The sequence below is a fragment of the Leuconostoc falkenbergense genome, from assembly GCF_045801155.1.
Lineage (GTDB): Bacteria > Bacillota > Bacilli > Lactobacillales > Lactobacillaceae > Leuconostoc > Leuconostoc falkenbergense.
Genome location: NZ_CP174386.1, coordinates 2077672 through 2134077, shown reverse-complemented (window position 1 = coordinate 2134077; position 56406 = coordinate 2077672). Strand labels below are relative to the sequence as shown.

At 39.1% G+C, this 56406-nt stretch carries 62 protein-coding genes, 2 tRNA genes and 1 riboswitch (2 of these 65 cut by a window edge); of the genes, 38 read left to right on the top strand and 26 right to left on the bottom strand.

What is annotated here, in order from left to right; all coding sequences use genetic code 11:
• A protein-coding gene (locus ACI3ES_RS11030; RefSeq protein ID WP_267286826.1) for a transcriptional antiterminator crosses the window boundary here: on the bottom strand, positions 1-1126 show its 5' portion. Its footprint begins 371 nt before the window's first position; the window shows 1126 of its 1497 coding nt (coding positions 1-1126); its start codon is at positions 1124-1126; the stop codon falls past the left edge of the window.
• 209 nt (positions 1127-1335) lie between these two features.
• On the opposite strand from ACI3ES_RS11030, the gene ulaG reads away from it, so the two are divergent.
• From ulaG to ACI3ES_RS10930, 20 genes are all read left to right on the top strand, one after another.
• On the top strand, positions 1336-2409 hold the full coding sequence (ulaG, locus tag ACI3ES_RS11025) for an L-ascorbate 6-phosphate lactonase (RefSeq protein WP_004914196.1): 1074 nt from the start codon (positions 1336-1338) through the stop codon (positions 2407-2409).
• A 12-nt stretch (positions 2410-2421) separates the two neighbouring features.
• Positions 2422-2901 carry a PTS sugar transporter subunit IIA gene (locus ACI3ES_RS11020; RefSeq protein WP_010292480.1) on the top strand — a complete coding sequence of 160 codons (480 nt, stop codon included), beginning with the start codon at positions 2422-2424 and terminating at the stop codon, positions 2899-2901.
• A gap of 10 nt (positions 2902-2911) precedes the next feature.
• Positions 2912-4423, top strand: a complete 1512-nt coding sequence (locus ACI3ES_RS11015; protein ID WP_114667549.1) for a PTS ascorbate transporter subunit IIC — start codon at positions 2912-2914, stop codon at positions 4421-4423.
• Between the two features lie 33 nt (positions 4424-4456).
• Complete coding sequence (locus ACI3ES_RS11010) at positions 4457-4762, top strand: PTS sugar transporter subunit IIB (RefSeq protein ID WP_004913450.1); 306 nt, start codon at positions 4457-4459, stop codon at positions 4760-4762.
• A 10-nt stretch (positions 4763-4772) separates the two neighbouring features.
• Entirely contained in the window at positions 4773-5411 is a 639-nt protein-coding gene (locus ACI3ES_RS11005) for a 3-keto-L-gulonate-6-phosphate decarboxylase UlaD (protein WP_010292489.1), read from the top strand.
• 2 nt (positions 5412-5413) lie between these two features.
• Positions 5414-6280: an L-ribulose-5-phosphate 3-epimerase gene (locus tag ACI3ES_RS11000; RefSeq protein WP_004913457.1), complete on the top strand. Its 867-nt coding sequence runs from the start codon at positions 5414-5416 to the stop codon at positions 6278-6280.
• Entirely contained in the window at positions 6280-6990 is a 711-nt protein-coding gene (locus ACI3ES_RS10995; RefSeq protein ID WP_114667550.1) for an L-ribulose-5-phosphate 4-epimerase, read from the top strand. The genes ACI3ES_RS11000 and ACI3ES_RS10995 overlap by 1 nt, the downstream gene beginning before the upstream one ends.
• 319 nt (positions 6991-7309) lie before the next feature.
• Positions 7310-8191, top strand: coding sequence for an XRE family transcriptional regulator (locus ACI3ES_RS10990; RefSeq protein WP_114667551.1), 882 nt, complete (start codon positions 7310-7312; stop codon positions 8189-8191).
• Positions 8192-8207: 16 nt separating this feature from the next.
• The gene (locus ACI3ES_RS10985) at positions 8208-8954 is read left to right on the top strand and encodes a multidrug ABC transporter permease (RefSeq protein WP_114667552.1); all 747 of its coding nucleotides are present in this window, start codon (positions 8208-8210) and stop codon (positions 8952-8954) included.
• A 246-nt stretch (positions 8955-9200) separates the two neighbouring features.
• Positions 9201-11057, top strand: coding sequence for an FAD/NAD(P)-binding protein (locus ACI3ES_RS10980; protein WP_114667553.1), 1857 nt, complete (start codon positions 9201-9203; stop codon positions 11055-11057).
• A complete protein-coding gene (locus ACI3ES_RS10975; RefSeq protein WP_142511821.1) occupies positions 11057-12292 on the top strand; it encodes an amidohydrolase family protein in 1236 nt (411 codons plus the stop codon). Before ACI3ES_RS10980 ends, ACI3ES_RS10975 begins: the two co-directional genes overlap by 1 nt.
• Positions 12289-13098, top strand: a complete 810-nt coding sequence (locus tag ACI3ES_RS10970; RefSeq protein WP_114667555.1) for an HAD-IIB family hydrolase — start codon at positions 12289-12291, stop codon at positions 13096-13098. Before ACI3ES_RS10975 ends, ACI3ES_RS10970 begins: the two co-directional genes overlap by 4 nt.
• A 53-nt stretch (positions 13099-13151) precedes the next feature.
• Entirely contained in the window at positions 13152-14018 is an 867-nt protein-coding gene (locus ACI3ES_RS10965; protein WP_114667556.1) for an NAD(P)-dependent oxidoreductase, read from the top strand.
• A 99-nt stretch (positions 14019-14117) separates the two neighbouring features.
• Positions 14118-15182 (top strand): BMP family protein, encoded by a 1065-nt coding sequence (locus tag ACI3ES_RS10960; protein WP_004913479.1) that lies wholly within the window; start codon positions 14118-14120, stop codon positions 15180-15182.
• 114 nt (positions 15183-15296) lie between these two features.
• Positions 15297-15431, top strand: a complete 135-nt coding sequence (gene rpmH, locus ACI3ES_RS10955) for a 50S ribosomal protein L34 (protein WP_002816117.1) — start codon at positions 15297-15299, stop codon at positions 15429-15431.
• 128 nt (positions 15432-15559) lie between these two features.
• Positions 15560-15910, top strand: coding sequence for a ribonuclease P protein component (gene rnpA / locus ACI3ES_RS10950; RefSeq protein WP_114667557.1), 351 nt, complete (start codon positions 15560-15562; stop codon positions 15908-15910).
• Entirely contained in the window at positions 15907-16746 is an 840-nt protein-coding gene (locus ACI3ES_RS10945; RefSeq protein WP_080519565.1) for a YidC/Oxa1 family membrane protein insertase, read from the top strand. Before rnpA ends, ACI3ES_RS10945 begins: the two co-directional genes overlap by 4 nt.
• Before the next feature lie 100 nt (positions 16747-16846).
• Positions 16847-17458 carry a signal peptidase I gene (lepB, locus tag ACI3ES_RS10940; RefSeq protein ID WP_114667558.1) on the top strand — a complete coding sequence of 204 codons (612 nt, stop codon included), beginning with the start codon at positions 16847-16849 and terminating at the stop codon, positions 17456-17458.
• Positions 17427-17891, top strand: a complete 465-nt coding sequence (locus ACI3ES_RS10935; protein WP_114667559.1) for a GNAT family N-acetyltransferase — start codon at positions 17427-17429, stop codon at positions 17889-17891. The genes lepB and ACI3ES_RS10935 overlap by 32 nt, the downstream gene beginning before the upstream one ends.
• Positions 17888-18811, top strand: a complete 924-nt coding sequence (locus tag ACI3ES_RS10930; RefSeq protein WP_004915131.1) for a magnesium transporter CorA family protein — start codon at positions 17888-17890, stop codon at positions 18809-18811. The genes ACI3ES_RS10935 and ACI3ES_RS10930 overlap by 4 nt, the downstream gene beginning before the upstream one ends.
• Before the next feature lie 38 nt (positions 18812-18849).
• On the opposite strand, the gene ACI3ES_RS10925 is transcribed toward ACI3ES_RS10930, so the two are convergent.
• Entirely contained in the window at positions 18850-20874 is a 2025-nt protein-coding gene (locus ACI3ES_RS10925; protein WP_407631996.1) for a BspA family leucine-rich repeat surface protein, read from the bottom strand.
• A 198-nt stretch (positions 20875-21072) separates the two neighbouring features.
• A riboswitch (purine riboswitch) is annotated at positions 21073-21170 on the top strand.
• Positions 21171-21244: 74 nt separating this feature from the next.
• Between ACI3ES_RS10925 and ACI3ES_RS10920 the strand changes: the two genes are divergently transcribed.
• Together ACI3ES_RS10920 and ACI3ES_RS10915 are read left to right on the top strand one after the other, a co-directional pair.
• On the top strand, positions 21245-22579 hold the full coding sequence (locus ACI3ES_RS10920) for a nucleobase:cation symporter-2 family protein (RefSeq protein ID WP_114667158.1): 1335 nt from the start codon (positions 21245-21247) through the stop codon (positions 22577-22579).
• A complete protein-coding gene (locus tag ACI3ES_RS10915; RefSeq protein WP_004915122.1) occupies positions 22576-23145 on the top strand; it encodes a xanthine phosphoribosyltransferase in 570 nt (189 codons plus the stop codon). Before ACI3ES_RS10920 ends, ACI3ES_RS10915 begins: the two co-directional genes overlap by 4 nt.
• Here ACI3ES_RS10915 and ACI3ES_RS10910 read toward each other — a convergent pair.
• Positions 23140-23958 carry a LysR family transcriptional regulator gene (locus tag ACI3ES_RS10910; RefSeq protein ID WP_114667157.1) on the bottom strand — a complete coding sequence of 273 codons (819 nt, stop codon included), beginning with the start codon at positions 23956-23958 and terminating at the stop codon, positions 23140-23142. The genes ACI3ES_RS10915 and ACI3ES_RS10910 overlap by 6 nt on opposite strands.
• 115 nt (positions 23959-24073) lie before the next feature.
• Between ACI3ES_RS10910 and ACI3ES_RS10905 the strand changes: the two genes are divergently transcribed.
• A complete protein-coding gene (locus ACI3ES_RS10905; protein ID WP_114667156.1) occupies positions 24074-25072 on the top strand; it encodes a YeiH family protein in 999 nt (332 codons plus the stop codon).
• On the opposite strand, the gene ACI3ES_RS10900 is transcribed toward ACI3ES_RS10905, so the two are convergent.
• The 3 genes from ACI3ES_RS10900 to ACI3ES_RS10890 form a co-directional block, all read right to left on the bottom strand.
• A tRNA-Ile gene (locus ACI3ES_RS10900) sits at positions 25073-25143 on the bottom strand.
• Between the two features lie 36 nt (positions 25144-25179).
• Positions 25180-25953: a 2-keto-4-pentenoate hydratase gene (locus ACI3ES_RS10895; protein WP_004915116.1), complete on the bottom strand. Its 774-nt coding sequence runs from the start codon at positions 25951-25953 to the stop codon at positions 25180-25182.
• 290 nt (positions 25954-26243) lie between these two features.
• Positions 26244-27704, bottom strand: a complete 1461-nt coding sequence (locus tag ACI3ES_RS10890) for a glutamate--cysteine ligase (RefSeq protein WP_114667155.1) — start codon at positions 27702-27704, stop codon at positions 26244-26246.
• A 147-nt stretch (positions 27705-27851) separates the two neighbouring features.
• Here ACI3ES_RS10890 and ACI3ES_RS10885 point away from each other — a divergent pair, with 147 nt between their 5' ends.
• The gene (locus ACI3ES_RS10885) at positions 27852-28736 is read left to right on the top strand and encodes an alpha/beta hydrolase (RefSeq protein ID WP_114667154.1); all 885 of its coding nucleotides are present in this window, start codon (positions 27852-27854) and stop codon (positions 28734-28736) included.
• Positions 28737-28773: 37 nt separating this feature from the next.
• Here ACI3ES_RS10885 and ACI3ES_RS10880 read toward each other — a convergent pair whose 3' ends face one another.
• Genes ACI3ES_RS10880 through ACI3ES_RS10865 form a run of 4 tightly spaced genes read right to left on the bottom strand, consistent with a single transcriptional unit; the run spans position 28774 to position 30969 of the window.
• Positions 28774-29037, bottom strand: coding sequence for a PspC domain-containing protein (locus ACI3ES_RS10880; protein ID WP_114667153.1), 264 nt, complete (start codon positions 29035-29037; stop codon positions 28774-28776).
• A 20-nt stretch (positions 29038-29057) separates the two neighbouring features.
• Positions 29058-29252 (bottom strand): hypothetical protein, encoded by a 195-nt coding sequence (locus ACI3ES_RS10875; protein ID WP_004915105.1) that lies wholly within the window; start codon positions 29250-29252, stop codon positions 29058-29060.
• A 32-nt stretch (positions 29253-29284) separates the two neighbouring features.
• A complete protein-coding gene (locus ACI3ES_RS10870) occupies positions 29285-30634 on the bottom strand; it encodes a DUF4097 family beta strand repeat-containing protein (protein ID WP_114667152.1) in 1350 nt (449 codons plus the stop codon).
• Positions 30631-30969: a PadR family transcriptional regulator gene (locus ACI3ES_RS10865; RefSeq protein ID WP_004915101.1), complete on the bottom strand. Its 339-nt coding sequence runs from the start codon at positions 30967-30969 to the stop codon at positions 30631-30633. The genes ACI3ES_RS10870 and ACI3ES_RS10865 overlap by 4 nt, the downstream gene beginning before the upstream one ends.
• A gap of 122 nt (positions 30970-31091) precedes the next feature.
• Here ACI3ES_RS10865 and ACI3ES_RS10860 point away from each other — a divergent pair, with 122 nt between their 5' ends.
• Entirely contained in the window at positions 31092-31919 is an 828-nt protein-coding gene (locus ACI3ES_RS10860; RefSeq protein ID WP_004915100.1) for a glucose 1-dehydrogenase, read from the top strand.
• A gap of 19 nt (positions 31920-31938) precedes the next feature.
• Here ACI3ES_RS10860 and ACI3ES_RS10855 read toward each other — a convergent pair whose 3' ends face one another.
• The gene (locus tag ACI3ES_RS10855) at positions 31939-32700 is read right to left on the bottom strand and encodes a DUF975 family protein (protein WP_114667151.1); all 762 of its coding nucleotides are present in this window, start codon (positions 32698-32700) and stop codon (positions 31939-31941) included.
• A 369-nt stretch (positions 32701-33069) separates the two neighbouring features.
• Between ACI3ES_RS10855 and tyrS the strand changes: the two genes are divergently transcribed.
• Positions 33070-34317, top strand: coding sequence for a tyrosine--tRNA ligase (gene tyrS / locus ACI3ES_RS10850; RefSeq protein WP_114667150.1), 1248 nt, complete (start codon positions 33070-33072; stop codon positions 34315-34317).
• 50 nt (positions 34318-34367) lie between these two features.
• Complete coding sequence (locus ACI3ES_RS10845) at positions 34368-35357, top strand: D-2-hydroxyacid dehydrogenase (protein ID WP_317211334.1); 990 nt, start codon at positions 34368-34370, stop codon at positions 35355-35357.
• Positions 35358-35438: 81 nt separating this feature from the next.
• Here the strand turns inward: ACI3ES_RS10845 and ACI3ES_RS10840 are convergent, their stop codons facing one another.
• Positions 35439-35951, bottom strand: coding sequence for a DoxX family protein (locus tag ACI3ES_RS10840; RefSeq protein ID WP_114667148.1), 513 nt, complete (start codon positions 35949-35951; stop codon positions 35439-35441).
• Positions 35952-36214: 263 nt separating this feature from the next.
• Here ACI3ES_RS10840 and ACI3ES_RS10835 point away from each other — a divergent pair, with 263 nt between their 5' ends.
• The 3 genes from ACI3ES_RS10835 to ACI3ES_RS10825 all read left to right on the top strand — a co-directional run bounded on the left by ACI3ES_RS10835 (position 36215) and on the right by ACI3ES_RS10825 (position 37950).
• Positions 36215-37204, top strand: a complete 990-nt coding sequence (locus tag ACI3ES_RS10835) for a hypothetical protein (protein ID WP_114667147.1) — start codon at positions 36215-36217, stop codon at positions 37202-37204.
• A gap of 97 nt (positions 37205-37301) precedes the next feature.
• Complete coding sequence (locus ACI3ES_RS10830; RefSeq protein WP_114667146.1) at positions 37302-37502, top strand: helix-turn-helix transcriptional regulator; 201 nt, start codon at positions 37302-37304, stop codon at positions 37500-37502.
• A 4-nt stretch (positions 37503-37506) separates the two neighbouring features.
• Complete coding sequence (locus tag ACI3ES_RS10825) at positions 37507-37950, top strand: hypothetical protein (RefSeq protein WP_114667145.1); 444 nt, start codon at positions 37507-37509, stop codon at positions 37948-37950.
• Between the two features lie 105 nt (positions 37951-38055).
• On the opposite strand, the gene ACI3ES_RS10820 is transcribed toward ACI3ES_RS10825, so the two are convergent.
• Positions 38056-38649 (bottom strand): hypothetical protein, encoded by a 594-nt coding sequence (locus tag ACI3ES_RS10820; RefSeq protein WP_114667144.1) that lies wholly within the window; start codon positions 38647-38649, stop codon positions 38056-38058.
• A 17-nt stretch (positions 38650-38666) separates the two neighbouring features.
• The gene (locus ACI3ES_RS10815; RefSeq protein WP_181809848.1) at positions 38667-38804 is read right to left on the bottom strand and encodes a hypothetical protein; all 138 of its coding nucleotides are present in this window, start codon (positions 38802-38804) and stop codon (positions 38667-38669) included.
• Positions 38805-39142: 338 nt separating this feature from the next.
• Between ACI3ES_RS10815 and ACI3ES_RS10810 the strand changes: the two genes are divergently transcribed.
• Positions 39143-40009, top strand: a complete 867-nt coding sequence (locus ACI3ES_RS10810) for a helix-turn-helix domain-containing protein (RefSeq protein WP_407631995.1) — start codon at positions 39143-39145, stop codon at positions 40007-40009.
• Between the two features lie 156 nt (positions 40010-40165).
• Here ACI3ES_RS10810 and ACI3ES_RS10805 read toward each other — a convergent pair whose 3' ends face one another.
• Both ACI3ES_RS10805 and ACI3ES_RS10800 read right to left on the bottom strand, forming a co-directional pair.
• A complete protein-coding gene (locus ACI3ES_RS10805; protein WP_114667143.1) occupies positions 40166-40636 on the bottom strand; it encodes a helix-turn-helix domain-containing protein in 471 nt (156 codons plus the stop codon).
• Positions 40637-41378: 742 nt separating this feature from the next.
• Positions 41379-41666: a bacteriocin immunity protein gene (locus ACI3ES_RS10800; protein ID WP_004910369.1), complete on the bottom strand. Its 288-nt coding sequence runs from the start codon at positions 41664-41666 to the stop codon at positions 41379-41381.
• Positions 41667-41716: 50 nt separating this feature from the next.
• Here ACI3ES_RS10800 and ACI3ES_RS10795 point away from each other — a divergent pair, with 50 nt between their 5' ends.
• On the top strand, positions 41717-41974 hold the full coding sequence (locus ACI3ES_RS10795; protein ID WP_242029728.1) for a hypothetical protein: 258 nt from the start codon (positions 41717-41719) through the stop codon (positions 41972-41974).
• A 321-nt stretch (positions 41975-42295) separates the two neighbouring features.
• Positions 42296-42880, top strand: coding sequence for a hypothetical protein (locus tag ACI3ES_RS10790; RefSeq protein WP_114667142.1), 585 nt, complete (start codon positions 42296-42298; stop codon positions 42878-42880).
• Positions 42881-43092: 212 nt separating this feature from the next.
• Here ACI3ES_RS10790 and ACI3ES_RS10785 read toward each other — a convergent pair whose 3' ends face one another.
• The gene (locus tag ACI3ES_RS10785; protein ID WP_114667141.1) at positions 43093-43560 is read right to left on the bottom strand and encodes a hypothetical protein; all 468 of its coding nucleotides are present in this window, start codon (positions 43558-43560) and stop codon (positions 43093-43095) included.
• A gap of 451 nt (positions 43561-44011) precedes the next feature.
• On the opposite strand from ACI3ES_RS10785, the gene ACI3ES_RS10780 reads away from it, so the two are divergent.
• The 3 genes from ACI3ES_RS10780 to ACI3ES_RS10770 are packed head-to-tail and all read left to right on the top strand — an operon-like array spanning position 44012 to position 46821.
• Complete coding sequence (locus tag ACI3ES_RS10780) at positions 44012-44746, top strand: cyclase family protein (protein ID WP_004913004.1); 735 nt, start codon at positions 44012-44014, stop codon at positions 44744-44746.
• Between the two features lie 31 nt (positions 44747-44777).
• Positions 44778-46115 carry an APC family permease gene (locus ACI3ES_RS10775; protein ID WP_114667140.1) on the top strand — a complete coding sequence of 446 codons (1338 nt, stop codon included), beginning with the start codon at positions 44778-44780 and terminating at the stop codon, positions 46113-46115.
• Between the two features lie 13 nt (positions 46116-46128).
• Complete coding sequence (locus ACI3ES_RS10770; RefSeq protein WP_114667160.1) at positions 46129-46821, top strand: cysteine hydrolase family protein; 693 nt, start codon at positions 46129-46131, stop codon at positions 46819-46821.
• Between the two features lie 156 nt (positions 46822-46977).
• Here the strand turns inward: ACI3ES_RS10770 and ACI3ES_RS10765 are convergent.
• The 7 genes from ACI3ES_RS10765 to ACI3ES_RS10735 form a co-directional block, all read right to left on the bottom strand.
• Positions 46978-47049 (bottom strand) — tRNA-Asn (locus ACI3ES_RS10765).
• 56 nt (positions 47050-47105) lie between these two features.
• On the bottom strand, positions 47106-48227 hold the full coding sequence (locus ACI3ES_RS10760) for an aminotransferase class III-fold pyridoxal phosphate-dependent enzyme (protein WP_114667139.1): 1122 nt from the start codon (positions 48225-48227) through the stop codon (positions 47106-47108).
• 9 nt (positions 48228-48236) lie between these two features.
• Positions 48237-48971 (bottom strand): acetylglutamate kinase, encoded by a 735-nt coding sequence (gene argB, locus ACI3ES_RS10755; protein ID WP_114667138.1) that lies wholly within the window; start codon positions 48969-48971, stop codon positions 48237-48239.
• Between the two features lie 34 nt (positions 48972-49005).
• Entirely contained in the window at positions 49006-50220 is a 1215-nt protein-coding gene (gene argJ / locus ACI3ES_RS10750) for a bifunctional glutamate N-acetyltransferase/amino-acid acetyltransferase ArgJ (protein WP_114667137.1), read from the bottom strand.
• 16 nt (positions 50221-50236) lie between these two features.
• Positions 50237-51280, bottom strand: coding sequence for an N-acetyl-gamma-glutamyl-phosphate reductase (gene argC / locus ACI3ES_RS10745; protein WP_114667136.1), 1044 nt, complete (start codon positions 51278-51280; stop codon positions 50237-50239).
• 125 nt (positions 51281-51405) lie between these two features.
• A complete protein-coding gene (locus ACI3ES_RS10740; RefSeq protein ID WP_114667135.1) occupies positions 51406-51912 on the bottom strand; it encodes a YbhB/YbcL family Raf kinase inhibitor-like protein in 507 nt (168 codons plus the stop codon).
• Positions 51909-52307, bottom strand: coding sequence for a GTP-binding protein (locus tag ACI3ES_RS10735; RefSeq protein ID WP_114667134.1), 399 nt, complete (start codon positions 52305-52307; stop codon positions 51909-51911). The genes ACI3ES_RS10740 and ACI3ES_RS10735 overlap by 4 nt, the downstream gene beginning before the upstream one ends.
• Before the next feature lie 135 nt (positions 52308-52442).
• Between ACI3ES_RS10735 and ACI3ES_RS10730 the strand changes: the two genes are divergently transcribed.
• The gene (locus tag ACI3ES_RS10730; RefSeq protein ID WP_004911862.1) at positions 52443-52739 is read left to right on the top strand and encodes an HTH domain-containing protein; all 297 of its coding nucleotides are present in this window, start codon (positions 52443-52445) and stop codon (positions 52737-52739) included.
• On the opposite strand, the gene ACI3ES_RS10725 is transcribed toward ACI3ES_RS10730, so the two are convergent.
• Positions 52736-53404 (bottom strand): TrkA family potassium uptake protein, encoded by a 669-nt coding sequence (locus tag ACI3ES_RS10725; RefSeq protein WP_004911865.1) that lies wholly within the window; start codon positions 53402-53404, stop codon positions 52736-52738. The genes ACI3ES_RS10730 and ACI3ES_RS10725 overlap by 4 nt on opposite strands.
• Before the next feature lie 17 nt (positions 53405-53421).
• Positions 53422-54825: a potassium transporter TrkG gene (locus ACI3ES_RS10720; RefSeq protein ID WP_317211346.1), complete on the bottom strand. Its 1404-nt coding sequence runs from the start codon at positions 54823-54825 to the stop codon at positions 53422-53424.
• A gap of 235 nt (positions 54826-55060) precedes the next feature.
• Here ACI3ES_RS10720 and ACI3ES_RS10715 point away from each other — a divergent pair, with 235 nt between their 5' ends.
• Positions 55061-56406: the 5' portion of an ABC transporter ATP-binding protein gene (locus ACI3ES_RS10715; RefSeq protein WP_080519419.1), read on the top strand. It continues 211 nt past the right edge of the window; the window shows 1346 of its 1557 coding nt (coding positions 1-1346); the start codon lies at positions 55061-55063; its stop codon lies beyond the right edge, outside the window.

The window sequence follows — 56406 nt, the reverse complement described above, 5'->3', positions numbered from 1 at the left end:
CAAAAGGAAATAAACGTTGATACAGTGATCGATTAGTGATTTTACTCAGTGCGTCGGTGACGTATTTTTCAAAAGTTTCATTGTGATATAAGTAGTCATATACGGTAATACTTTGGTACTTAGATGAATACCAAAAGGGCTTGAGCTGTGTTTGTATTTTGCGTGTTAAAACTTCTTGCTCAGCTTGACTGATATTAATATCTGAAGTGAGGACAAAAGCTTTAACGATTTCATGACTGACAACTAAAAGATCTTGAAAGGCACGCGCACTGAAATGGTTATCCTGTTCTTTCGTCACACTCAGTAGTTGCAAGGTTAGAAATAATTTGACGGCGTCTGGCATATCTAATGAAAAATTTGTTTTGGTAATCATTGAGAAGTCATTGATAATATCGTTTTCTTTGCGTTTGGTAAAAGAAACTACGTCAGCGGATGTAAATAAACTTTCCTGTGCAATAGGATCTAGCTCACTATACAGCGAAGCAAGCGTTGAAAAAATAGTCAACGTTAAAGCATTGGAAATTGATATCTTTTTGCCTAGAGAATCTTGATACATGTTTTTCAATTTTTCGCTGATTAATAAAAATTTTGAGTAAGGTATGTGTTTATCCAGTGACCGTATAAAATACGATAGTGCATTCTTATGACTCTGCAGTAAGGCTAGGCCGTTATAGGCATGCACGAATGAGTCGTACAACGGTTCTGAAAACTCAAAACCTGATTTTTTCGAAAAAACGGGTTTAAATGTCTCTCGCTTTTTGAGATCTGATATATCACGGAGAACAGTATTTCTAGAGACAGAAAATAATGTTTGGAAAGCAGATAATGTCCATTTTTTAAGTGGTAGTGCCAAACAAATATCAATAATCAGTTGTCGTTCATAGGAATTAATATAATCATCTGAAGGAACATGAGATAATTTCGCTTTCAAAACGGCAATTTGGTTTTGTGTAATTCTGGTGTTTGGTGCCAAAAAGGGTAGATTTGATGAACGTAAATCAGAATTGGCGCTTTGTAATAAGTAATAGATTTTACGACTAGATAAATTGAGTCGGTTAGACATCGTTTGAACATTTGGGAGCAGATCTTGATTGGCTATGTAGTTAATGAATGTGGTGTAATTCATATTTGGTACGCTCATAATTAGTGTTCCTTTCCAAAACGTATATTCACTTTGATTTTACAATGAGCAAGTGATTGATTACAGTCTCATTCAAGCATTTTCATTGTGAGGTAATGGGACTGTTTATTTTTTTAATTCTCAACCATAATGTAATTGTACCAGCAAATGTAAGCGCATACATTTTAAAAAAGTTTGGAAGAAGGTTTAAAGAAATGGCAAAAGCAACAACAATTCAAGAGGCAACACGAGAAAATTGGATTCAGAATACATTCCCAGAGTGGGGCACTTGGTTAAATGAAGAAATTGAACAATCAAAAGTACCCGAAAAGAATTTCCGGATGTGGTGGTTAGCCAATAATGGTATTTGGTTGAAGACACATGAAGACACCAATATTCTAGTTGACCTATGGAATGGTACTGGTAAGCAAACACATGGTTCAGGTTTGATGAAACAAGGACATCAAATGATGAGGATGAGTGGCGTTCAAAAGATGCAACCGAACTTACGCCTACAACCATTCGTTATTGATCCTTATGCTGTTAAAAATGTCGATGCCTTATTGGTGACACATATCCATTCAGATCACCTAGACATCAATACAGCAGCGGCTGTGTTACAAAATAGTGGTCCAGAAACGAAATTTATTGGTCCTCAAGCGGTTGTTGATATTTGGAAAGGTTGGGGAGTTCCTGAAGAACGCACAATTGTTGTTCACCCAGGAGATGAAGTGACCGTGAAGTCGGTTACGATCAAGGCTTTGGAAGCTTTTGATCGAACAGCACTATTAACCGTCGATAACGATGTCACAATCAAAGATTCGCTACCACAAGATATGGACGAAATTGCTGTCAATTATCTGTTTAAAACATCTGGTGGGAATCTATATCACGCCGCCGATTCGCATATGTCAAATATGTTTGCTAAACATGGCAATGAGAATCATGTTGATGTTGAAATTATTAACTATGGTGAGAATCCACGAGGCATAACGGATAAAGTCACATCAATTGATGTTTTGCGATCAGCCGAGGACCTGAAAGCCAAAGTTGTGATTCCTGTACATTATGATATTTGGTCAAATTTCGACGCTGATCCGCAAGAAATCGTTAAATTATGGGAAATGAAAAAAGACACGCTTAACTATCAATTCCACCCATTTGTATGGCGTGTTGGTGGTAGTTACACTTTCCCAGAAGATCAAAACAAGATTCAATATCATTATGACCGTGGCTTCTCAGATGTCTTCTCAAAAGATAATGATGTGCCATTCCCTTCATTCTTATAAGGAGTAATCAAAATGACAATGCTTAATTACTTTTACGACAACGACTTGGTAAGAATTTACCATGACACGCCATCAAGTTGGCGGGAGTCGTTGCGTGTTGCGGGTGAAAATCTCAAAGAAAAGGGAATTATTACCGAGCAATATATTAATGAAATTATTAAAAATGTTGAAGACAATGGCGCCTATATTGTCATTGTACCTGGTGTGGTGATGCCACACGCATTAGCTACGGGACCGGGTGTTTTAGGAACAGGTATTAGTTTCACCAAATTTAATGAAGCTGTTTCGTTTGAAGATGGCAATGTTGAAAAACAAGGGAAGCTATTTTTCACGCTAGCAGCTAAGGATGAAAAGCAACACCTAGAGAATATTCAAAATTTAATGTCGTTATTGATGACAGATGGTGTGATTGAAGCGTTGTCAGATGTTGAATCAATGGACGATTTCGTTCAAGTGATGAATCAATTTGATAAAATCCCTGCTGAACAATGAGGAGAGCATGATGAATAATATATTCGCAGGAATATTAGCTATTTGGGAATTTTTTGCCAATAACATTTTGACTCAACCAGCCTACATGATTGGTTTCATTGTCTTGATTGGTTACATGTTAGAGAAAAAGCCGTGGTATGAAAGTTTGGCTGGTTTTCTAAAAGCCACAATTGGTTACATGATCTTAATTGTTGGATCAAACGGACTGGTAACAAGTTTCCGACCGATACTAACAGGACTGAAAGACCGCTTTCATTTAACGGCAACAGTGATTGATCCTTACTTTGGTCAAAATGCTGTGACAGATGGATTAGAAAAAACGTTTGGCCGTTCATTTGGCGACGTTATGATTCTATTGCTAATCGCCTTTGTCTTTAATATTTTATTAGTAAGATTTTCTAAATATACAAAATTACGTGCTGTATTTACCACTGGAAATGTTCAGGTACAGCAAGCAGCAACAGCATTTTGGATTTTACTATTTGCGATTCCGAGTCTTGGACGAATTGAAGTTTTGCTTGTTATGGGTGTGTTACTTGGCTTATATTGGGCTGTTGGATCTAACATGACAATCAAGCCAATTCAAAGACTTACTGATGGTGGCGGTTTCGCAATTGCCCATCAGCAAATGTTTGGGATTGCATTGGTAGCATGGTTAGCAGATAAGATGAGTTCTTCTGAAAAAAAGAAGAACAAGCCATCTTCTAAGCGCTTGGAAGATATTACTTTACCTGGTTTTTTGAAAATATTTAATGAGAATATGGTGGCCACCGCGATATTAATGTTTCTATTCTTTGGCATCATTATGTTCGTACTAGGAGAAAACTATTTCCATCAACTATTCATTACTAGTAAAGGGGCCTCTGGCTTAGCTCAAGGTGCGAGCTTCTTCTTCTACATTCTCACAACATCCCTTGGCTTCGCTGTTAACTTAGCAATTTTGCAACTGGGTGTTCGAACATTCGTTGGGGAACTAACTGAAAGTTTCACTGGTATTAGTGATACGATCCTACCAAATTCTGTACCTGGTATTGATGTTGCAGCGACATTTGCCTTTGGTGAACAAAATGCCGTGACAATTGGTTTCTTGTTTGGCGCATTAGGACAATTTTTAGCCATAGGGGCACTGATGATTTTCCACTCGCCAACCATTATTATTGCCGGATTCATTCCGTTGTTCTTCGACAATGCCGTGTTTGGTGTTATTGCCAACAACCGAGCTGGTGCTAAAGCAGCCATGATTCTGCCATTTTTCTCAGGCATTATACAAGTTGTTGGCGCAGCCCTAATCTCAACTTGGATTGGTATGTCAAAGTTCGGTGGTTACTTGGGTATGTTTGACTGGGATACTGTTTGGCCAGGATTCACAGTTATCTTGAAGTATCTAGGTTACTTCGGTGTTGTCGTGGTAGCTGCAATTCTACTTCTAATTCCACAGCTGGAATATCGTAAGGATCCTAAAAATTATTTCTTGATGGTTGAAGATTATGATGCCTATAAAGAAAATAAGGGTCTTGAATAAAAAATTAATTTGCTTTAATAAAGGAGAATAATAATGAATATTTTAGTTTCTTGCGCTAATGGTTCGGGTACAAGCTTGATGATGATGAAAAGTGTTGAAAAATCAATGAAAAAGCTTGGCATTCCGGTATCAAAAATTAACCACACAAGTATTGCCGAAGGAAAGTCAACGGCAAGCCAGTATGATGCCGTTTTCACACCACTTAACTTTGTGGACATGTTTGAAGATGCCGCAAAAAAAGGCGTGACAGTGGTCGGTGTCAAAAATGTTATGAGTGACAAAGAAATCACCCAACGAATTGTTGACGAAACTGATTTTGAAGAGAAATACAAGAAGTGAGGATAAAAAAATGACGAAGCCTAATCTACAAATTGCTTTAGATCAAAATACATTAGCTGATGCTGCAAGAATTGCGCATTTAGCAGGACCGATTGTTGACATTGTTGAAGTTGGTACGATTCTTGAATTGCAGGCGGGACAACAGGCCATTAGTGTTTTGCGAGAGATGTTTCCCGATAAAATTATTGCATCTGATACAAAGTGTGCGGACGCTGGCTCAACGGTGGCGCAAAATTCAAAAGACGCTGGAGCTGATTTGATGACAGTTATTGATTCAGCAACAATTGCTACAATGAAATCTGCAAAGTCGGTTCTTGATGGGATACAGGTTGAATTGTACTCAGCATGGAATTGGGATTTGGCTGAAAAATGGCAACAAATCGGTATTGAACAAGTCATTTATCACCAGAGCAGAGACGCCTTATTGGCTGGTGAAGTATGGGGTGAAAAAGACCTCAACATTGTTAAAAAGTTCATTTCAATGGGATTCAAAGTTTCTGTTACTGGGGGACTTAATTTAGACACGATTAAATTGTTTAAAGATGTACCAGTGTATACATTCATTGCTGGTAGAGCCATTACGGGTCAAGATGATCCAGCAGCTGCTGCACAAGCCTTCCAAGATGAAATTGGAAAGTACTGGGCATAACGATGGCGCGATTGGGCATTAATGAAAAATCCTTACCGTTCCAACTATCATGGCGGGAAAAATTGGCATTTGCTAAGCAGCAAGGTTTCTCTTTTATTGAATTATCAATCGACGAAAGTGATGAGCGTATTGCGCGACTAGATTGGTCGGACAATGACATATTTAGCCTACTAAAAAATTCGTATGAATCGGGTGTTTCAATCGACACAATGATGCTATCAGCATTACGTAAATTTCCCCTAGGTTCACAAGATCCTATCCTTTATGATGCGGCATACAGTATGTGTCAAAAAGCAATTATCCTAGCTAAAAAGTTAGGAATAAGAAATATTCAAATTGCTGGATATGATGAGTATTATCATGCCAAAACAGCACTCACCCGTGAGAATTTTATTGAGAATTTACAGCGAGTAGTTGATTTTGCAGCGGCGAATCAGGTTATGATTGCAATTGAAACGATGGACGATGACTTTATTAATTCAATTGGAAAGATCAGAAAAATCAAACAAAATATTTCGTCACCGTGGCTGCAGGCCTACCCTGATATCGGTAATATTTCAGCATGGCCGCAGGTAAATCCTGGGGAAGATTTGACTGATGGATTTGAAAATATCGTTGCTGTTCATGTCAAAGACACCTTGGCTGTGACAGAAAATACACCCGGCAAGTTTAAAAATGTGCCGTTTGGAACAGGTAATGTTGAATTTTTAGGATTATTTAAAACATTGAAGCGGCTTGGTTATCAAGGCACATTTACGATAGAGATGTGGTCAGAACGAGACAAAGATTGTGTTGACCAAGTCAAAAAAGCACACGATTTCATTCTTGAATTATTGACCCAAGCAGGTATTTTAATAGAGGTAGTATGATGTTAGAAGAACTAAAAAATGAAGTATATCAAGCAAATATGTCTTTGCCTAAATTGGGATTGGTAACCTTTACTTGGGGTAACGTGTCGGGAATTGATCGTGAAAAAGGACTATTTGTGATTAAGCCATCTGGTGTTGCCTATGAAGATTTGAAGCCTGATGATATGGTAGTGGTTGATTTAGATGGTAACGTTGTGGAAGGGGATCTAAACCCTTCTAGTGATACACCGACACATGCCTATCTGTATCGACATTTCAAAAACATTGGTGGCATTACGCATACACACTCACCATGGGGTGTTTCCTTTGCTGCTGCTCAAATGGATATTCCTGCTGTTAGCACGACGCATGCAGACACTTTCTATGGTGATATTCCGTGCACGCCAGCTTTGAGCCAAGAAGAAATTCAATCAGCTTATGAGTTAAATACAGGAAAAGTCATTGTGTCAGAATTTGAGCAAAGGCAGATTGATCCTGATGCGACACCTGCTGTTCTAGTCAGCCAGCATGGACCATTTACATGGGGCGTCAATGCCTCAAAGTCTGTATATAATGCTAAAGTATTAGAAGTTTCAGCAGAAATCAGTTATCATGCGCTGCAATCGACGCGTTCGGATATTCATGTGCCCCAATACTTACTTGATAAGCATTATTATCGCAAGCACGGCGTAAATGCTTACTATGGGCAAAAAAAAAGCAGTTTCTGTTAATCATAGTTAATTCATGTCGCAAAATACCCCAAAAGCATAATAGCTTTTGGGGTATTTTGTATGCAACCGTGTTTGTCAAAATCTTAAAAGTCAATATAAACTGACCAAAAATAAAACCTAATAAATGAGGGCGATTATGCTAAGGGAAACGATAAAAAACACCCAGTTTTCGATTGATAATACGGTGCAACTAACGGTTGCGACCTCCGCAAAAAAGTCTATACACGACTTTTGTGAGAAAATGTTTATTGACTAAATTGTTCATGTATAATCATTTTTATCAGCTGATGAATCAAGATCACGGAGAATAATATTAAGTATGGAAAACATTTTCAAATCGCAGTTAAGCGCCTTGCGGCAAAAAAAGCACTTGTCACAAGAATTGTTAGCACAAAAATTATTTGTCTCTAGACAATCAATATCTAAGTGGGAGAATGGAGAATCAGAACCTAACATTGATAAGCTGATTTCTATTTCAGAAATATTTTCGGTCAACTTAGATTTTTTACTTGCTGGTCATACACACGGCGATGCTTTAATATTGGAGCTGAAAAATTTAAACAAATCATTCAAAAATCCTGTTTTAAAGGATGTCAATTTATCTATTTATGGTAGAGATCGTATCGCTTTGTTGGGCAGCAATGGATCAGGTAAAACAACAATTGTTAATACGATTTTGGGCAATATCATTCCAGATAAAGGTAATGTCGTTAAACATTTTAATACGCAAGATGACCTCAGTGTTATGACGCAAGAAAACTGTTTGATTGGGTCTTTAAAGGTACGTGAACAAATTGCTTTATCTTTGAAAATATATGATGCCTACTCAAAGATCAACATAGACGCTATGCTCAAAAAATTTAGACTTACCGAGCAATCTGAAGTGATCGTGGATCAACTTTCCGGCGGACAAAAACGGCGTTTAGCATTACTTTTAACATTAATTAAACCATCAAAACTGTTGATATTGGATGAACCAACAGTGGGCATGGATTTAGAGTCAATTGATTTATTTTGGGATTATTTGGATCATGTGGGTGGCAGTGTTGTCACCATCACACATGATTTCAATCAAATTGATAACTACTTTACACGCGTCGTTTTACTAAAGGACGGTGTGATTAAGTCAGATGAATCAGTTGCCAATATTCACTCTAATAATCAGACGATTGAACATTGGTATCGTCTTATGAATCAATAATTAAAGGAGCTACTTAATGATTACTTGGATAGAAATCAAAGATACATTCAGAAATAAACGTTTTATTTTGTTTACAGTCGTTTTCCCATTGGCGTGGTATTTAATGATGTTAAGTGTTTTTAACGGCACTGCACATCATTCGGTCAATCGTTATTTGTGGTTTACAATTGCTGCGATAATCGGTATTTCCGGTAATTCTGTTGTGACTTTTTCCAAAAAAATATGTGATACCTATCAGTTTTATAAATTACAATCTCAAACTTCGCATTATAGTATCAAACGTTGGATAACAGATCAGTTTATCGTGCAAGTTATTTTGAATGCCTGTATCGTTTTTGTTATCTTACTTGCTGGCGTCTTATTTAAATCTTTGTCGATTAATTTGAGTTTAGTTATGTTAGTTATTTTGCTACTCATAATGGGGCTATATTTAAATGCGATTGGCTTTTTAATCGGTATTTATATGGATCAAAAGACAATCGCTGCGCTCAGTATGCCGTTAAGTATGGGATTTGGCGTTTTGATGATTCGCTGGGATACCGTAACGGCCGCTAACGGTATCTTGATAAAAATAATTTCGGTTATGCAGCAATTTTTCCCCGGCTACTATATTTTTGACTATATTAAAAAAATTGAACAAAGCCAATCAGTCAATCAATCTCTATTTAAATTTTTGTTGAGTGTTTTATTGATTGCCATTCCGTTTATCGTTATTTATTTGAAAAAACAGCAATTGGTAGCACGATACCATGTTAAAAACTAAGCATTTCTGCTGAATAAAGGTAGCCTCGAAAGTGAAAAAACTTGCGAGGTGTTTTTAATTTTATAATTCTAAAGCGTTGTCTTCATCAAGTTCTCGTCATAAATTAAGACGATATATTTTCAACAGAGACAAGTAAAGACCGTACTTTGAAAATAACCGGTTAAACCATTATAATAGTGAGTGACTAATAATAAATCAGTATTGAAACCTTAGTTAGGTTGATTTGATACGCTGGGGAGAATATAAATGCAAGTAGCAATCATTGGTGCCGGTCCGCGCGGTTTAGCGGTAGCTGAGCGCCTTATTAATTTGGATGACAGTGACAATCAACTTGATGTACAAATCTTTGATCCTTACGCCATCGGTGGTCGTGTTTGGGACCCCGCAATCAAACAAAACAACTTATTTTTGATGAATACAGTCATTGACCAAGTGACACTGTTCAATGATGATTCAATTGAAAACGGTGGCAAGCCTTTTTCAGGACCAAGTCTCTTTCAATGGTTAACCACCGAAGCGAGTGATTTTATTGCACAACACCCAGAATTTGATAGTGCCTATGCGAGTGAAATTTTGCAGCTGACACATACTGGTGATTTCGCAACGCGTGGTATCATGGGAATCTATGCAGCTTGGTTTTTTGAATGGTTAAAAAGACGTGTCAAAGGAAATCAAACGCTTAATTATACGAAACAAACTGTGGCCGATTTAGTTAAAATTGGGACGAAATTTCAAGTGACACTAGGTGATGGTACACAGATACTAGCAGATCAAGTCGTCATGGCATTGGGTCACTCTGATGATGAATTGACACCTGAGGAAGCTGATTTTAAGGCATTTGCCGATGAACATCACTTGACTTATATTGGACCGACCCATCCATCAGAAGCTGATTTGTCAGGTTTGACAGAAAATAATCGCGTGATTATACGCGGCTTGGGATTGAGCTTTTTTGATTATTTAGCGGCACTTTCGATTGGCAAAGGTGGGACTTTTGTCCGTGATGATTCCGGAGAGTTGATTTATCAACCATCTGGTCGTGAACCACATATCATTGCTGGTTCACGCGGTGGTTTCCCGCTACATGCGCGTGGTGTCAATGAAAAAGACGCTAGTGAGTTATACCAGCCAACTTTCTTTACGTTACCTGCTCTTGACGCGCTACGTGCTGCTGGCGACGGTAAAATGTCTTATGAAGCTTTTGAAAGCTTAGTGGTTAAGGAATTAACCTATAAACACTTGCTAAATCGCATTAATAGTGGGCAAAGTAATCTGACATATGATCAATCTGAAGCACTTAAAGTGGCATTGTTAACGAGTGGTGACTTGAATGCCACAGCTGCTGAATTTGGTTTGAGTGATATACCATCATTAGATATTGATTTGGTACGTAATCCAGCTCGTGATTTACCACATGATGCGGATTATCGCACTTGGTTACTATCGCATTTGGCTGCGAATATTGCTGACGCACGTTTGGGCAATAAATCAGCACCATTTGCTGGTGCGTTTGACATTCTGCGTGACATGCGTGATCGTGTACGCTATGTTGTGGAACATGATTATTTCTCAGTTGATGATTATGAAAAGTTTTTGACCAAATTCCGTCCGTTGGACGTTTTGGTATCAGTTGGACCACCATTACTACGTGTCGAACAACTTCGTGCGTTGATAAAAGCCGGTATTGTCGATATTACCGCCTCACAAATCAAGGTGACAACCGAGGACGGTGAGTTTGTTGCACGAGATAGCCGACAACAAGAATACCACGGGAATGCCTTAGTGGAAGCAAGATTAGGTGCAACTAACATGGCAATCGCGGTCAACCCCATTTTAGTTAATTTGCGTGATAAAGGGACACTCGTTTCGCCAACCTTGGTCCGCCAAGATGGGACAAGTTGGACATTGGGTGCTGCTAATATTGATCGCCAAACATTAGAAGTCATTGATGCAAATGGGGATCACATTCCCAATTTGTACTTGTATGGCATTCCTGTTGAAGGTAAAAAATGGTTTGGTACTGTGATTCCTCGCCCGGGTGTTAACACGGTGATTTTGCGAGAAGGTGCTGTCATCGCACAACGCATTTTGGAGAACTTGTAATGGCAAAATTATTTACAAATGCGCGACTATACCAAGAAGATGAACAGGTTTTTAGACCAAACGCATGGTTCGTGGTGGCAAATGATCATATTGTTTCACGTGGAACAAATGATGTGCCAAGTGATTTTTCAAGCTTAGAAACAATTGATTTGCAGGATCACTATGTCATGCCAAGTTTGATTAATACGCATGTGCACATTGCTAACCGCGTATTTCCTGTTGGTGCTAATCAGTTGGTCAAAACTGATGAAGAACGGATTCAAAATGGTTTGGCAAATCTTCAAACGTTGCAACAAAATGGTGTAGCGTTTGCTCGAGCATTAGCAACGACAAATGATTTAGATATTGACATTGCCAAGCGGGCTGAACAACAAAACTTGATTGGCTTACAAACTGCTGGGCGTGCAATTACAACAGTTGGTGGTCATGGTTCAAAGCAAGGAATTGTGGTTGCAACGCCTACCGAGATGCGGGCTGCCGTGCGTGGTCATTTTCTAGCAGGTGTTGATAACATCAAATTGTTTGCCAGTGGGGGCATTGCTTTTAGCCCTAATGAGCAACCTGATGATGTGCAAATGTCATTTGAGTTAATACAAGCAGCTGCTCAAGCAGTTCATGAAAAATCTCATGCTCGTTTGGCAGTCCACGAAGAAGCGCTTGAAGGCGTTAAAATTGCCTTGCGCGCTGGCGCTGATGGCATTGAACATGCTTTTGATGCTGATGATGAAGCGATTAATTTGTTTCTTAAAACGGGTGCAACATTGACGCCAACGCTGACAGCACCCTATGTAATTGTCAAACGTGGGGATGGCATTTTACCAGAATGGATGGTCAAGACAGCTTATAAATGGGCGCCGCGACACATGCGCGCTTTAGGTCAATATGCAAAAGCCGGTGTTAAATTAACACTTGGGACAGATGCCGGATCACCGCTCAATGGCTTCAATGATACGGCGTTAGAGGCGCAATTGATGGTGATGGCGGGTGCAACACCGGCCCAAGTCATACAAGCGGCTACAATTAATGGTGCTGAATTATTACATATTGAATCCGAATATGGGCACCTAAAAGTAGGCGCTTTGGCCAATTTTATCGTCATGGATCAGTCTCCGCTTGAAAATATTACTGCGGTAAATTTGCCAACCGTTTATTATAAAGGTAAACTAGTGTCAGAGGCACCAGACCGTTCTGGTGAATTAGAATACCCATTGAATAAAGGAAGCTTGGACTATTGACAATTCAGCTTATTGCAACTGATTTAGATGGTACGTTTTTGACAGATGACAAGAAGTTTGACCAAACGTTATTTCGGCGTGTTTTGAGTCAATTGAAACGTCAAAATATTGCTTTTGCCATTGCAACTGGCGTTCATCAAGAGCGAATCAACGTTATTTTTAAAGACTTTTTGAATGAACCGATTAATTTTGTGACTAATAACGGTGCGCGTGTCATTAAAAGTGATGGTTCAGTGCTGTTTTCAAAGGCTTTGTCGGTGAAGACATTAGCACACATTCAAGATTTTTTAGTCCACTATGATGTTCAACCCGATCGTGGTTTGGTCTTTTCGACTGATGAGACGGCTTATTTGCCACAGTATGCCGACATTCAAAATAGTGAACGTTATTTCAAATTTTTTAAAAATATTGTTCGCTTTGAAAATGTCACAGACATTCCGGATCCAATATATAAAGTAACAATGAGCTGGCAAAACTTTGATGAGTCTCAATTTTATCGTGACGCGCGGCTTGCATTAGGCGCTGATGTCCACATTACGGAAACGGGGACTGGTGCGATTGATATTATAGCGGCTGGCGTTAATAAAGCCGCAGCTCTCAACATTTTAGCAGAAAGCTACGGCATTAATATGGCAGATGTTGTCGCTTTTGGTGATGGTGGCAATGATGTTGAAATGTTATGCGCGGTTGGGCAACCGTTCAAAATGCCAAACGCACGCATCACGGGTGATTATCAAACAGCAGTTGATGATAATAACAACAGCGGTGTGTTGAAAACAATTCAGAAGATAACGCATTTATCATAAAAAAGCATTGCAGTTGTGCAGTGCTTTTATAATACCTGTAAGGAGGCATTATTATGGCATTAGGATTTATTGGCACTGGCGTGATGGGAACGGGCATTATTAATAATTTGCTCAAAGCTGGACATCATGTCACGGTTTATAATCGCACCCAATCAAAGGCAGATGAAGTGATTAGTCATGGCGCCGTATGGGCGGATACACCAGCAGAAGTTGCCCAACAAGCCGATATTGTTTTTAGTATGGTTGGCTATCCGCAAGATGTTGAAGATGTTTGGACCCGAGATGATGGGATTTTTGCCGGTGCTAAACCGGGTACTATTTTAGTGGATATGACCACTTCGACGCCACATTTAGCTGAACAACTGGCACAGACTGGTGCGGATTTAGGCTTTAAAGTCTTAGATGCACCAGTATCTGGTGGTGATATTGGTGCGAAATCCGGCACCCTAACTATTATGGTTGGTGGTGAGGCTGATGTGTTTGAAGCCGTTAAACCTGTTTTTGAAAGCATTGGGCAACAAATTGTGCATGTGGGTGCTGCCGGTAAAGGGCAACACATGAAGATGAGCAATAACATTGGTGTTGCCGCAACCGTCATAACAATGGCAGAATCTTTGGTGTACGCCAAAGCAGCTGGCCTAGATTTAGAAACGGCTTATAATGTTTGGCGTCAAGGGGCTGCTGGTTCTTGGTCAATTGATAACTATACGCCACGTGTTTTAAAAGGCGATTTTGCTGCCGGCTTTTATGCCAAACATTTGCTCAAAGACTTAAGAATTGCACTTGATGCCGCCAAAGAAATGGATATTGACCTCCCTAATACAGCCTTAGCAGAAAAATTGTTTGCGAAATTAAGTGTCGATCATGGGGATGAAGGGGTACAAGCAATTGTGAAATTGTGGGCGGCATTCTCGTCATAATTTGTTGCATTTTTAGTAAATAGTTGTTAATATGGTAGACAGTGTGTCAACACAAAATTTTCTATGTATACCGAGAGATACATAGTCGGAGGATATGATATGAAACGTTCTACCTTAGTCGGCGCAGTTGTCGCCGCTGTTGCAGTTATTGGCATTGGTGCCGCGGTTATCACCAACAATCAGGCTAGTAAAAAGGGCGCTTATAGTGTAGCGCTAGTGACTAGCACTGGCGGTGTTGATGATAAGTCTTTTAACCAATCCGCTTGGGCTGGTATTAAAAAATACGGCGAACAAAATGGGCTCAAACAAGGTGTTAATGGCTATTCTTACTTTGTGTCAAACGATAGCTCAGAAATTAAGTCTAACTTGCAACAAGCTGTTAAGGCCAACTACAAATTAGTTGTTGGTATTAGTTTTATGGGTGGTCCAGCAATGAAACAAGTTGCTAAAGCCAACCCTAAGACGCAATTTGCCATGGTTGAAGCAGAAGTACCATATAAAAACGCTGTTTCAATTATGTTCAAATCAGAACAATCATCTTATCTAGCAGGTGTTGCTGCCGCAACAGCCTCAAAAACAGGTAAAATTGGGTTTGTTGGTGGTGTCAAAGGCGAGGTGTTAAATCACTTTGAAGCCGGTTTTAAAGCCGGTGTATTGGCAACTAATCCTAAGGCAACATTTGTTTCACAGTACGCCAACACATTTACGGACGCGGCTAAAGGTAAGACAATTGCTGCTGCAATGTATGCGAGCGGTGTTGATGTGATATTCCAAGCTGCTGGTGCAACTGGTAACGGTGTTTTTGCTGAAGCTAAGGCTGAAAATCAAGCAACTACTGCAGACAAAAAGGTCTGGGTCGTTGGGGTTGATATGGACCAAAAAGCTGATGGTAACTACACTACCAAAGATGGTCAAAAGAGCAACTTTACGCTAGCGTCAGCTATCAAACGTGTTGATAATGCAGTCGTTTTGGTGGCTAATCAAGGTAAAAAAGGTAACTTCCCCGGTGGCAAAACAGTTACTTATGGCTTGAAAGAAAAAGGTGTCGATATTGCACGTGACAGCATGCCAGACAATGCTTGGCAAGCAGCACAAAAAGCAAAACAACAAATTTTAGCTGGCAAAATTTCAGTGCCAACTGATCCTACAAAAGTTAAACAATAATTAAGGCTAAGTCTAAAACTTTGATTTACTTGTGCTTGGCTTGAATTCATGGTATGATTATTAGCGAATTGCAAAGTTTTTGCAGGTAAAAATCGCGATTGGAGGTGAACACACATGAAGCGTACATACCAACCAAAGAAGCGTCATCGTGAACGCGTACACGGATTCCGTAAGCGTATGAGCACGAGCAACGGTCGTAAAGTTTTGGCTCGCCGTCGTGCAAAGGGCCGCAAGGTTCTATCTGCCTAACAAGGTCGCTGCTCTGCAGTGGCTTTTTTATTTATAAGTTGAAGCTGATACCTGTACTCAGGCAGCTTCGGCAAATCTAATTTTGAATGCGGGTCAACCGCGTACATAATAGGGAGCCGCGTCACGTTATGAGAAAAACATTCCGTATAAAAAAGCCAGAAGAATTTCAACAGGTTTTTAATAAGCATCATTCGGTAGCGAATAAGTATTTTATCGTCTATCAAATGACTAAAACTGACCAAAAGCACTTTCGTGTTGGTTTATCTGTTAGCAAAAAAGTCGGTAAGGCCCATGACAGAGTGTGGGTAAAGCGGCGCATACGACAGAGTTTATTAGAATTAAAACCACAAATGCCTCAAGAGTTGGATTTATTAGTGATTGCGCGACCAGCCGCCGCACATCAAAGTCAAAAGTTCTTAAAAGAGCAGATGATTCATGTGTTAAAATTGGCTAAGATATTGAAAGAAGAGAATGCATGAAACGTTTTGAGAATATTTTAAAGAGTATTGGCCCTATGCCATTAGTGATGTCAGTTGTGGCATTGGGTTTGATTATTGTTTCTGGCTTATCCTATGATGGACAAGTTGCGTCCCATAGTTTTTGGAGTGCCATTGTTGCCGTCTTCACCCGTGCCATCTTAGGTGCATCAAGTTGGTTTGGTAATAATTATGGTATGGGTATTATCCTGTTCACGATTTTCATTCGCTTCTTGATTTTGCCATTGATGGTCTATCAAGTCCGTTCCATGATGAAAATGCAAGTGGTCCAGCCAGCATTGAAGGCCCTGCAAGCTAAATATCCGGGGAAAGATACGGAAAGTCGTCAATTAATGATGGCGGAACAGCAAGCATTATATAAAAATGCTGGCGTTAATCCATTCGCCTCAATGCTACCATTGATTGTTCAAATGCCAATTTTGATTGCGTTGTACCAGTCAATCTGGAATTCACCGGTGTTGCGCTCAGGTAAGTTTTTATGGTTAGAATTAGGTAGTAACGATCCGTACTACATTTTGCCAGTATTGGCTGCATTATTCACCTTTGCTTCATCATGGTTGTCAATGCAATCCAATCCAGACCAAAATGGGATAACTAAGGCAATGCCTTATCTATTCCCAGTGATTATCTTCTTCTCAGCCTTGGCAGTGCCTAGTGCATTGTCACTTTACTGGGTTGTGGGTAACGCTTTCCAAACTGTACAAACGTTCTTCTTGCAAAACCCATTCAAAATTCGTCGCGAACGAGAAGCAGCTGTGGCACTTGAAAAAGAAAAGCAACGTAAAATTAAAAAGGCACGTCGCGGTAAGCGTAAGTGATACTCAAAAAGGCAACCAAATGCGTTGCCTTTTTTGTATACAATCATGTTTGAAACCGATATATGTTATAATATGATGTAATATTGAAGAGGTAGAGTAAGTGAAAAATTTTATCAAAAATTGGGTTGTGCCAATTGTCATTGGATTAGCCATTGCGATGTTAATTCGGACTTTTTGGTTCACTTTGGTTAAAGTTGATGGGCCTTCAATGTGGCCTAGTTTAGAAAATAGTGAGCTTGTTATCGAAAATAAATTGGCGACGATTAAACGTGGTGATGTGATTGTATTTGATGCAACGCATGAAGATCCACAAATCAAGTCAGGGCATAAGGACTATGTGAAACGCGTTATTGCGGTCGCTGGTGATACAGTGGAGCATCGTGGCGCTAACTTATATGTTAACGGCAAAAAGGTCAATCAAGACTATATTGATAATGATCAGCGCACCAGTGGTACGTGGGGAAATTGGACGCTGAAGACATTGTCAGCTCGCGAGGATTTGTGGCAAAAGAAAGATCAGAACAAAAGTGTGGTGCCTAAAAATATGTATTTTGTCCTAGGAGATCATCGTTCCGTATCAAATGATAGCCGCATGTTTGGCTTTATTGAAAAGAAACATATATTAGGTAAGGTTTACGTACCATTTTGGAATTCAGATACCAAAGCAAAAGAGAACGTCAATGACCAATCAAAAGAGTTTTTTGCCAAATAAAGTAGCGACCGAACTTGTACTACGCGCAATGCGACCTGAAGATTCAGACGCAGTTGCGCGTATTTATTTGGAGAGCCGACAACATCATTTTCCATGGGTGAAACACCCTAGGCTAGCTGATTTTTTGGCAGATTCTCGTGGTGAGCGAGTGATGGTAGCTATTTTTGGAAATGAGATTGTCGGCTTTGCGTCGTTATCTGAATGGGATCATTTTTTGCATTTGTTATTTGTTAAAGAGGGCTGGCAAGGTTATGGTATTGGGGCACGTTTGTTAGAGTGGGCGCGTCAGGCTGTGACTGAACCGCTAGAATTGAAGGTAGTTTTAGCTAATGTTGGCGCACAACGATTCTATGACCGTGAGGGCTTTGTCCGGATTAGAAAATCTCAGCTCGCTAGACCACAGAATGTGACGTACAGGGATGGTAGAAAATGATTGACACAGTTAAAGCAGTTAAAAATTTTAAATGGTATCACGTGTCAAATTTGACGCCGGAAGAGCATCAACGGTTGATATCAGAGCATCATTTGACCAATGAAATGATTAATTATGCGGTCGACCACAATGAAAGTGTCCGTATGGAATACGATCATGCTGCTGATGAAGCATTAATGGTAATTGACGTGATTTCTTATCACCCTAAAAATGTGGAAACGCGACCAATCGGCATTTTGTTTGCACATGGGGATGTTTATACTTTCACGCACGAGCCAACTGATTACATTAAAACGGTGTTGTTAGAGCCACAAAATCAGCAAGTTCGTGCTGCTGATGACGATATTAGTGCCTTTGATTTCATTATGACAGGGCTTTATTCATTAATGACGCGCTATGTTGATGAAATCACGTCTATTAATCGCAAAAGACGTGTCATTCAAGCACAATTTGCTGAGAAAAAACGTACAACACAGCAAATGAATGATTTGTTACATTTGCAAACGCAAATGATTTATATTCAAAATTCATTAGCCAATAATCATGCAATGCTGGATAATTATCGGACGGACTTCAAAAAAACGTTGCAAGATTTCGAGCTAGAACATATTGATGATGTTCGTGTGGAAGTTGGTCAAGCTGAACACATGGCTAATTTGGCTATGGAAGTGATTAATTCGGTGAGTGATGCGCTGGGAAATTTGAGTAATCGTGACCTGAACTGGACGATGAAAGTCTTAACGGTCTATTCCATTGTGTTGACTGTACCGACAATTGTTAGTGGCTTTTATGGGGAAAACGTCAAGTGGCTACCATTTGCTGCAGCGCAAAGTGGCTGGTGGGTGACACTCGTCATTACTGCAGTATTGATGGCTGTTGTCAGTTTGTTGCTGTTGTTGAGTGGGTTCTTTAGAAAATAAAAAACGAATGGGCAACTTATTGTTGTCCATTCGTTTTATTATGGCGTCTCACTCAACGTCCATGTTAATTCTGATTCTAGTTGTTTGCCAAGCAATGTTGTATCAAGTACAGCGCTTGGGTTCAACCAAATGCTGAAGTTTTTGGTATCATCATGATTAAAAGCAATACTCTTGGTCGCAGTCGCTGATGTGCCCGACCAGAAACTGCAAGCTCCCGTGGACAAATCATTAGCGCCATATTTAATCTTCAAATTTGACTTAGCAATCGTAGCTGATTCACCATCAGTTGTCCAGTCGCTTGTTTGTGCCACGGTAACATTATACGTTGTACTGTTATCTAAATGTTTTAAGCTCACTAAGCCGGTTGCCATGTTGGTTGCCAGAGGGCTATTGCCATTAAAGAAGTCACTAGCCCCTAACGTGCCAAAGGTAAGTGATGAAATCGTATCAATCGCAGGTGTGGGTTGAACTGACTGATTAGCCCAGACATAAGTCGTTGGTTCCGTTCGATTAGCGTACATTTCTGTCGTTGTGACCATTGCCCCTTGAGGATAATAATCTGTACCATTACCAACGATTTGCCAACTTTTTGCAGTTGTCTTGTAACTTGTACCCGGAATCGTTGTGCCAATGGAAGGCGCCGCTTGAAAGCTAGGATTACCAGAAAATATCATGTTTTCTCCTAGGGTGACTTTCCAGAGACGGGTAGTATAGTGAAACATGTTGCTAACAGTAGCATTAGAAGTATTCCAATTCGACATATCCAACGTTCTTAAGTAGTGGGCCTCCTCAAACATACTGGTAAAATCCGTCACTTTGGTCACATCCCAATTGCTCAAATCTAAACTGGTCACGCCACCGCTGTACACGCTAAGTCTATAAAACATAGCGCTCATATCAGTGACATTGGTCGTCTTAAAATTCGTCAAGGTTAGATTGGTTAACAAAAGCATATTACAAAACATAAGACTCATATCCACGTCGCTAGCCGTTCGACCAACACCCCAATCAGTCAGGTCCAGTGTTGTTAACGCTGCACCGTCAAACATACTGGTAAAATCCGTCACTTTGGTCACATCCCAATCACTTAAATCTAAGCTTGTCACACCAATGTCCAAAAACATATCGCTCATATCAGTGACATTGGTCGTCTTAAAATTCGTCAACGTTAAATTGGTTAACTCTGGCGTGCGAAAAAACATTCTATACATACTCACGTCGCTAGCCGTTCGACCAACCCCCCAATTAGTCAGGTCCAGTGTTGTTAACGCTGACGTATTACCAAACATACCTGAAAATGATCTCACTTTGGTCACATCCCAATTACTCAAATCTAAGCTGGTCACGCCACTGCCATAAAACATAGCAAACATAGTAGTCACATTGCTTGTAACGAACGTACTCAAATCTAGTGTTGACAAAGCTTTATCATTTTCAAACCAACGTGTCATATTGGTCACGTGTGAAGTAGTAAGATTATTCAAATCAATGAATCCGCTTAACTTTGTTAAAGTACCAAACAAAGATTCCTTAGCCTCGGGCGCATAAACTTCGCTTTCAAACTGAATATGGATGACTGTTTGTGGGTCAATACCAGCATTCGTTAAATTACCGTAAAGATGTTCTGATAATGTACCCTCACCAAAGACCAACAAGCCAGTAGCAGAATCAAACGTCCAAGTGGAAGTCCCGTTGGTATTAGTTGTAATCGCTTTTGGAGCTTTATTTTTGGCAACCGGTGTCTGGCTATCAGTTGCTTCAGACGCTTCTTTGACTTCGGGTTCTGACACCCCACTGTCTTCAACTGGTTCCTCAACTGTTTCAGTCTCATCTACTTCTGGCTCTGATGATGGTTCCTCAGAAGATGGCTCACCAACATTAGCGTCCACACGTTGAATCAATTCCTGCAAGTCAGAACGCCCCTCATTTGGCAAACGCATTGTCGTTGCTGGTTGGTTATTATTTTTTTCTGATAGTTGAGAGGCTGTCACAGCTTGCAGAGGGCCTGATAAAGTCATTAATAAGGTGATAATGATAATATATAATGATTTTCTAACGCGCATATTTCCACTCCATAGTAGTCTAGACCCTCATTCTACTAGGGGGGTGGAAGATAAGACGACTTTTAAGTGAACAAATTGTGAATTTTGACGTTTAATTGCAGTCGTTCACGATGTTAGTGCTGTAAACGTAATGACAATACTGCTCTGCAAAAAGAATACCGTGAAAAACTTGCATTCTTAACATGTAATTTGATAAGCTATAAGCATAAATTAATTGCAGATATAATTGGTTAAAAATGGTGACCTAGTTTCTACCGCACGCCAAAAAGTGCGACTATCGCAAGTTAGTATTCGATTACAAGACAATGCTGGCCTTTTCTGATAGGGAAATGGTCAGTTTTTTTAATTGCAGCGAGAAATCGAGGGAAAAATGGATAACGCGGTGAAACAAAACAAAGTACAATCTTTGTTCTTAGGATTACAACATGTGCTAGCGATGTATTCGGGCGGTGTGTTGGTGCCTTTGCTGATTGGAACAGCCTTGAAATTTTCGGCGGCACAGATGGCTTATTTGATTTCAGTGGATATTTTGATGACTGGTGTGGCAACATTGCTACAACTGAAGCGAACACCATTAACTGGTATTGCCATGCCCGTCGTGCTTGGTTCAGCCATTCAATCCGTATCACCCTTGATTAACATTGGTAGTACGTTGGGCATTGGTGCGATGTATGGTGCAACCATCTCTGCCGGAATTTTTGTTTTCCTAATTGGTGGGCTATTTGCCAAATTGCGTGCCTATTTTCCACCAGTTGTCACTGGTTCTCTGATTACAGTGATTGGCTTTACTTTGATACCTGTTGCCTTACTGAATTGGGGTGGCGGTGATGTGAGTGCCAAGAGTTATGGTGATTTAAGCAATTTATTGGTCGGTTTAGTCACGATTATTATTATTTTAGGTTTTATGTTGTTTGCTAAGGGCTTCGTTAAAGCAATCGCAATTCTATTAGGCATTATCTTAGGCACTGTGTTTGCAGCGTTTTTAGGTAAAGTATCACTTGACCCTGTTGCTTCCGCTGCTTGGGTGCACGTGCCAACGCCATTTTTCTTGGGTGTTCCGACATTTCATACCTCAGCTATTATCACAATGATCGTGATTGTATTAACGAGTATGATTGAATCAACGGGTGTTTACTTTGCGTTAGCTGATTTGACTGGTCGTAAGCTAAGTGCACACGACATGGCCAATGGTTACCGAGCCGAAGGCTTAGGGGTCATTTTGTCTGGTATTTTTAACACATTTCCCTATTCAACCTTCAGTCAAAACGTTGGTGTGGTTAGACTTTCAGGCGTGAAAACGAAACAACCGATTTATTTTGCAGCAATTATTTTAATTATTATTGGTTTGCTACCAAAGTTTGGCGCATTAGCAACGATAATCCCAAGTGCTGTATTGGGTGGTGCAATGTTTGTTATGTTTGGGACGATTGGTGTGCAAGGTGTCAATATTTTACGTCACGTCAACTTTGATTCTGAGAAAAACTTAGTGATTGCAGCGTTATCAATTGGCGGTGGCATTGGTGTAACGGTCTACCCACAATTTTTCCAGCATTTGCCACAAACCATTCAACTGATTGTGACCAACAGTGTGGTCGTGACATCAATTTTAGCAGTTGTGTTGAACATGATTCTTAATGGTAAAATTAATGGCGACGGCGAACAAGTAATGGATGGTAAAATAGTTGAAAAGGGGTTAGCACAATGAAATTGTTAGAAGAGCGCATTCAAAAAGATGGTCGGGTATTAAATGAAGACGTCTTAAAAGTCGATTCATTTTTGAACCATCAAATTGATCCAGAACTGATGCAAGCAATGGGACAAGAGTTTGCGCGTTTATTTGCTAATGAGAAGATTGATAAGGTCCTAACGGTTGAAACTTCTGGTATTGCACCAGCCGTTTTTGCTGGATTGGCGCTACACGTGCCGGTTGTTTTTGCGCGTAAAAACAAGTCATTAACGTTGCCAGATAATGTGTGGACTGCTGACGTCTATTCATTTACTAAGCAAACAACCAATCATATCATGATTGACAAGCGCTTTTTGACAGCAGGCGAGAATGTGCTCATTATTGATGACTTCTTAGCTAACGGTCAGGCGGTTGATGGTTTACTGACAATTGCCCAAGATGCTGATTTAAACGTTGTTGGTGCCGGTATTGTCATTGAAAAAACTTTCCAAAAAGGACGCCAGCTACTAGATGAGCGTGGCATTCATGTGGAAAGTTTGGCAAGAATTAAGGCTTTTGTCAACGGTCAAGTTGAATTTCTATAATTGGGTGGCAATTTTTGCGAAATGTTTATGCCATTTCAAGACATCAGCACGATTTTCATGCGCTGAGCGAATTAAATAAAATGAACGATTAAAATTACTATTTAAAGATTGATAAGGGACGCCATTGGGCAGTGTTTGAATACTGACAATCGACTTACCAAAGTTTTCTGCCAGCATTTTGACAATCACGTCGTTGTTGGCAATGGTTAGAAAATGGTCTGGGACAATGTCTTCTTGCTTGAAATATTGTTGCGTGTAATGATACACACCAGAACCTTTTTCACGCACCAGCCATAAGTCGCTACTAAGATTACCGGCTAGCACTAACTGGTCGGCAGCAATGGCTTCACGCACAATAAAATCATGTGTAATCGGCTTTTCAATTAAGCCAATATCAAACTGATGATTCAATACACCAGCTAGAATTTCCTCGGAATTATGCATTTCGATTTGGAAATCAGTGGTATTGAAATCATCTTTTTTAATATGAGCTACCATTTTAGGCAATAAGACGGTTGCTGACGTTTGCGAGGCACCAATTTTGATAGTGGTCCGTTGATTTTGAACAAGACTGTCGGTGGTCTTTTGCCAATCATCTAAAAGCGCTAGCGCCCGCTGATACAACATACGGGCATTAGTTGTCGGTGCTAACTCGGTACGGCCATTTCGGTCAAATAGGGTTGTCTTTAATTCAGTTTCCAGTTGCTTAATATGAACACTGACACTGGGTTGCGAAATGAATAATTGGTCTGCTGCCTTTGAAAAAGACCGCGTTTCATAGACTGCAATGAATGTTTGTAATAATTTGAACATAGCCCATTCCTATTAGTTTTTTTAATTGAATACATTATAAATATTTATTTTACAAATAGCAAATGCAGGGGTAATATTATCTGTATTATAACTTTAAGGATTGACGGGAGAGAACATGAAAATAAAAGCAAATATGGTATCGGGTATTATCATTACCTTAATTTTGTCTTTTGTCGCTAAAATTTTGGCGAACTGGTTACCTTTTTTGGGCGCAGAAGCGATTGCGATGTTGTTAGGTATTTTATTAGGCAACACTGTGTTAAATCGCGGTTCATTTGCACCGGGGATGAAATGGGCGGAAAAATATCCGATTGAAATTGGTATTGCTTTGATGGGACTGACCGTAACATTGCGAACCATCGAGAATTTGGGCATCAACGGGTTGGCCTTTATTCTAATTCAAATGACATTAACAATTGTTATTGTGCTATGGATGGGCGGCCGACTGTTTAAGGTCAGTGATAAGTCAGCCATGTTAATGGGAGCTGGAAATGCGGTTTGTGGTTCAAGCGCCATTGCCTCGGTGGCGCCGGCCATTGGTGCCAATGATGATCAACGGCGCACAGCAGTTGCGACTGTTAGTTTAACTGGTGTGGTGTTATTGCTATTGCTGCCAGTTGTTGGCCCGCATTTAGTTGGCAATCATAATTTATTATTAGGTGCATTAGTTGGTGGTGTTGTTCAGTCAGTTGGTCAAGTTGTTGGAACGGCGGCCTTAATTAACCCAACAGTTGTGACCTATGCGACTTTGTTTAAAATGTTGCGGGTTATCATGTTAACGGTCGTTGTCTTGGTATTTGCAAAGATGGCACAAAAGCGTGACCAAGGAAACGGTGAGACAAAAGTTGCTTCAAAAGGGCTTAAAATTCCATGGTTCATCATTGCTTTCGTTGTTTTGCTGTTAGTCAATAGTTTTTTGCCAATGCCACATTTGCTGACGTTAGGGGCAAAAGAAGTTTCTGGTTTCTTCGGTGTTGTTAACTTAGCAGGAATTGGACTAAACTTGAAACTGGATATTATTAAGAAATCTGGTAGCAAGTTCTTGAGTTATGGTTTGGTCACAGGTTTCGTACAGATTGTTTTGGCGGTTATTTTAATTCATGTTTTGTTTTAATCGGCCCGAAAGGGAATGATCCTCTATCTCTGCGTTATCAGCGCAACGCTCTACCATTGAGCTACAAGCCTATGAAGAAGATGTTTCATGTGAAACATCTTTTTTTGTTAGTCGACTTCGACAGTGACAGTGCCAAAATCGTCACTAAATTGCGCTGACCAAGTACCAGCTGTCAAAGATGGTGGTAGTAAAAATGTGCCGGTTGAAGCATGTGTTCCCGCAGGGAATTTTTTGCCTTGTGAAAATAATTTGCCTACTAACCACTTCAAAGAGAAAACAGGGTTGCCAAGTACTTCAGATCCTTGACCACTGGCTACTTCTTCACCATTGTGGGTGAGAACAGCTTTTACATCAGCTAGTGTTTTGAGTGTCAAGTCAGCACCGTCACGAGCCGTTCCATAAACAACAGCACCACCGACAGCAGTGTCACTCAAAACTAAATATTTGTCTAATTTTGGAAACCAATTGGCAAAGCGCGCGTCGGGCAATTCCAGTGCTGGTGCGACGGTTGTGTGTTGTAGCAATTCTTCCGGTGTCATGTCGGGCGTGAGATCTTCTTTGGCTGTGAAGAGCATTTCAACTTCCACAAGTGGTTCATTATAATCACTCAGGTGAAATTTAGTATTAGAAGGTAAGAATTTGTTGGCCAGTTGACCACCATAAAGTGGGGAATCTGAGTCGAACATCGCTTGTGTTTCAGGTGATGTCAATGACACTTTATAGCCGGCGACTGGTTCACCTTTTTGTTTAAGAACAGCATCTTGTACTTGATACGCCTCTTCAAAACTGTTGACAACGCCAACAAAAGCGTCGCGGTCAAGTGGCGTATTGGTGGCGAAAGCCTGATATAAATGGTTAGCTAATTCTTGTGATGTCGTCATAATTTTCCTCCGAGATATTGTGCTACCAAAGTGGTAGTCACTGTGCTATGGCAAATAAAAAATCTCATTCAATAGCAGCTACGCTATCAAATGAGATTTAAGTCACTTGAAACCGTAACGACAGGCATGCAGCGAGTCGTTACGCAAAATAACAACCCGATTACTAAATAATAATAATCGCGTTGATAATTGTGTTGTTTACTTGTGAAGTCATTTGCTTGTTCATGTGATTAATTATAAAACAATAAAAAAAGAAAAGCAATGTTAATTTTACTTTTCTCATTTTAAAATCATTTTTCGACATGATTTGGCAGATATTTTGTGAGGTCTTCGTCACTCATAAAAGCCCAAACTTTGTCACCATAAGTGACTTGTAAGTGATTATCCTCGCGCATGAGTGTTTTAAAGCCAAGCTTGTGCGCTTGAATATAAGTTTTTTGTAGGTTTTTTGGTACAAAAACAAAATTATCTTTGGCTTGTTGATGTGTTTTTAAAATGGCTTGCCCACGTGTTACAGCATAGGTGGTTAGTGAGTCATTTTTAATGAAGCTAGCGAGACGAGCACCAATCGTTTGTTTTGGATCATCTAATGCCGTTTTGGCATAATCTAACGCCTGATTAAAATCGTCACGCAAATCAGCTGGTGATACGGCAACAATTTCTGCTAAGCGTGTCAACAAATTACGAGCGTGTTGGGTAGCTGTGCTGCTAAGTGGTTCATCTGGGTGTGCCAATGCTACAACATGGTTAAAGGCGCGTGCACCTTCGGCAGTGTGTTTTGGCCAAGGTTGTGGGTTAACAATTGCGTCGATAATCAGCAGATGTAGAAAACTCAAAGCGGTTTGGGAGATACCGTCTAATGAGAATGGATCTGTATCAAACATTCTAAATTCCATGTAATTAGCGCCATTTTGGATTAAATCTTCAATTTCTCCGGGGCCTTTAAGTCGGACCGGACCGTAAAACTCGCTTTTGTCATAGAAATCACCATTGGCAATGTATTGTCTAATTTGGCGAATATGGGTTTCAAAATCTGAATAATCCACTAAAATTTCGGGACGATTAGCAAAGCCAAAATCACTGGCACGCCAAGAACGTACTGGCTGGATATCGAGTCGATTATTGGGTAAGTTGTCAGCACTGTTTTCAGTGACAGGACTTGCGCCAAATAGATAGGTTATTAGCCAACGATAACCGGTGACTTGTTGCGCTATTTGGAAATATAACCGATTTTTGGCAGCTGGATAGGATTGAATATGATGTTGGGATCCAAACCAATCAATCAAATTATCAGCTGGTGAATAATTGACATGCACGCCGGTCATAATGTGTTGATAATAACCATAGCGAGCGATTAATTCTTCACGATATTCTTGATACCATGGGCGTTCAAAGTGTGTCAATAAGAAGTCAACATCGTCTTCATTGAGATGAGGCGGCATAGAAAGTGGCCAAATGATTTCATCTTCTGCTAGTTCATTGCTCAAGATGGTTTGCAATTCATGTAGATGGGCTAAAGCATCCTTTGAAGCATGTTTAGGCGCAGTCACCAGCTCTTCTTGACTCTCTGAAAAATCAGTTTGGAAGTAAGGATTAGTTTTTCGAGTGCCAAGTTTGCGTGAGTGGGGATGCTGCGATAACCGCGGTTGTCCTAATTGGACGCGGTGTTCTTCGATTTCAATTCCAAAGCGCCCAGCAAATAATAGGTCAAGGAAATGATTGCGTTTTAAGTGGTCAAGATTTTCGGACATATAATGTTACCCCAACAATGATATTTACCTCATTTTACCGCATTTACGTTTTAAAAGGGTGAAATATGTATTTTAGAATAAGCGTTTGATACAACCTTTGTAATCGAAATATTTGTATTAAGATACGCCCCAAACTATAATAAGGGTATGTTATTCAAAGATAAAATTTATCAATACGTTCCGGCTAAAGTGCCGGATAATATAACGGTCTTTCGTGATGTTGATTATGCTAGCGGTACGCGTCATCAGCTTGATATTTACCGACCAAAAACGCAACATACAGTTGGGGTTATTGTAGATATTTATGGTGGGGGCTTATTACGTGGGGAAAAGTCTTCTTACAAATTACAACCAAGTTTGCGATTTTTAGCTGATCATTACGCCGTTGTGAGTCCAAACTATTCGCTCAATACCGTTCACACGAATCATTTTCCGAATCAAATTGCTGAAATTCGCGCGGTACTGTCATTTTTAGTTGCTCATGCTGAAACGTATGGGTTAAATATGACTGATGTGGTGTTGATTGGTGAGTCAAGTGGTGCTCAATTGGCCGTTTTGACTGCAGCCAGTATTTCGGGTGGTGTTATGTTAGGTGAAAAACCGGAAGGTGCAACATCTGGTGAGTTACCTCAAATTTCGCATGTAATTGGCTTATACGGACCTTACCAAGTTGATCAATTTGTGCCACAGTTTGAAAAATTAGGCATAACACCAAAATTCTCCGAGACTGGTTCAAAGTTGTCATTTGAAGGCATTATGTTAAATAATCAGCGACCGGCTGATGTGCCAGAACTGGTTGCACAAGCTAATCCGGCGACTTATTTTAGTCAAAAAATGCCACCACTGTATTTGTTGGCAGGGGCGGCGGATGATGTTGTACCGTATTTACAAAGTGTCAAATTAGCGCAAGAATATGGTGATATCGTTGGTCAATCAGCCAAAACAACTTGGGTGTCTGGTGCTCATCACGGACCCAGTGATTTTGATACTGATGATATTTATCAGCAAAAGTTAGCTTTTATAAGACAATAAAAAAAGATTGATGCGTTAAATCATCAATCTTTTTTTATTATGGACGATCAGTATCATCTGGTGTGACGTCTTTTCTCGTCTGATCAGAGTAATAGTGAGACATTTTTGGTGCATCAGGCATTAAGATCCATGCTAGGATATAAACCAAAATACCCGGGAAAGTAGCTGAAAAGAATGATACAAAAACGAAGATGACACGGACAAGTGTTGCGTCCCAACCAAAATATTCAGCTAATCCGCCGAGAACACCGCCAATTAAGCGATTGTTGCGTGAACGTGTTAATTTTTTATTTTTAGCCATGATGATATTTCTCCTTGTTTTTAATGAATAACTTTTTGAACGACTTCGGCAATATAGTAACCAATGTAGCCCCAACTTAAGAACGCGTGCCACAAAGTTGACCACCAATCGTGAGATGTCGCAAATTGAATGCCGCCAGCTAATAGGAAACCAACGCCGTAAGCCTGCAGGCCATGATCGTGGCCTACGTGAATATGATTGTAGTGTTCTTTCATGTGATGATATTGTACGTTTGACCGTACACTCCTTAATAAATTTTAACAGTACCCGAATTAGCTTGTGCTTCTATGGCAAACTCGGGATCTATTCCAACGAATCCGCGTTTGTAGCTGCCAGTATTTTGGTCGAAATGAATATTACTGCGCCCAACAGACACACTGCCAGAATGCGCTGATAATTCAAAGTTGAAATCTTGATTGTTTGGTGCGGTAACGCGAATTGAACCAGAATTGGCTTTTAAAGTTAAATCACGCGTCAATTTTGAAAGGCGTAACCGGATTGCGCCCGAGTTAGCTTTAAAGTGACCGCCCCCAACAAAATCGTCAATACGAATTGAACCAGAATGTGCCGACACGGTAGCGTCATTGATGACAGTTTTTTCTAATTTGATACTGCCTGATTTATTTTCAATTTCAGCAGTTTCAAACTTAACGTCACTGGCTTTGATCGTCCCAGAAGTGACCCGCCAAAGGCCACTTTTGGCTGTAATATGTTGTGCTTTGAAACTGCCAGAATACACACTGACGTTGAATTCTTCAAGTGCAATGCTGTTGACATATAGACTTCCTGAATGGTTGATTGTCGTCACTCTTCCGGCGTGGAAGTTTTGTGGTAAGCCAATTTGAATCGCAGTTTTGACATGGAAAAGCATTGGATGATCGCCTTGTGAAATGAGGACATGATCATCTGTTTCTGAGATACGGGCAAAGTAACGGGCATTGTCGCGACTGAAGTATTCATCAACCGTGATTAAATCAGTTTTGTCATTGGTATAAAAACTGACGCTGGCGTCCTTGTAATCAAAAATGAATGGTTTGTCACTTGTTGGAATCGTGATATTGTGATGTGCTTTGGTCCAAAATGGTTCCTTAAGTGTATGCGTTTCAAAATCATAATGACCTTGATCACCTTCAAATTGATAATACTTGTCACCAACTCGTGCACCTTCATGATCAACATGTAGCCAGTCGCCAAATTGCACTTTGTCGTGTTCGCCGTCAATGACAATATCGTCACCAAGGCGAACCCCTTTGCTGTTAATATGAAGATTTCCAATGTGTACGCCTTCATCAGAGATATCTACAAATGACCGTTTGCTGTTTTCGGTTGTTTGTTCCTGCTCATCTGATTGTGTATCATCTTTGGTTGCTGATTTTTGTTCGCTTAATTCTTTCAAAACAGTATCAATATCACCGAGCTGATCAAAAGTATCATCCAATGCTTCGTCATGAGAACGGTCAGTTTTGGCAAAGTCTTGATAAGCCTCAATTAAATCAGCGACTAGTTCCTCTTTGAACTCGGTTAGCTGAGCGTTCGGTGTATATTTTGAAAAAATAACATCTAAACGTGTTCTAATTTCCATTTCTATTGATGTCATAATTCGATTCTCCCACTAATCAGATTGCTGATCACTTTTTTAGCAAATCGCCATTCATCTAGCGCCGTGGCTAGATGGTCTTGACCTTGTGAGGTGATACGGTAATACTTTCGACGTGCGCCTTGTGTTTCGTCGCCCCAATAGCTCTCAATATCACCAAGTTTCTCAAGTCGACGAAAAGCAGTGTAAAGGGTTGCTTCATTGAGTTCATATTGATGGTCTGACAATTGTCGAATAGATTTTGAAACTTGATAACCGTAAGAATCACCTTGATTTAAGATATTCAGAATAATCGTATCAGTGTGACCTCGAATGAGATCTTTTGATATTTCCATAGTAAATTACCTCGTATACTTATATAATATAATAAACTACTGTGCTTGTCAAAGTAATTTACTTAATTTTACAAAAAAATCATATTTTCTGTGTATAATAATGCTCAAAAGGAGTTAGTCTTATGACACAACAAACAACACAAAATAATCACCCTCATACGCGGTATCCTGATTTGTCAGGAAAAACCATTGTGGTAACTGGATCCTCTTCTGGTATCGGCGAAGCTATTGCTCGACATGCTGGTGCTGAAGCAATGAACGTTGTCGTTAATTACTTAAACGCCAAACAAAATGTCGTTGACGGATTGTTACAACTAATCGAGTCTGCTGGCGGTCGGGCAGTTGCGGTGCAAGCTGATGTTGGTACTGAGGCGGGCATTCAAGCAATTTATGACACCGCAATCCAACATTTTGGTGAGATTCATGTTTGGGTTAATAATGCAGGGTTTGAAATACAAGAAGCGACGCATTTGGTGAGCTATGATGACTGGCAGCGGGTATTACACGTTGACATGGATGGTGTATTTTTAGGGTCAAAAATTGCAATTAATCACTTTTTGACGCACAAAATTCAAGGTAACATTATTAACATTTCGTCGATACATGATACGATTCCGTGGCCAACATACGCGTCTTATGCCACAGCAAAAGCTGGTGTGTTGATGTTTACCAAGACAACTGCTCTGGAGTATGCTGAACGTGGTATCCGTATTAATGCGATTTCGCCGGGTGCACTTGATACGCCAATCAATGCAGAGCGCTTTAAAAATCCTGCTGTCAAGCAAGAAACGACTAATATGATTCCAATGAAAAAAATTGGTGACCCGATTGACGTGGCTAACGCCGCCATGTGGTTAATTTCTAAAGAGGCAAGTTATATTACGGGGACAACACTTTACATTGATGGCGGAATTACCTTATATAATGAATTTCAAGGTGGTAAGGGTTAAAAAAAAGCCTTGTGATTGCTCACAAGACTGTACTCTTATCATTAATATGTTGCGCATCTCTTAAACCACGTAGGTTTTGATAGAATGAAGCATTGACTGCTAAGAAATAAGGTGTAGTGAAGATAGCTAAAAATCCACCAGTTAAGGCTGTCAAAATTGACCAACCAATCAAACTTAAACTAAGCAAGAAACGATGCCCCTTATAACCATTCATCATCTCAGCTGATGCTTTCAAATATTGACGTGCTGTACGAATTTCACGGTTGTTTTGGACATCATCACGGTAAATTAAGATTGCCTGTGAATAGCTAAATGACTTGATAATACCCGGGACAATGAATAGCAATGCCCAAAGCATTGAATAGATGGCACGAACATAAGCAATTTTATAAACTGTCCCATTGATTAGTGTTAAGCCAGCAACGAAAGGCTTGGCGGGTTTCTCGTCTTCTTCAGACCAAGTAAGGAAACCAACGGTCGAGCTTTCTGAAAACATTTCAATTAAAGCAATGAATAATGCTAAAATTGCAAAGACAATGATTAGGCTGATTAAAACAGCGACAATAATTGTGATAATAGTGCCAGCATCAACTGCTACACTTTTACCAATACTGCCACCAGTTGATGCGACAGTATCGGTATTGCGCAATTGGTCCCTTGCAGTGGCGGCACTACTGCCAAACTCTAAGATAACCGGAATCAGTGCTAGCAAAAACGCCGCGCCAAAACTTTGTGTGACGCGCGACCAAGCTGCGTGTTTAATTTCTCGAATTGAATTCATATCAGTTCTCCCTCTGACGTAATATATTCAATTATAACATAGTCGAAAATGGTCACAAAAATACCACTATCTAATTAAAGATTAAAAATTACTATTTAGAATGAAATTCTGGTATAATAAAAATATTCATTACGTTGATAAAGGCAATATTAGGCGTGTATCAGAAAGTTAGCGGTTGCTGTGAGCTAATCCGAAAATATTGTTGAGTTACACAACGTTTAGACAATGACGTAGGCCGCGATAAGGCAATATTAAGTGGTGAGTCCGATGACTTACAATTTAGGTGGTACCACGGTGAAAATCGTCCTATTCTATTCAGATTAGGGCGATTTTTGCTGTTAAAAATGATTTTAAAACAAGGAGATACTGATGAATTTTATTGAAGACTTGAAATGGCGTGGCGCCCTCAACCAAGTAACGGACGAAGCCGGTTTGTTAGAAGCAATGAGCAATGACAAAATTGGCGCTTATGTTGGAACTGACCCGACAGCACCATCATTACACTTGGGACACTTGATTCCATTTATGGTGCTAAAGCGTTTCCAAAATGCTGGTGGTAAAGCAGTTATCATTATTGGTGGTGGGACAGGCGCTATTGGTGATCCACGTCCGACAACTGAACGTAAATTGTTATCACCAGAACAACTCGCTGCTAACGAGCAAGGTATTACAGCGCAAGTGACGAAATTATTTGGTGCTGGTGACACACAAATTGTTAATAATAATGACTGGTTGGGTAAGCTGACGCTGACAGACTTTTTGCGTGATTATGGTAAGTTATTCTCAATTAATGTCATGTTGAAAAAAGATGTCGTTGCTTCACGTTTGGAAACGGGTATTTCATTTACTGAATTTACCTACCAAATTCTGCAAGGTATTGATTTTCATGAATTGTGGCGTCGACACAACGTTCAATTGCAAATTGGTGGTTCAGATCAGTGGGGCAATATCACGTCCGGGATTGATTTGATTCATGCAATTGAAGGTAACGAAGCAAAGGCGTTTGGTTTGACAATTCCTTTGATGACGGACGCCACTGGTAAGAAGTTTGGTAAGTCTGAAGGCAATGCCATTTGGTTAGATGCTGAAAAAACGTCACCTTATACGTTCTACCAGTTCTGGTATAACCAAAGCGACGCTGATGTTGTGAAATACCTCAAATACTTCACCTTCTTATCGGTTGATGAGATTAATGAACTTGAAAAAGCGTCACAAGAAAATCCGGGTGCGCGTGAAGCACAACGTCGCTTGGCGCAAGAAGTGACAAAGTTTGTTCATGGACAATCTGCTGTTGAAGAGGCAGAACGTTTGTCAGCAGCTTTGTTTAGTGGTGATGTTGCCGACTTGTCCGCTGATGAAATTGCGGATGCCTTTGGTGGTGTACCAAGCTTTGAGATTGAACAAGCACCTAAAAACATCGTTGATTTTTTGGTTGATGGGCAAATAGAAAACTCTAAACGTCAAGCCCGTGAAGATGTAACCAATGGTGCCATCAGAATTAATGGTGAGCAGATCAAAGACCTTGAGGCAGTGATTGACCCTGCAAGTCACTATGACGGTCAATTTGTGTTAGTGCGTCGTGGTAAGAAAAAGTATTTCTTGGGTAAAGTACAATAACTTTTAGCATGGCCAACTTAACGGTCGTGCTTTTTTGAAAGGATAATATCATGAAAATTTTAATGTATAACGCCGTAGCCGATGAATTGCCATACGTTAAGAAGTGGTCTGAAAAAACGGGGCACGAAGTGGTCACAATCGACCAACCACTCAACGAAAAGACCGTTGATCGTGCTAGTGGTTTTGATGCAGTTTCAACACAACAAACGACATCAGTTAATCCACCAGTTTATGAGCGATTATCACAACTTAATATTAAACAAATTGCCCTGCGCCAAGTGGGCTATGATGTTTTTGATTTGCCCGCTGCCTTTGCCAATCATGTGCGCTTATCAAATGTTGCGGCCTACTCGCCACGTGCCATTGCTGAGTATACGTTAACGCAGTTATTTAATCTGATTCGTCATAATAAAAAATTCGACCGTGCTATGGCACAAGGGGATTACACTTGGGCTGCTGGTGGACAGGCGCGTGAAATTCATGACCTCACAGTGGCAATTATTGGTGTGGGTCGCATTGGTACTGCTTTGGCAGAAATGTTGCACGCGCTTGGCGCACAAGTATTGGGAGTAGATCCCGTTTACCGCGCTCAAAATGAACCATTTGTGACGTATACGACATTAGATGAGGCATTGCGTCGTGCCGATGTGATTAGCTTTCATACGCCACTAAATGATGAGACACGTGGACTGGCAGATCGCGCATTTTTTGAAAAAGTACAGCCGGGTACCATCATGTTAAATTTTGCGCGTGGTGAAATTGTTGATATGACAGCTTTAGAATCAGCATTAGCCAGCGGTCAATTAGCGGGCGCTGCTTTTGATGTGGCACCAAATGAAAATGACTTCATGGACCAAAAGCAAACAGTTGATGAATTGCCAGAAAATATCCAACGGTTAGTAGCTTATGATAACTTTTTGTTGTCACCACATATTGCTTTTTACACGAATACGGCCATTAAAAATATGGTTGAAATGGCACTAAATGATGCAGTAATCATGGTAAATGGTGGTTTCACCGAAAATGAAATTTTGAGATAAGCTCAGCAAACTAAAAAGTGATGCAATGACTAAAAAAACAGTGATTATTGATAGTCAATAATCACTGTTTTTTTTCGACGTTTAAAGTTTAATGTCGTTTTGTAAAAATGGTAGCTTAGCGCGTAGGAATGGGGTTACCCAGCGGTCCAAACCGATTTTGCCTGAATTGTAACCACTAATTAATAGCAAAGTCCCAATGAAAATGAACGTTGGATTCACTGATACAACGCCGGCGCCAAGGTATGAAAAGTTCATAACGAGACCAAAGAAAGCAGCTGCTAAGGTTAACGTACCAAACACCAAACCTAGCCCAACTAGCAATTCACCCCAAGCGACTAAAAATGAAAAGGCAGCCGTTGATTGACCGTGGTTGGTCGTAACATTTAAGAACCAATCATACCAAGGGAAAGCAGCTGTTTTATCTGGAGTTAATACAGGGTTTTTAATGGCACCCATAATCAAACCAGAGGCATCAAAGCCACCTTTTGCTGTGATTTTTCCCCAGCCATCAAGCGTCCACTGGTAACCTAAGTAAACACGTAAAACAGTCAAAATTCCCATTGCAATTTTGGAATTGCGTAGCCATTGAATCATAATATTCTCTCCTAAATATATTTAATTTCAATTTGTAATATCAATTACAAATAGTAAGTATACAGAGTGTTTTGTGAAATGTCAAACAATTTGTTTAGTCTTAAAATTTCGAAATAAGCCCATGAAAAATAGTTGATAAGATTGATGTGAGTGTGTCTGTCAAATATGCCTGAATTATAGTCAGTTTTTTCACAAAGTAGTCACAAAAAGGGTAACTATTTTCGATACACTTGAAGTAATGACCGTGAATGGGGGTAGAATTTATGGTAAAAAATCACGTCATCAATTTAAATGAGGCTTTGATGGATGATCAAGCCCGAGGTAGCGCGGCTGAGGTTTTAGCTGATATGAATGTTACTGGACATAGTTTGACTAAAGCTGCTACTGACGCTAAAAAACAAATTGCGACACGAGAAGGCTGGACTTGCACAGTCTTGCAACCTGCTGAATTGAGACAATTTGCTGGTGGTTTATTGCGTGGTGTTGATGATTTTGCAATGCGACGTCAAGTTGCTGAAAATCCTGAATATTTAACACTTTATCATCAATTAATTACAGAAGTAAGCGCGCTTGGGGATGAAAATTCCGTCGATCAAGTCTCATCCCATTTAAAACAGTTGCGAACTTTGGTTGAACAGCTATCACTTTCTCAAAATGTGACGGCTACCCAGTTGCGTCGTGTCGCGGCTGATATTTTGGCTGCATTTGAACCAGCTAAAAGCGATTCACTAATTGCTGCACAATATAATGCGTTAAGGGCAGGATATACAACGCCAAGAATCCTGACGATTGATGAATGGCGGCGTTTGATTAAGCAATTTCATGATGTGTTACCACAGTTTAAACAGGAAATGCGTGGCTATTTATTTGATGTATTAGCTGAATTACACGATCAAGTTGTTCATTATGATGCTGAAAGTTTGCCTGAAGTTGTGGAATTTTTTCAGGAAATTGACATGATGATTCATACAGCTGCTAGACCGTCAGACTTTATTGGTGTAATGGCGCGTTTTGATGATGTGGAAGGCGTGATCGCGACGATGATTACCCAAGATGCCTCTTTAGAACGCATACGAGAATTTACGCATAATATTTTAGAATCGCTAGACGCAGCAATGTCTGCGGGAATTGCATTGACAAGCTCCGGACAAGAAACATTAGCAATATGCAAAAATGACTTTGAACAAGAAGACTTGGATCGCGCGCAATACTGTAATCTCGTCAAGAGATTACAGAGTATTCGTTTGTCTTGATGTGTTGAAATAAAATTTAAGGTTGACAGTAAATGTAAAAGATGTTTTACTATAAGTGTAAAACATGTTTTACATTTTTGTTTTGTAGGGGACTAAGATGAAAAATTATATCAAAGATTTTAGATCGGCCAATAAAATATCTCAGGCAGAGCTAGCAACCTTGACTGGCGTGACACGGCAAACAATTAATGCCATCGAAAATAATAAGTACGATCCGTCACTCAAGCTTGCTTTTGATTTGGCTAATATTTTGCATACGTCGGTTGATGAATTGTTTGTTAATAATGTGGAGGAATAATAATATGAGTGATAGTAAGAAAATAGTCCGTTTTACGTTCTGGATGAACAAAATATGGCAAATAGGGTTTGTTTTGTTTTCTATTTTGATGATTAATAATATGCACCAAATTGCCATGGTGACAATATTAGTGTCCATTTTAGCATCCCTTTTTGAGATGGTTTCTGTCTCAAGAAAATATCATGTTCAAGTGTTCAACCAAAAAGATGAATTGTATTTTGCCAAGGATGAGCGGGATCGAGACATTGCACTAAAAGTGCATAGTGCGCTCATTAATACTTTTCTTTTGCTAGTTATAGCATTGTGGATACTATTAAGCATCTTATGGGGTATGAATAGTTTGTCAATGGCAGTATTATTTTATGTTTTGAATGGCTGGATTGCTTGCGCATTTATCATTCCGGACATTCAATACTATGTATTGTGGCATAAATACGATCAGCAATAGCTTAGCCTAGCAGAAAAAGCAACTAATTGATAGCGAAGTGGCGAAACGCTTGCTATCAATTGGTTGCTTTTTATCGTTAAAAGTTATTTAGGCGTAGGATAAGCACTAATTTCTAGTCACTCTGATGCTTGATTCTTGTAATGCGCGTACATCAGCTAAAGATAATTTTGATTTAGGAATATAAATTGCGCGGCGTTTTAGCATTAGCACGTACGACACCTCAAGTACTAGATGGATGACGAAATGGTTGTCAAACTCCAGCACATATAAAACTTGCCATGGCTGATTGACAGGAACATTATCTTTGGGCCATTGAAAGCCGTTTTGGTGATAATCAGCAAATAAAAAAGTACCTTTCTTCAATAATCTGTATTGCCTTAATCGGAAAAGCGCTAAGCAAATCACAACGCCGTATAGCATCATTGATAACATTATTAAGCTGAAGTTTAATTGCCCACCGACTAACCAAAACATAATCAACGTGGTGACCAGTATGGTTTCCACTAAAAAAATTAAGGCAATTTGATGCCATTTTTTCTTTAAAAAGGTGGCGTATGTTGGATTAACTCGCGGTAGTTCCGAAATAAAGTGCAAATACAAGCTTTCCAATTTGTCAGTCATTGAAGCGTCGACGAAAAAAATGGTGACGTTATCTTTGATAGAAGCTATTGGTAAGGATGTATAGAGGTTATCAATCATAAATGGTTTTGCTCCAATTAATCGTATTTATCAAATAGGTATGAATAGTGTGTAAAATGATTATTAGCCGTTATTGTCGGCTTCAATTTCTTAGCGCCAATGCGGGTCGTTGTGCTTGACTGTATATTTTCCAGTGTCGACGTTAAAATCTTCATAGGTTTTCGTGAATATGCCCGAGCCAGTGAACGCGACGTGGCCCTGTGAATCGGGTATTACTTAACACGACAAAAAATGGCAATCCAAGTTGAGGGTTTGTCATCATGCCATATTATTTAAGGTTTTTTCAACGGCAGAATAATATTTTTAGTTTTTATTACAGGCCACCAGTGGGAAGCCATGGGAAAAATAGAGTCATTAAAAAGTGCATATGTTATACCTCTCTTCATGTTCTTTTTGCAAATAAACTGTATAAGTGTATGATATGCTTTAAATAATAACGCACAACATTTTATGCAAAATCGGATAAAATTTATTGTGAGGGTGGGGGATGAGTATGAATCAAGGACAATTGCTGAAAAAAATTAGAGTCTCTAGAAGATTGAGTCAACAGCAGTTGGCCCAAGATATTACATCACAAGCAGCATTATCGCGAATGGAGAAATCTGGCAATATTGATGCCAATGTTTTATTACGTTCTTTGGATAAACTTGATATTCATCCGACGGAATTTTTTATGTTGGCCAATCCTGATGGCTTGATTGATTCTCAGGACTATCAGAAAAAGTTGTATGCAGCTTACTATAATGAACAAAATAGTCAAACCTTAATCAATCAAGAGTTGCTTTTATATGACAAGACGAAAATTAAAAAGCACCAAATCAACGCATTACGCGTTCAAGCGGTCTATGCTAAGATTAATAATTTGCCGTTAGAAAATCGTGAAGAAATAACGTATGAAATTCAGAATTATTTATTTGGTTTTGAAACGTGGTTTTTAAATGACATTTTGATGTATCTTGATGTTTTGTTTTTGTTTGATGATACTTTTATTCGGAGCTACCATAACAGAATGATCCGTTCATTAGATCAACTGCCTTTTAGCGCTGTGCAAAAGCATTATTTGCAAATAGCGTACGCCCATAATGCCACGGTGCTAGCATTTGACAGAAATAATATGCAGGATGCGCAATTATATTTGCAAGCCTTTGAAAAATTTGTCTCCCTAGACACTAGAACCTTGACTGACACAATCTACTACTTAACCTACTCAAAACTTTTTAGTTTAAAACAAGGGTTCGATCAACAAATATATGATGATATGCTTGATGATTTAGCGGTATTTAAACGATTTGGATATACGAAAGAATATCATGATATTCTTTATTTTATAGAAAGTATACTCAAGCCAAATAAGGCATAGGGAAGTAGATGATTAGTGGTAACATGTCAGAACGAGAGAGGTAGATTTTACCAAAACCAAAAAAGCCGATGAGAATGACATCTCATCGGCTTTTTGATTATGACAATTGAAAGTGATATTGATTATTTTTGACCACAACACTTAAAAAAAGCATGTTTACTTAGATTTCAAAAATTTTTTGATTGTTTTTTGCCAAGGATATTTAAAGTCCATCGTATTTGACTCATCGAATTTGTTTAACATAGATAATACGCGAACGTTAAGCAAGAAGACGAGCCAGATTACCCAGCCAATCCAGCCAAACTTAATAACGTTGAATAAGTCTAACAACTCTATCACCAACAGAATAACCACAATCACTACTATATTCCGATAGACCGGTCTCAAATCACTTCTAACTGTTTGCTTTTCCAGAAATAAGCGCATATTGCGGTCTTCTCGCAATATTTCATCTAAAGAAAATCCAAAATAATCACTTAGTTTAATTAGGGTCATAATATCGGGATAGCTATTGCTATTTTCCCAACTTGATATTGTTTGTCTGGTGATGAAAAAATCATCGGCGATTTTTTGTTGTGTTAGATTCATGTTCATTCGAGCTGATTTTAATTTTTGTCCAAAGTTCATAATGTTCTCCTAAACTTATTATTACAATTCTTCTTATATAAATAAAGCAAATAAAATTTGCTACTGATAGAAAGCAAAAAAAACAGCAAAAAGCACTATTAAAAGCATGAAATCAGTATGCAAAAGGATACTTGCTCGACCTTTGCTTAACTATCTCGTATACTATATCGCAGTGATATTGGGAACTCAGATCAGTACATGAAATATGATAAAAAGATGTTTGGTCCTCGTAATTCATTTAATCCATTTTCTAATACAGACATATAGGATTTAAATGAAAAGGGTATGCTGATTGTTTTTACTGGCTTAACATAGCCGAAAGATGATATTGGATATGCTAGGTGAATTTTAGACACTATAAATTAAGGTATCTTTCCATGCTAAGTTATTTTTTAAAAATTTTGTAAGCAGAAAATATTATAATTGGCAGAGCTAATATCGTGATAATTATTGTTGTGTTTATTTGAGCCGTATAATCAACAAGTGTTATAAGCCAAAAAGCACTAGGAAACAATAACGCTGCCATCAAGATAGATATATATGTTTCATGCTTCATTGTTTCAGCACCTTTCTATAATAAGGACTAATGCTTAATGGTATTCAGCCAAGGGCCCTTATCATCACTGTACCAAGATACGCCGTGCAAGCTAACAATCAAAATATGGCTTGTTAAAAGATATCATTGCTTCTTAAGAATACAAATTCAGAACGGTTGGGTGTAGCCAAATGATGTTCTTGTGGTTTAGTGGCTACCAAAATTCATACCAAGGCCATAGCCCAAACCTTGGTATTTGTCAGCAAATTCTTGACTTGTTATCTGCAAATAAAACGGGGATAATGCTGCAGAAAGACTATTTTTCATAGCCAGTGGTGTTAAACTGGCTTTTAAATCAGAAATGATTTTAGGTAAGTATTGATGTTTTTCTAAATTTAACTTTGCTACTAGTAGCGCATGCCGTTCTTCTGAATTAATATTTTTATCTAAAATTAAATCGGTAATTTGATTTAACAAATCAATGTCATTAGACATAACTAAAGTCCTCTTCACCTGATTATATATTATTTTATCGAACATTAGCAATGCCAATGTATAAAGTGACTGCTTTAATTATAGGCATGATTGCATTATTCGTTTTATTTTCAACAGTACAGCAACCTGTTAATTTATATACAAATAAATGGGCCTTACTTGCAATTGTCACTGCTTTTATGTATTTTTTGAGCATTGCTATTTTTAGGGGAGTAACTAGCAATAATATTGATGAGCAAACTGGCATCTATGTTGGTGCGGGATTGCGTGTTTTACTATTAACTAGTAGTGTTTATTTTATACCGTAACTGCCATTGAGAAAGTAGAATACATAGTATGCTAATCATCTATAATCCTGTGGACAATAAACTAGATTATTTGATAATCATTTTTAAGTAGACATTATTAAGCTTTTTTTAATAATTGTTCATTCTATTATTTCAAAATTTTTTGTTTTAGTTCCAGAATGAACTTTTTAGAGCAGTAAAAACATGACATATTTCAATTTTTTAACACATAACGGTTAATATATCAAAATTCACAGTAATGAATTCACATAAAGTGTTATATTTAACTATATATAGGTGATATTTCGAGATTGAAATGTTTAACACTAAGGGAGAACACAAATGAAAGATCTAAAAACAGTAATGAAAAATCCACCTATTTTGTCAATTCCTGATAATCTGGTGTTGGTTTATGATCGCTTTATTGAGTTGTGGGCGATGCAACTCAATGGGCAGTTTTACCCTGATAATGGTACGTTTTCAAAGATTTTTAATCGATTCATGAGTGCAACTATCACGACCGATAAAATAATAGTGACTGAAAAAAATAAAGAAAAGTTGTCAATTGATATAGCAGATGTGTCACAAGCTACTGTTTTAATTAAAAAGGTTAATTATCAAAATTTTATGGCTGGTGGCGCTAATGAAGGACCGATGTATTTAACCTTGCTGACCATTGAAGACAAAAGTGGTCATAATTATTATTTCAATTTTATGAGTGCATTAGGTGCTTGGCAACTTGTCACGAATCCGCCGAAAAACCTAAAAGTGGTTGATCCTTTAAACATTAAACGACTACCGTTATTTAAAAACGAGTATGAGATTGTTGCTGCAATAAACGATCTAGGATTTACAAAATTTATTGTGGGAACAGGATATGAGTTTTTGGATTTGAAGCCTTCAGAGACAATAAGGCAAATGTATTAATGTCAAACTTTTATTATTTTATCCAACTACTTGGCATCAGTTCAACATCAGACAACGAAAATACTTGTCTCGTTTGAGTATTTTTGAATCCATTTCAAACTATATTTACTCATAAAAATACCGACTGTCAAACGTTAGATTTTTGGTCTAACTTTGACAGTCGGTAAGAAATGATTCATTTTTAGTACAACAATAAATTAAAATACTAATAATCAATTGATATAAGGCTTTATTCTTCTAAATATAAAACCTACGATTGGAGCAGCGATAAATATATTAATCATAAAAGCGAATGGCGCGTTTTGTAAAATTTTGATTGGCCAAGTCAACAAAAAATCTCTGAGCGTCATATCACTCCAAATACCACTAGAAACTAAACTCATTAATGGGGCCATGAATATAACATGTGCAAAAGTAAAAGCACTTTTGACTTTAAAAGGATGAGTATTGCCGGGCTCGACAAACCTTAGAGCTATTATTTTAGCACCTTTATTTACAAACAAAACAGAAAATGCAACAGCAATAGGTAAGACAACAATATATTGTTTTACTGGAAAATAAAACAGATTTCTATTAAGTGGCGCACCCAATAAAAATTTATTGTAATTAATCATAAAATAACTCATTAAGGTGGCCATGAAAATTGCAAATATAGTATTTTGCTTGATATTTGTAGGCATGAAAAATATATCTCCTTCTAAAAACTGAAAGCGTCAGCAACATTAAATATTCTGCCATATTACAAAAAAAATAAAAATAACATTTGAAGTAAAAATTGATTTAATTATGTTAGAGAGAATGTGTTTACAAATAAGCACATTCTTTTTTGTTAGCTTGTGACAGAACTATCCTAGAAGCTAACTACCATGCTCTCTTTTTAATAGCTGAAGATGGTTAACCACTTAAACTTTATTCTAAGTCTATTCTCTCTGTTTGTTAAAACCTAAAATTCTTGGCATATTATTTCGAAAAATAGTTGATTTAAATTTTAGAAATAGATAATAATAATTTAATTAAATTATTTCCAAAATGTCAGAATAACTTACATAATCTGCTTTTTATTGGTAAAAATTATTATAATGTTAATTAATATATTTACATAAAAATAATAAACGAGGAGCAAACAGTGTTATGTCAATTCAAGAATTTCTCAAAGAACTAAAACAGAAAAAATGGGTAGATTTATCACATGAATTTGGTGCAAATTCACCTCATTTCCCAGCTTTTAAGCCAGCTTCTGCAAAAACAATCTTTACCAGTGAAGAGGATGGCTTTTTTGTTAAAGAGTACAATTTTGTCGGTCAATATGCTACGCACATTGACCCTCCAATTCATTTTGGAGCTGAAAGCGGAGAATGGGTTTCTGATATCCCTTTAAAAGATTTGATAGCACCGTTGGTTGTCATCGATAAATCAGAAGTAGTTAAGGAAAACCCAGATTATTCATTAACAGTCGATGATATTAAAGAATGGGAAAATGAAAATGGCAATATACCAGAAGGCGCGTTTGTTGCGCTTAGAACAGATTGGTCTAAACGTTGGCCAAACCAGAAATTAATGGAAAATCCAGATGATGCGGGACAAAATCACTATCCAGGCTGGTCAGTTGAGGCTATTGAATATATTTACGAAACGCGCCATGCAGTTGCTAACGGGCACGAAACTTATGATACGGATACTGCTGTGAATCAGCCAACAAAAGGTTTTGCAGCTGAGGCATTGGCCTTGCAGTCAGGACATTATCAAGTCGAGATGTTAACCCATTTGGACGAGGTACCTGCAACTGGTGCAATTATTTCTGTTATGACGCCAAAATTTGAGGAGTCTCCGGGTTTTCCAACAAGGGTTATTGCCTATTTACCATAATTAATGAGTAAAGTCATGGAGAATTAAGTATATGGAACAAAAAAATAATTCGTTAAAGCGTACGTTAACAGTCAAAGATTTAGTTATCTATGGCATCATATTTATGATTCCTGTGGCACCCATGGCTTATTATGGATCTTTTTTGGCTCCTGCTCATGGGATGGTAGGGCTTGCATATTTGATTGGTATGGTAGCCATGCTTTTTACAGGCTTTAGCTATGCGACTATGTCGGGAAAGTTTCCTTATGCTGGCTCAGTCTATACTTATGTTCAAAAGGGGGCTAGTGCACCGCTTGGATTTATAGCAGGATGGGGAATTACGTTAGATTACATTTTGTTACCAACAGTTTGTATGTTGGTTTCAGCTTCTTTTGGTACATCGCTTTTTCCAAATATACCTAACTATGTTTGGATTATTGGTTTAGTAATTATTAACACTGTTATCAACATGATAGGTGTTGATTTTGTTTCTAAAGTAAGCTGGATCCTTTTTGGCTTGCAGCTATTCGTGTTAATTGCATTCATTGTTGGTGCAATCAAGTTGTTGTTTGATGGCACAATTGAAGTTAATACTGTTTCGCTTTATAACCCTAAAGAATTTCATATTTCTGGTGTACTATCATCAACAAGTTTGGTCATTGTTTCTTATTTGGGATTTGATGCTATTTCGACTTTAGCGGAGGAAACATCTGATCCACAACGGTCAGTTGGTAAAGCGGTTATTTTATCTATCCTATTAGTAGGGACGCTATTTGTGATTACGGCACTTTTTGCAGGATTTGTTGTGCCAAATTATGCTTCTTTGAACCCTGATACAGCTTTTATTACGATACTTGATAAAGTAGGAGGTGCCTGGTTAACGCAATTAGTTCAGTGGACGATGATTGTATCATTTGGTTTAGCAAGTGGACAAGAGTGTCAAACTGCTATTTCCCGAATTTTGTTTGCTATGGGGCGTGATGGCATATTGCCAAAAGCATTAGGACAGCTGAAACCTAAGTATCGTACACCTTGGACTGCCATTATTTTGGTAGGTATTGTTTCGTTAATATTATCACTATTGTTAGACTTAACGACTGTGGGTAACTTAGTTAGCTTTGGTGCATTATTTGGTTTCATGTGTTTAAATGGGGCAGTTATTTGGAAGTTTTATATTAAAGATTTTACATTTTCTGTTGTAAAATTTATAAAATATTTGATTTCACCATTAATCGGATTTGGTGTCAGTTTGTGGATTTTTGTTAGTTTGGATATGGCATCAAAGTTTACGGGTATGGCATGGTTAATTATAGGTTTAGGAATACTCTTGTATCAAACAAAGTTCTTCAAATTAGCAACACCACAATTTGATTTTGGAGAAAAACATTAAAGGAATGACATCTATGTGTACAACAAGAGAAAAATTTAAATCTTTTTACTATCAAGATGATGTTTTTCCAGAAATTAAAGTAAACATTGGCACGATAGCGCTACTAATTGTTGATATGCAGAACGAATTTATTCTAAGGGATTATGGTGAAGCACAGCAATTTAAAGAGGCAGGTGTATGGGAAAGATGGATACCATTTCATGATCGATTAGATGAAATAGTGATTCCAAACAATGTGAAACTTTTACAACATTTTCGAAATTATAATATGACTGTGACATACGGCCGTATTGCATCATTGCGTGATGACGGGGCGGATCGTTCAGCAGTCCAAAAATCAGATGGTTGGAATGGTATTAATCTACATGTTGATAGTTTTGCAGCGCAAATGATTGACGAGCTAGAGCCACAAAAAAATGAAATCGTTGTGAATAAGACGACGGACAGTGTGACCACAGGAACTAATTATCTACAACTTTTACGTAATATGGGCGTAGAAACAGTGATTGTAACTGGAATTGTGACTGACCAGTGTGTTGCTTCTACCGTAAGAGGATTAGCGGACGACGGTTTCCAAGTAATTTGTGTTGAAGATTGTTGTGCTGCGGGATCAATGGCATTGCATAACGCTGAGCTAACTATTATGAATGGTGTTTATTGTAGCGTCTTAAATACAAAAGAAGTTTTAGACTTAATTAATCCATGATTACATTCCCTAAGCGGCACATCATGCTGTATTCACTTAAATATTTTAACAACATAAAACCCGATAACTTGGACATCACATTCCGTCTAAGTTATCGGGTTTTATGTTAAGTTTTACGAGTATTCAGATACTCAGTAATATTGGATAATTATAATACTGCTCCACCTGGATTCGAACCAGGGACCTGCGCATTAACAGTGCGTTATTCTACCGCTGAACTATGGAGCAATTAGTTGAATAATCAACTATTAAAGTATACCAAGATTAAAAAAATTTGTCAACATTTATTTTTTTGAAAGAGAATTCTTAATAATATCCAACCCGGTTAACAATTGCTCAGTTGGTATTGTTAAGGGTGGTAAGAGGCGAAGCGTGTTGTGACCGGCACTGAGGGCCAAAACATGTTGCTGTTGTAAATCAGTGACGACTTTGGCAACAGGTATATTTAATGAAATTCCTGCCATCATTCCCAAGCCACGGACATCATTTACAGCATCTAATTGTGAAAAAGTAGCTAATTTATCCCATAAAATGGCAATTTTATCAGAAATCGTGGGTAAAATTGTGTCGAGTTCATCAAGTGTGGCACTGGCAGCAGCCATGACTAAAGGGTTACCCCCAAAAGTTGATCCGTGTGTGCCATAGCTTAAGGCTGGCGCAAATTGGTTTCTGGCAAGCATTGCGCCCACTGGTAAGCCATTTGCTAAAGCTTTAGCGCTAGTTACAATATCGGGTGTAAAACCAAATTGTTCATATGCAAATTTAGTTCCAGTGCGCCCAATGCCAGTTTGAACTTCATCTACAATAATCAACGTGTGGTGTTCGTGTGCCAGAGCAACAAGTTGATTGACAAAATTTGAATCTGCAGGAACAACGCCACCTTCACCTTGCACCAATTCTAACATAATGGCAGCTACATCATCATTTAACAAGGCCTTAACGCTTTCAATGTGATTGAATTCAGCGTACAAAAAGCCGTCCAGCATAGGCAAACCTTGATGAATGCTGTCTTGACCAGTTGCTGACATGGCGGCATAAGTCCGGCCATGAAATGAATTAGTAAACGAGATGATGTTTGGGCGCTTGGTGGCCAAACGGGCTAATTTGATGGCTGCTTCGTTGGCTTCAGCCCCAGAATTTGCAAAATAAACAGTATACTCTGAACCGCCGAGTTTGTTGGCGACAGTTTTTTGTAGTGGATTGTCATAAAGATTAGGCAAATGCCAGAAAAGATCTGCTTGCGTTTTTAAAGCATTAACAACAGTTGGGTTATTAGCACCAACATTATAGACACCAATGCCGCTCGATAGGTCAATATAGTCGGCACCCGTTTGATCAGTCCAAGTTGCATTGGACATTTTGGTAAATGTAATCGGCGCGCGTTTGTAATTTGGGAAAAGGGTCATTGGAATGCCTCACATTGAAATGGTTGTGCCATGACTGGCAATGGTATTAGTAATATGAACCGCATTAACACCGTTTTTAACGGCAGAAAACGCGCTGTTGACTTTTGGCAACATACCGCCATGAATGACAGATTCAGTCTGTAATTCAATAGCACGTTGTGGTGTGAGTTGTTGCAAAATGTTACCGTGAACTTCAATGCCAGACACATCAGTTAACAAGTACAGTTCATCAGATTTTAAAAATTTTGCAACCGCAGTTGCGGCGCTATCGGCATTGACATTGAGCCACTGGCCTTGATTAGTGATAGCTAGTGGTGCAATGATTGGAATCAAGTTTTGCTGCCAAAGTGACTGAATTAATTGACTATTAACTTGATCAATTTGGCCAACCAAGCCAAACACCTCTTGGTTGATATAATGGCCAGTCAAAAGTTGATTACTCCCGGCATTGAGACCAATGGCGCTTAAACCATGATGACGGAATGCTTCAACTAAATCTGGCTGAACTTGGCCCAACAATGCCATCTTCGTGATAGCAAGCCCAGCCGGTGTTGTTTGACGAATGCCATCAATTTTGACAACAGGTTCGTTGAGTTGGGTCATCAGTGATGAAATACTGTCACCGCCACCATGAACGATTGTGATGTTGTAATTATTTTTTTGCCAATGCTTAATCGTTTCAAAAAAAGCAGGTGTGAGTTGGCTGGCAGCGTTACCGCCGATTTTAATCAGAATATTTTTCATAGTTTTTTCCGTCCATGTGTGATGACTTGGTGGGTTAGGTGGTATACAAGGCGTTGATTTTGACATATCCGTATGTGAGGTCACTGCCCCAAGCTTGACCAGTGGCAGTGCCGTCATGTAAATCAATGGCAATATCAATATCGTGTTGTGCTAATTGCTCGCTCATTTGTTGCGCGTCAAAGTCAATAGGAGCGCCAGCCGACATCACGGTGATGCCGTTTAGAGAAATGTCTATGATATCGGGATTAATGTTAACGCCGCTAGCACCAATTGCTGCAATAATACGTCCCCAGTTAGGATCTTGACCAAACATGGCCGTTTTGACGAGTGATGAGCCAACGATTTTTTTGGCAACCATGCGTGCGCCAAGACCATCCTGTGCGTGGTTGACTGTGACTGTTAGCAGTTTGGTTGCACCTTCGCCGTCGTTGGCAATGGCAATAGCCAGTGCCGTAGTGACAGTGTTAAGCATGACCTTGAACTGGGAAAAATCATCATTTTCTGTTGTAATAGGTGGATTTTGAGCGCCGCCATTAGCCATCACAAGGACTGTATCATTAGTCGATGTATCACCATCAATGGTAATTTGATTAAAACTAGTTTCGACGTCAGCCGATAATGCAGTTTGTAAAAGAGAAGGCGTAATACTGACATCTGTTGTGATAAAGCCTAGCATGGTCGCCATATTGGGGTGGATCATGCCAGAGCCTTTGGCTACACCACTCATGGTAACTTGATGCCCTGCAATTTCTGATTGAATTGTGATGGTTTTTTTGACCGTATCAGTGGTTTTAATCGCTTCGGCAAAGCTATCTGCATCACCGTCAATATTGAGTTGTGCAATGCCGGCGGTGACAGTGTCGATGGGCAGTGGCTGACCAATCACACCCGTTGAAGAAACAGCTACTAATTCCGGTGAAATATTGAGCTGTGCAGCGGTAACGGCCTGCATGGTTTTGGCGTGAGTCAAACCAATTGCACCCGTTACGGCATTAGCGTTTCCAGAATTAACAATAATGGCTTGTATTTGACCATTTTGAATGACATTTTTGTCAAGTTGAACCGGTGCGGCTTGCACTTGGTTAGTTGTGAAAACACCAGCAACACTAGCAGGTACATCACTATAAATCCAGCCAAGATCCTTTGATTTATGTTTGAGTCCAACATGCTGACCGTCAGCATGAAAACCTTTTGGTGTAGCAATATTGCCATCAGTGATGGTGTGAATTTGTGAGAGAAGTTTTGTCATAGGTAGTCCTTAGTCCTTAAGCATATTGTGCAATGAGTTTTAGACCGGTTGATTCGGGAAAACCGAAAAAGTGATTAGCATTTTGAATTGCTTGACCGGCAGCGCCTTTGATCATATTGTCAATGACGCTAACAATAGTGAGAAATTGTGTCTCTGGGTTGTAAGTTAACCCGATATCCGCGAAATTAGTGCCAACAACTTGCTTGATATTTGGTAATTCATTGCTGGGCATGACACGTACAAACGTTTTGTCAGCGTACGTGTTTTCAAATAGTTCTTGCAATTGCTGCGGTGTTCGAGGTTCTTTTAATTTGACATAAGCACTGACGAAAATACCGCGATTAATTGGCAATAATGATGTTGTGAACTGTATATGAGCAATATCTGGTTGCCAAATATGTAATTGCTGGGTGATTTCGGGAATGTGTTGATGTGAATTTGGTTTATACATTGTGAAATTATCGCTGACATTAACAAAATGGCTGGTGGTGCTTAATGATTTGCCAGCACCCGACAAACCGCTTTTGGCATCAATCACAATATTATTTTGGTCGAGTAAATGATGTTGGGCTAGTGGCGCTAATGCTAGCAGTGTCGCCGTTGCATAACAACCGGGGTTGGCAATGTAGCTTGTCGTTTCGTCATCATAAAAATCAGCTAAACTGTACTGACTCTTTGCTAATAATGATGGTGTCGCAGGTGTTTTGTGATACCATTTTTGATAATCATCAGCAGTGAGACGGAAATCACCAGACAAATCAATCACTGGAAAGTCAGCAAGGATAAATGGTTCAGCGATATCCTTACTGATACCACTTGATGTCGCCAAAAAAACAATATCGGTTTTCTGCATAATATGCAAAGCGTCAAACGGTTCGGGTGACAAATTATACATTCCGGATAAATGTGGGAACTGTTCACTAATGTCATGACCATCTGGCTGAGTGTTAGTAATGACAGCTACCTCAATAAAGGGATGAGAATACAGAAGACGAAGCAATTCAAGCCCAGCGTATCCGGTAATGCCAACAATTGCAGCTTTAATTTTTTGGGTTAACATTGCAAATCTCCTATCTCATTTGATGATTAAATATTAATTCAAAATGAATTTTAATGCAATATATATGCAAAATAAACGTGAATAACTGCTAAATATGTGCATAAAAAAACACTTCCGAAGAAGTGCTAGGCTCGTGCGGGTAAATCAAGGATTGCTGTTGCAAGGACGTGATTCTGGCTTTTGTTACGCAGCTCATTCAGAAAGAATCCGTCTTGTAAATCTAATTTTGTGTCTAAGGCAAACACAGTTAAAGTATATTGGTGTGTTTTGTCGGGTGGCATTGGGCCAATATAAGCTTGGTTGATATCAGAATTAGCTGTTTCACCCATTTTTTGAACATTGTGCCAAGTAGAATTTGTACCAAAAGTGGCTGTTCCGGTTGCGCGCAAATTTTCTGGAATATTGGCGACGGGTAAGTTAGCAGCTAACCAGTGAATCCAAGGGAAACCAGTCACAGGGACGGCGTCGTAATCAATCAAACTCACTGATAGTGATACGGTGCCCGTGGGGATGTCGCTAATATTGACTGGAAAGTTGACAGTGGGCATGCCGTTGGTACGATAATTATCTGGAGCATATTTAGCATAAATATCGGGTAGCAATTGATTTTCTAATGTAACATTAAGTTTCATTTTGTTTCTCCAATCAAATTTCTTTTGGCTTGTGCGAGACGTGTTCGGACTTGAATTGGCATGTCCGCGTTATATGCGCGGACGGTTGCAATCGCTTTAATAATGGCATCAGTTCGCTCATCTATGTCAGTGATTTTGGTAATTTGACGTTGTGTTTCAACTTCAAAGCGGTCGACAAAATCTAGTTGAAGTTGGGTTTTGTCTGCACGCAACGTTTCAGCTGATGCTGATTTACCTTCGGACTCAAGTGCCGCAATGGCCGCTTGATACCCCTCAAAAAATTCATTTGCATCGCTAGTATTGCGCCATGTTTTAGGCGCTTGTGGTTCGGGTTCAGGTGTTTCATCAAGTTTTTTTTCAGTGGGCTTTTTTTTGAAAATATCGAATAAAGACATGATATGTCCTTTCTCCTGACAATGCAGGGAACATGCTTATCTAAGATGGGAATGGTTGTTTTTGTCATGAGACTGGAATAGCGAACAAACGTTTTATTTGATACAATAAAACTAGTTTTTGAATCGGGGAAAATCATGGCAGCACGGAAAACAATTTTTAATGACAAACAACGCATCTTACGCTTATATTCATCACTTATTAGTCATCGCGAGCTTTCAATAGAAGAAATCGAAGACATGTTTTTTGTTGGACGCAAGACAGTTCAACGCGACATTTCTGAAATACGTACTTTTTTGCATGACTTACAAATTGGTGAACCAGTTAAATCTGAAATTATTTTTGATCGTAATTCAAAAAAATATCGCTTAACCGAAATGGATAATTTGTTTGCCGTGTTTGACAAAATCAATCAATTAGATGAAGGTATTTAATTAATTTGGTTAGTAATTTGGTCGAAGTCATCAACCATATCTTTAGGACCGACTACTGATACAATGTCTTTTTCTTGTAAGGTGTAACTGGCTTCTGGGGCGACAATGACTTCATTATCATGCCGAACGGCAATCACATTCAGACCAAATTTCTTGCGGATGTTGAGGTCTTTAATAGAACGACCGTAAAACACAGGATTGACAATTTGTATTTCTGCCATTGAATAGTCATCAGATAACTCTATAAAGTTTAACATGTTGGGCGCTAATAGTTTGCGTGCCACTCGTTCGCCCATTTCACGTTCAGGTTGCACAACGACATCAGCGCCTATTTTTGTGAGTACACGCAAATGGGTATGATTTTCCGCTTTGGCGATAACATTTTTGGCGCCTAAATCTTTGGCGTTGATGGTAGCTAGAATGCTGGCTTGCATGTTATGACCAATGGCAATGATAACGTGATCAAAGCTTGCAATATCAAGTTTTCGTAAGACATCATCTTCTTGTGCATCTGCGACAACCACTTGTGTAGCAATATCACGATAATCATTGACATTTTCTTCATTAATGTCAATACCCATCACATCTTGACCGTTAGCGACTAGTGTTTGCAGCAGGGCACCGCCGAATCGACCAAGTCCAATAATAGCGTAAGTTTGTTTCATAATTTACCTCAAATTTTTTATCCGATAATGACTGATTCTTCGGGATAGCGATACGGTGCGGCTTCGTCGTGAACATTCAAAATTGAGAACATAACGGTATAAATACCAACACGACCAATGAACATTGCTAACATGATGACCAATTGCCCAAAAGTCGTCAAATGGGGTGTGAGACCGAGTGTCAAACCAGCAGTGGCAAAGGCACTGACTACCTCAAAAATAACGTATTCCAGACCGTGGTTGGCAGCATGACTCTGTGTGAGCATCAACATAAACGACAGAATACCAAGAAAAACAAGTGACACACAAACTAATAACAAAGCGCGCATGATATTTTCTTGGGTCAAGCGCCGATGAGCAAATGTGACATCTTTTTTGCCACGTAAAGCAGCATGGGTTTGTAAAATTAAGACACCCAACGTTGTTGTCTTAATACCACCGGCGGTTGATCCCGGCGTACCACCAATATACATTAACATCATTGTCAATAGAATAGTGGCGGACCCAAGACCACCGACATCAAACTGTGTAAATCCGGCGGTACGATACGAAATAGACATAAATAGCGTATCAAAAACGCGCATGACGGGGGACAAGCCCTTGGCAAACGCTAAGTTGCGTTCAGTTAATTCGAACAAAAGCCAACCACCAATGATTAAAGCGCCGGTCATGACCAAAGCTAACTTTGAATGAAGTGTTAGACGATGCGTTTTTTGATACAGCAACACGTCACGCCAAACCAAAAATCCTAACGAACCAGCAATGACTAAGGCAGCAATAATCGCTAACACAAAGGGTTGGTTGACATATTCGGCGGTGTTTTTTGGCAAAATAGAAAAACCCGAATTACCAAAAGCAGAAATGGCATGGAAGATCGCATAAAAAGCACCACGTCCCCAACCAAAATCATGAATAAAAAAGGGTGCTAATAAAATAGTGCCAATGAATTGAATCGCAATCGAAAGTTTAATCACATAGCCAAAGACGGCACGTGTGTCATATAAACTTTGTAAATTATAGACTTCTTGCACCATCATTTTACTGCGTAAGTCCATCTGTCGACGAGTGGCCGTAAACAACAACACTGAAAAAGACATAAATCCAAGCGCACCAATTTCGATTAAAATCATGATAATGGTTTGACCGAAAGTAGTCCAATGAGTTGCTGTGTCAACAACGGTGAGACCAGTAACGGATGCAGCAGATGTGGCGGTGAATAACGCATCCATAAATGTATGATTACGACCACCAACATAACTGATGGGTAGCATCAATAATAGTGCACCCACTGTAATCACGGTTAAAAAACCTAACGACAGTCGTTGCGGCATTGAAATACGCGACCAAAAGAAACGTCGCTGTGAATAATCATGAAATTTCCGCATTTCCGCAGCGGAGGGCAGGTCGATTTTTCTAGACATGCTCTTATTATAACGCATCTAATAAGGTTGATGAGGGTTTATTAGTTGGTATGTGTGAATATATTGAGTCATTTTATTGCCATTTTCACGATTGAAAAGCGTTTAGCAATAGGTAAAAATAATGAAATATATGTGTTTATAGAACATGGTATAATATTCTTTAAGGAATTTCCGCGAACAGCATTTGTCCGCGGAATTTTTACAAATGAAATGAATAGAAAGAAGTGGATGATATATGACCGAATCAACACCAGTCATTGAAATGCGACACATCGTCAAAAAGTTTGGCGATTTTGCTGCCAATGATGACATCAATTTACAAGTCCAACAAGGTGAAATTCACGCGTTACTTGGTGAGAACGGTGCCGGCAAATCGACATTAATGAATATTTTAACAGGGTTGTTGCAACCAACTAGTGGGGACATTTTAATTAATGGGCAACCAGTAGTGGTAGATTCACCCTCAAAGTCAGATTCGTTAGGCATTGGTATGGTTCACCAACATTTTATGTTGATAGATGCTTTTACAGTGACGGAGAACATTGTTTTAGGATCAGAAATTACAAAAGGACTTTCATTAGATACCAAAACGGCGGCTAAAAAAATCCAAAGTTTGTCAGACCAATATGGGTTGGCAGTTAATCCAATGGCGAAAATCTCAGACATATCTGTCGGACAACAACAGCGTGTTGAGATTTTAAAGACCTTGTATCGTGGTGCTGATATTTTAATTTTTGATGAACCTACGGCGGTTTTGACACCACAAGAAATTGATGAATTGATTGCCATCATGCACAATTTAGCCAAAGAGGGCAAATCAATTATTTTAATCACCCACAAGCTGGACGAAATTCGAGCTGCCGCAGACCGCGTAACGGTTATCCGTGCTGGTAAGTCTATCAAGACATTCCCTGTTGCTGGTGTTTCATCACAACAATTAGCTGATTTGATGGTTGGACGTGAAGTGAGCTTCAAAACGGAGAAAGAACCTGCGCAACCAAAACAAACAGTGTTGTCGATTGACAATATTGAAGTAGATGATGCACGTGGCGTTGCCGCTGTAAAAGACTTCAGTCTTGAAGTTAAAGCTGGTGAAATTGTTGGTTTGGCAGGTATTGATGGTAACGGTCAAACTGAATTAATTCAAGGGATTACAGGGCTAACAAAAGTTAAGTCTGGTCATATCACATTGAATGGTAAGGACGTGACAAACAAAAAGCCGCGTCAAATCACGGAATCAGGCGTTGGTCATATACCGGAAGACCGCTTACGTTTTGGCATGGAAGTTGACATGACTTTGTCAGAAAACCTGTCATTGCAAACTTACTACAAGCAGCCAATTTCTAAATCAGGTGTCTTACAGCCAGCAGAAATGGATAAGTTGGCTAACAAATTAGTCAAAGAATTTGATGTTCGTGCAGCAAGTATTCATGTTACAGCAGGTTCAATGTCGGGTGGTAATCAGCAAAAAGCTGTTGTTGCGCGAGAATTAGACCGTGATAACGACTTGATTATCGCAGCTCAGCCAACGCGTGGTTTGGACGTTGGCGCGATTGAATATATTCATCGTCGACTCATTGA

Coding starts and splice junctions, on each gene's coding strand:
- ulaG (WP_004914196.1), top strand. CDS start 1,336: ATGGCAAAAGCAACAACAATTCAAGAGGCAACACGAGAAAATTGGATT.
- ACI3ES_RS11020 (WP_010292480.1), top strand. CDS start 2,422: ATGACAATGCTTAATTACTTTTACGACAACGACTTGGTAAGAATTTAC.
- ACI3ES_RS11015 (WP_114667549.1), top strand. CDS start 2,912: ATGAATAATATATTCGCAGGAATATTAGCTATTTGGGAATTTTTTGCC.
- ACI3ES_RS11010 (WP_004913450.1), top strand. CDS start 4,457: ATGAATATTTTAGTTTCTTGCGCTAATGGTTCGGGTACAAGCTTGATG.
- ACI3ES_RS11005 (WP_010292489.1), top strand. CDS start 4,773: ATGACGAAGCCTAATCTACAAATTGCTTTAGATCAAAATACATTAGCT.
- ACI3ES_RS11000 (WP_004913457.1), top strand. CDS start 5,414: ATGGCGCGATTGGGCATTAATGAAAAATCCTTACCGTTCCAACTATCA.
- ACI3ES_RS10995 (WP_114667550.1), top strand. CDS start 6,280: ATGTTAGAAGAACTAAAAAATGAAGTATATCAAGCAAATATGTCTTTG.
- ACI3ES_RS10990 (WP_114667551.1), top strand. CDS start 7,310: ATGGAAAACATTTTCAAATCGCAGTTAAGCGCCTTGCGGCAAAAAAAG.
- ACI3ES_RS10985 (WP_114667552.1), top strand. CDS start 8,208: ATGATTACTTGGATAGAAATCAAAGATACATTCAGAAATAAACGTTTT.
- ACI3ES_RS10980 (WP_114667553.1), top strand. CDS start 9,201: ATGCAAGTAGCAATCATTGGTGCCGGTCCGCGCGGTTTAGCGGTAGCT.
- ACI3ES_RS10975 (WP_142511821.1), top strand. CDS start 11,057: ATGGCAAAATTATTTACAAATGCGCGACTATACCAAGAAGATGAACAG.
- ACI3ES_RS10965 (WP_114667556.1), top strand. CDS start 13,152: ATGGCATTAGGATTTATTGGCACTGGCGTGATGGGAACGGGCATTATT.
- ACI3ES_RS10960 (WP_004913479.1), top strand. CDS start 14,118: ATGAAACGTTCTACCTTAGTCGGCGCAGTTGTCGCCGCTGTTGCAGTT.
- rpmH (WP_002816117.1), top strand. CDS start 15,297: ATGAAGCGTACATACCAACCAAAGAAGCGTCATCGTGAACGCGTACAC.
- rnpA (WP_114667557.1), top strand. CDS start 15,560: ATGAGAAAAACATTCCGTATAAAAAAGCCAGAAGAATTTCAACAGGTT.
- ACI3ES_RS10945 (WP_080519565.1), top strand. CDS start 15,907: ATGAAACGTTTTGAGAATATTTTAAAGAGTATTGGCCCTATGCCATTA.
- ACI3ES_RS10935 (WP_114667559.1), top strand. CDS start 17,427: ATGACCAATCAAAAGAGTTTTTTGCCAAATAAAGTAGCGACCGAACTT.
- ACI3ES_RS10930 (WP_004915131.1), top strand. CDS start 17,888: ATGATTGACACAGTTAAAGCAGTTAAAAATTTTAAATGGTATCACGTG.
- ACI3ES_RS10925 (WP_407631996.1), bottom strand. CDS start 20,874: ATGCGCGTTAGAAAATCATTATATATTATCATTATCACCTTATTAATG.
- ACI3ES_RS10920 (WP_114667158.1), top strand. CDS start 21,245: ATGGATAACGCGGTGAAACAAAACAAAGTACAATCTTTGTTCTTAGGA.
- ACI3ES_RS10915 (WP_004915122.1), top strand. CDS start 22,576: ATGAAATTGTTAGAAGAGCGCATTCAAAAAGATGGTCGGGTATTAAAT.
- ACI3ES_RS10910 (WP_114667157.1), bottom strand. CDS start 23,958: ATGTTCAAATTATTACAAACATTCATTGCAGTCTATGAAACGCGGTCT.
- ACI3ES_RS10905 (WP_114667156.1), top strand. CDS start 24,074: ATGAAAATAAAAGCAAATATGGTATCGGGTATTATCATTACCTTAATT.
- ACI3ES_RS10895 (WP_004915116.1), bottom strand. CDS start 25,953: ATGACGACATCACAAGAATTAGCTAACCATTTATATCAGGCTTTCGCC.
- ACI3ES_RS10890 (WP_114667155.1), bottom strand. CDS start 27,704: ATGTCCGAAAATCTTGACCACTTAAAACGCAATCATTTCCTTGACCTA.
- ACI3ES_RS10885 (WP_114667154.1), top strand. CDS start 27,852: ATGTTATTCAAAGATAAAATTTATCAATACGTTCCGGCTAAAGTGCCG.
- ACI3ES_RS10880 (WP_114667153.1), bottom strand. CDS start 29,037: ATGGCTAAAAATAAAAAATTAACACGTTCACGCAACAATCGCTTAATT.
- ACI3ES_RS10875 (WP_004915105.1), bottom strand. CDS start 29,252: ATGAAAGAACACTACAATCATATTCACGTAGGCCACGATCATGGCCTG.
- ACI3ES_RS10870 (WP_114667152.1), bottom strand. CDS start 30,634: ATGACATCAATAGAAATGGAAATTAGAACACGTTTAGATGTTATTTTT.
- ACI3ES_RS10865 (WP_004915101.1), bottom strand. CDS start 30,969: ATGGAAATATCAAAAGATCTCATTCGAGGTCACACTGATACGATTATT.
- ACI3ES_RS10860 (WP_004915100.1), top strand. CDS start 31,092: ATGACACAACAAACAACACAAAATAATCACCCTCATACGCGGTATCCT.
- ACI3ES_RS10855 (WP_114667151.1), bottom strand. CDS start 32,700: ATGAATTCAATTCGAGAAATTAAACACGCAGCTTGGTCGCGCGTCACA.
- tyrS (WP_114667150.1), top strand. CDS start 33,070: ATGAATTTTATTGAAGACTTGAAATGGCGTGGCGCCCTCAACCAAGTA.
- ACI3ES_RS10845 (WP_317211334.1), top strand. CDS start 34,368: ATGAAAATTTTAATGTATAACGCCGTAGCCGATGAATTGCCATACGTT.
- ACI3ES_RS10840 (WP_114667148.1), bottom strand. CDS start 35,951: ATGATTCAATGGCTACGCAATTCCAAAATTGCAATGGGAATTTTGACT.
- ACI3ES_RS10835 (WP_114667147.1), top strand. CDS start 36,215: ATGGTAAAAAATCACGTCATCAATTTAAATGAGGCTTTGATGGATGAT.
- ACI3ES_RS10830 (WP_114667146.1), top strand. CDS start 37,302: ATGAAAAATTATATCAAAGATTTTAGATCGGCCAATAAAATATCTCAG.
- ACI3ES_RS10825 (WP_114667145.1), top strand. CDS start 37,507: ATGAGTGATAGTAAGAAAATAGTCCGTTTTACGTTCTGGATGAACAAA.
- ACI3ES_RS10820 (WP_114667144.1), bottom strand. CDS start 38,649: ATGATTGATAACCTCTATACATCCTTACCAATAGCTTCTATCAAAGAT.
- ACI3ES_RS10815 (WP_181809848.1), bottom strand. CDS start 38,804: ATGAAGATTTTAACGTCGACACTGGAAAATATACAGTCAAGCACAACG.
- ACI3ES_RS10810 (WP_407631995.1), top strand. CDS start 39,143: ATGAATCAAGGACAATTGCTGAAAAAAATTAGAGTCTCTAGAAGATTG.
- ACI3ES_RS10805 (WP_114667143.1), bottom strand. CDS start 40,636: ATGAACTTTGGACAAAAATTAAAATCAGCTCGAATGAACATGAATCTA.
- ACI3ES_RS10800 (WP_004910369.1), bottom strand. CDS start 41,666: ATGTCTAATGACATTGATTTGTTAAATCAAATTACCGATTTAATTTTA.
- ACI3ES_RS10795 (WP_242029728.1), top strand. CDS start 41,717: ATGCCAATGTATAAAGTGACTGCTTTAATTATAGGCATGATTGCATTA.
- ACI3ES_RS10790 (WP_114667142.1), top strand. CDS start 42,296: ATGAAAGATCTAAAAACAGTAATGAAAAATCCACCTATTTTGTCAATT.
- ACI3ES_RS10785 (WP_114667141.1), bottom strand. CDS start 43,560: ATGCCTACAAATATCAAGCAAAATACTATATTTGCAATTTTCATGGCC.
- ACI3ES_RS10780 (WP_004913004.1), top strand. CDS start 44,012: ATGTCAATTCAAGAATTTCTCAAAGAACTAAAACAGAAAAAATGGGTA.
- ACI3ES_RS10775 (WP_114667140.1), top strand. CDS start 44,778: ATGGAACAAAAAAATAATTCGTTAAAGCGTACGTTAACAGTCAAAGAT.
- ACI3ES_RS10770 (WP_114667160.1), top strand. CDS start 46,129: ATGTGTACAACAAGAGAAAAATTTAAATCTTTTTACTATCAAGATGAT.
- ACI3ES_RS10760 (WP_114667139.1), bottom strand. CDS start 48,227: ATGACCCTTTTCCCAAATTACAAACGCGCGCCGATTACATTTACCAAA.
- argB (WP_114667138.1), bottom strand. CDS start 48,971: ATGAAAAATATTCTGATTAAAATCGGCGGTAACGCTGCCAGCCAACTC.
- argJ (WP_114667137.1), bottom strand. CDS start 50,220: ATGACAAAACTTCTCTCACAAATTCACACCATCACTGATGGCAATATT.
- argC (WP_114667136.1), bottom strand. CDS start 51,280: ATGTTAACCCAAAAAATTAAAGCTGCAATTGTTGGCATTACCGGATAC.
- ACI3ES_RS10740 (WP_114667135.1), bottom strand. CDS start 51,912: ATGAAACTTAATGTTACATTAGAAAATCAATTGCTACCCGATATTTAT.
- ACI3ES_RS10735 (WP_114667134.1), bottom strand. CDS start 52,307: ATGTCTTTATTCGATATTTTCAAAAAAAAGCCCACTGAAAAAAAACTT.
- ACI3ES_RS10730 (WP_004911862.1), top strand. CDS start 52,443: ATGGCAGCACGGAAAACAATTTTTAATGACAAACAACGCATCTTACGC.
- ACI3ES_RS10725 (WP_004911865.1), bottom strand. CDS start 53,404: ATGAAACAAACTTACGCTATTATTGGACTTGGTCGATTCGGCGGTGCC.
- ACI3ES_RS10720 (WP_317211346.1), bottom strand. CDS start 54,825: ATGTCTAGAAAAATCGACCTGCCCTCCGCTGCGGAAATGCGGAAATTT.